Origin of the sequence: Pyxidicoccus sp. MSG2 (assembly GCF_026626705.1) — a bacterium.
Lineage (GTDB): Bacteria > Myxococcota > Myxococcia > Myxococcales > Myxococcaceae > Myxococcus.
On the sequence record NZ_JAPNKC010000002.1, the window covers coordinates 57,672 to 114,906 of the forward strand.

The window sequence follows — 57,235 nt, forward strand, 5'->3', positions numbered from 1 at the left end:
AGAGACCTTATCAGACCCAACGTTGCGACTGCGGCGCATGGCTCCACCGGCTGCTGGCGCTCGGCCTTCCATCCTTCCTTTGATCACTAGCCTCCTGTCCTGTTGGATGCGCCGGCCCTGCCCGTCGGCGCTCCGGGCCGACTAACGCGGCTCATGACCATGTCCGACCCGGTGCGTCCGCTCTCGAAGTGCCGATTCGACGCGCTGGCGGGCTATACCCGCCAGCCTTTCATCGTGCAGTTCATCCAGGAGGTCGGTTGGTTCGCGACGCACGACGAACGGCTCCTTGGGGTGGTGACCTGGGACCCCATCGACCGTGAGTTTGGGTGGGTGGCGCTCGGCCGGGACGAGCGGCTCTGTTTCCGCGCGGTCGCGGTCAACGCCTCGCTGCCCACGGTTCAGGCTGCGCGCGACGAGCTTGCCGCAGCGCTCGCCGCGCGCGCCGCAGAACCCGACACCGCCTTCCACCAGGCCGATGCCCGGGGCGCACCGGTCGACTTCTTCGCGCCCCTCGCGCCGCTGGCGCGACTTCACCCGACCTTTCGGGTGCTAGTGGAGAACGAACGCTACTCGCCCGCCCGCGAAATCATCGCGGCGATGATGCGGTTCTATGACGATCTCGACGGCAACTTCGTCGAGCAATTCCAAACGACGGCCTTCGACGCTCGGCTGTGGGAACTCTATCTCTTCGCAGCATTCGCCGAACTCGGCTACGCCCGCGAAGAGGCGCAGGTCCCCGATTTGGTGCTGCGCGGCCCTCTCGGCAGCCTCGCGGTCGAGGCGACCACGGCGAACCCGCCCAACGCCGCGCCAGCGAACCTGCCCGCGCCCCCCGACGCCTTCACTGCCTATCTGCAGAACTACGTGCCCATCAAGCTTGCCCGGGCGCTCAGGCGCAAGCTCGAGCGCCGCCCACCCTACTGGGAGGCGCCCGCGCTCAGGGATGCTCCGTTCGCCATCGCGCTCCAAGACTTCCACGGCCCCGGGATGATGCGCATGGTGGTGCCTGCGGCGACCGAGTATGTATTCGGCGTGCGCCATAGCTTGGTCGACGGTGCACGGCGGATCGAGCGCATCTCTGAGCATCGCTTTGCGGGCGCTGTCGAACCATCGGGCTTCTTCCGCCTGCCCGGTGCCGAGAATGTCAGTGCCGTCATCGTCAACCCGCAGGGCACGATTACCAAGTTCAACCGTATGGGCTTCCTCGCCGGGTTTGGCAGCCGCCGCGTCCGGATGCTCCGCACCGGCGTTCGTCGTGGCGAGCGCGACGCTGACGGGCCGATGCCGAAGCCTTTCGCTCACGAGGTGCACGCGCCGGGATACGACGAGAGCTGGATCGAGGGCACGGTGGTGCTGCATAACCCCTCCGCGCGCATCCCGCTCGACCCGGCGCTCCTTCCGGGTGCCAATCACGAGTTCCTGCAGGAGGACGGTGTCATTCTCTCGCTCCTGCCGGACTTCCACCCCTACTTCTCGCAGACGGCGATCGCGCTCGACTCGGACCCGTACCCGAACAGGGCTGACGAAGGATGACCGGAGTGTGGACGCAGGCGCTGGACCTGCGGCTCGGCGCCGAGAGCAAGGAGATGCTCCCACAAGCGGGGGCAGAGCCGAAGCCACAAGAGGCGAGCGTGGCGCCTAAGGCAGCAGCGCAGGCGGAAGCGAACAAGGAGCGGCCGCCGCGAGCGGCTCGGGCCGGGCTGCACCCCAGGACGCACCTGAAGGGTCCCCTGGGGTTCGCATCCCCGTGTTCTACCGCGCGATACGCCTCTGCCCGCGTGGTCGTCAAAAGTTCGCCAAATCCATCTTATTGGACATTGTATTGAGCCGAGGACAGAACTCTTGCAAGCACGCGTGCGGAGCCTAGAGCGCGCGGTTCAGCGCTGGCCTGCGCGCCAGACAAGATTAACCCCTTGGCGCAGCTTCGGAACGCGTTCGCGATCACCAAGGCCTTCAATGGTAAGCAGGCCCTCTTTCTTCCAATCGGCGAGCCACCGCTTAACGTCCTGCTCCCACGTGAGCGGCGCAGCGAGTGCGAACGCCCAAGCGTCGTCGTACAGAACGCGTACCTTCTGCTCAAGCATCCTGCGCAGCCCCTCCCGAGCCTTCGTGAGGTAGCGGTCGCGGAGTTGCTCGTAATAGTCCGACTTCGGGTCATCGCGTCGGCCAAAGAGGACCAGTTCGTTCTGGCCGGAGCGCTCCACGCGGTTATGACGTTGAGCATTGGCGCGGCGCGCCTCCATCTCATCCATCGCACTTTGCTCGGCGTCCTTGAAAACTTCGACCCCCTTCAGTCCGCGAGTCGCGTAAATAAGATGGAAATGCGTGGTGGCGCTAAGCGGATTGAGCACAACCGCCGTGCAAACGTGCTTGAACCGGCCCGTCCGTTTGACGTTTTGGACGTAGGCCCGAACGAGCCGGTCTTCGCGGTCCTGCTTGGCCAGCCCAATAATCTCCTCACGAATCTGGCCGCTTCCGAAGAGACGCTCGAAGGACTCGCGATGCACCTCCTGCGGCGAATTGACAAACCGCCGGATGTACTTGGTCATGAAGTTGATCAGCACCTCGCCGGGCTCCAATTCCAGCAGAGGGCGAATCTCGTCCATCGCAAAGCCCGTCCAGCCCGTGGGGTCGATAAAGATGAAGGGAAAGCCACTTCTTCCTCCGGCCCTAATGAATCGGAGAATCTCGGGGATGGCCTCCTCAAACTCACAGTTCTTTGTGCACACGTCGGCGTCAGATGTAGTCTTCGCGAAGTCGTGAAGATGCTGGTACGCAGCCCGGTTCTTCTCGATGAAGAAGCAGCGAATGCCCAGCTCGATCTCGCGAGCCTTCAACGTGTCGCGCGCCCTGCGTAACTCATCGAGTGCGATGGCGAAGGAGCTATCCTTGAAGGCCGACGACTGCGTGTTCCATGGACCCGAGAAACCATCCACGTACGTGATGGGGCTCCATTTCGAGCCGACGATGCGCGCGAAGCGCTCAAGGTACTTCCTCAAGATGAAGTGCTTGACCCAAGATTGGTCGCGGCCATCGTAGAGTTCCTGCGCATCGGCGTCCCCCCGCTCGTCATCGCGCATCCGTCACGCTGCCTTCCCGTTGGATTCAACAACTGCGATTGCCTCCAATCGTCGCTCACGGTCCATCACGGGAGCAACCCAGGGTACGTCAGGAAGGGCATCGTAGGTCCTGCCATCCAGTTCACGGCCAGTCCGGCTCTTGTGGACGCCGCCCCATTGCTTGAAGAAAAAGGGCACGCGCGCGCTGCGGCACTGGTCCCTCACAGATGTGACCCACGCCTTCAGCAGGGGGCGAGCACCAGCGCCGCTTTCGCCTCCGACAATCACCCAGTGGATCCCGCTCAGCTCGAAGCGACCGAGGTCTTCAAGCAGAGGCTCGACAGAGAGGAAGCGCACACGTGCTGGGGCAGAACGCAGATGCTCGACTCGCGGTAGGCCGTAGCGTCGATCCTCCACGCTGACCCCCCACCAGATATGCGGGGCATCCGCCGCGAACCGGAGCTTTGTCTTCAGTAGGTCGCGCAGTCGTTCCGAGCGCTTGGTGAGAACTTGGTAGGTGTGCCAGTTCGCCACCGTCATAACTCTGACGACGGAAACGATGTAGCTGTCGGGAACGTCCTTGTGGAAGAGGTCACTCATCGAGTTGACGAAGACCTTCCGTGGCGTTGCCCATCGCAAGGGCTCGGCGAGCTTCTCCGGCACGAGGCGTAGGTCAAATCCCTGCTCGTAGGGGTGGCTGGGCACACCGCGGAACCGTTCGGCGAAGGTCTCGGCGTAGCAGTGCTTGCAGCCAGGGGAGATTTTGGAGCAGCCGCGAACAGGATTCCACGTTGCGTCCGTCCATTCGATCTTCGAGGTGGCTGCCATGTGTCTCGCCCTTGAGGTCTGAACCAGCGTTCAGCCTACCACTCCCCGTTCGGGGATGGCCGCTTGGTATTCGTGTTGGGCGACTCCGCTAGGTCGGTCCCAGTCGACATCACAGCTCATCCTCGCCCCCGGTCTCCTCGTCGATATCCTAGAGGAGAGGTCTCGCAAGGGTCGACGGCAGCAGCGCCCTCCGCCGTGCCGCCATCCTGTCCTGCTTCGCGAGCTGCGTCCTTTTCGCCCTCCGCCCGTCTTCTCCAACGAAGCCCTGAACCCACACCGGAGAAGACGCCATGACTCGCACTCCCCCCAATAGCCCCACCATGCCGGAAGCGGCCCGCCTGCCGCCGGAGCCCTCCCTCTCTGGTCCGCACACCGCAGCCACCTGCTGCTCGTCGCAACAACAGGCTGTGTGCTGCGCGCCGAGCGAGAAGGCGGGCTGCTGCGGTCCGGCGACCAGCACGCAAGGCACTTCGAAGTGCGGTTGCCAGTAGGTACCAGGCCGAGCACCGTTATCCTCCGAGGCGGGCGCAACCGCCCACTCACCTCGCCCACTCCCAGCCCCGAGCGTCACATGCAGCCCCAGCCCCCACCATGGAAGGAGTACCGAGACCAGTTGGTGCGCTTCGTGCGGCGCCGCGTGGAGGACCCACAGGCAGCAGAGGACATCGTCCACGATGTCCTCATCCGGGCCTACGCGAGCCGTGAGACAGCGCGCGAGCCACGCAAGCTCCAGCAGTGGCTGTACCAGAGCACCCGGAACGCACTGGTGGACCATTACCGCGCGCGTAGGCCGGCCGAACCCCTTCCCGAGGAGCTCGCAGAGCTGGAGGAGGACCGGGGCACGGCACGAGAGGAGCTCGCGCGGTGCCTTCAGCCCCTGCTAGCCGCGCTGCCGGCGCACTACCGCGAAGCGGTGGAGCTGTCCGAGCTGCAGGGATTCACCCAGGCAGAGACGGCGCGCCGGCTTGGCCTCTCTCTTTCTGGTGCCAAGTCGCGCGTGCAGCGAGGGCGCGGGCGGCTCGAGGAGGCGCTGCTCGCCTGCTGCCGCGTCGAGTTGGACAGCAGGCGGAGCGTCGTGGACTTCGAGCCCCAGAGGAGAGACGTGGGGGCGCAAGGGAAGACTCCACGCGCGGTGGGCGCGGCGCGGTCATGCTGCCGCCCGTCCCCCTGAGGCTGGAACGCCCGGGCGCCGCGAGCCGCCGCTACGGCAGAGGTCACATTGACAAGAAACGATGCATCGCCTATCTACGATGCATGGCACGCCTCACACCGGTCAGCGTCTTCAAGGCCCTCTCGGATGAGCACCGGCTGCGGATGCTGAAGTTCATCACCACCGCGGACGCGGCCTGCTGCCGCACCGGCGAGGGAGTGTGCGCCTGCGACGTGCAGGAGTTCATCGGCCTGGCGCAGCCCACGGTGTCGCAGCACCTGAAGATTCTCGTCGACGCGGGCCTGCTGCACGTCGAGCGCCGCGGCAAGTGGAACTACTACACGCTCGCCAGCGAGGGCTTCAGCGTGGCCCAGAGCGTCCTCCGCGGCTACACCGCCGAGAGCACCCCGAAGCCCCGCGCCGCTGCAGGCTAGTCCCGCGCCTCCCTACCTCGGCGGAGTGACATCTTCGCTTGCGTCAATACATCGTCACACTCGAATGTGACAATACATAGGAGCATGACATGAGCACCGAGCACCTTCCCATCGTTGTCATCGGAGCCGGCCCCGTGGGGCTGGCCGCCGCCGCCCACCTGGTGAAGCGGGGTGAAACGCCCGTCGTCCTGGAGGCAGGGCCCGAGGTGGGCCACAACGTGCGCGCCTGGGGGCACGTGCGCCTGTTCTCGCCCTGGCGCTATGTGGTGGATTCCGCTGCGGCCTCCCTCCTTGAGCCCACGGGCTGGCAGGCCCCGGACGCCGAGGCGCTGCCCACCGGCAAACAGCTCGTGGAGCGCTACCTCGTCCCCCTCGCGGCCACCGTGCAGCTAGCGCCGACGTTGCGGCTTTCTACCCGTGTCCTCTCCGTCACCCGTCAGCGGCGCGACAAGCTGAAGGACACAGGCCGCGACACAGCGCCCTTCGTCGTCACCGTACTGCGAGAAGGCGGAAGGGAGGAGCGCATCGAGGCCCGCGCGGTCATCGACGCATCCGGTACGTACCAGACGGCCAACCCGCTCGGCGCGAGCGGAGTGCCTGCCCTCGGCGAGGCGGCGCTGGCGACGCGCATCTTCTACGGCATCCCCGACGTGCTGGGCGCCCACCGTGCACGGTACGCCAGCCGGCGGGTGCTGGTGGTGGGCAGCGGGCACTCCGCCTTCAACGCCCTGCTGGACCTGGCGCAGCTCGCCCGCGAAGCGCCTGGCACGCAGGTGGTATGGGCCTTCCGCCGGCCGGAGGATGACCGGCGGCTCTTCGGGGGCGGCGGGAAGGACGCGCTATCAGCCCGGGGAGATTTGGGCACCCGCACACGAGCGCTCGTCGAGAGTGGCAAGGTGCGCCTCGCCCCGGACTTCCACCTGGAGGCATTGGAGGAGACGGCGGAAGGGTTGGTGGCGAGCGACGGCGAGCGCCGACTGCCGGCCGTGGACGAGGTGGTCGCCACGACGGGCTTCCGGCCGGACCTCTCCCTCTCGCGGGAGTTGCGCCTGTCGCTCGACGTCAGCGTGGAGGCGCCCAGCGCCCTCGCGCCGCTCATCGACCCCAACCTGCACTCCTGCGGGAGCGTGCCGCCACACGGGGAGGCGGAGCTCCGTCACCCGGAGTACGGCTTCTACGTGGTGGGGATGAAGGCCTATGCGCGCGCGCCCACGTTCCTCCTGCTGACGGGCTACGAGCAGGTGCGCTCGGTGGCGGCATACCTCACGGGAGACGTGGCCGCGGCGAGACAGGTGCACCTGGTGCTGCCAGAAACGGGGGTGTGCTCCACGGATTTCCGGGAGGAGGCCAGTGCCTGCTGCGCGGTGGAGGATTCTCCTCGTGCTGCCTCGGAAGGGTGTGCTGCCGGGAGCTGCACGTCGCCGTCCGTCGCTGTCGCCGCCCGGGAGCAGGCGGGTGGATGCTGCTCGAGCGCCACCTCCCTCGCGGCGCCGTCGAATGGGCAGGGGGACACACCTGCAGCCGCCGCGCTCCCCTTCCTCGCGTCCACGGGCGCGTCGAGCTGCTGCCAGTAGAGCGCAACGATGCGAGTCGCACTCACCCTCCCCCGCCTCCCGCAGCTCGACAGCGGGTGGCGGCTGGCCTGGACATTCGCCCTCACCGAGACGGTGTCCTATGGCGTCCTGCACTACGCCTTCTCCGTCTTCATGGTGCCCATGGAGACGGAGTTGGGCTGGAGCCGTGCGGCCACCGCGGGCAGCTTCTCCTTGGGCCTGCTTGTCTCAGGGCTCGCCGCGCCGTGGGCGGGGGCATGGGTGGACAGGCACGGCCCGCGCGCGTTGATGACGGTGGGCTCCACCCTCGGCGCGGCCCTCGTGCTGGCCTGGGCGCACGTGCAAACGCTTCCAGCGCTGTACCTCATCTGGCTCGGGCTCGGGCTGGCGCGTGCAGCGGTCCTCTACGAGCCGGCATTCGCCACCCTCTCCCGCCTCTCCGCCCCGCGACGTGCGCGGGCCATCGCACTCGTCACCGGAGTGGCGGGCTTTGCCAGCACCATCTTCCTTCCCTTGGCAACCTGGCTCGTTGCGTCCCTGGGGTGGCGAGCGGCGCTGCTGCTGCTCGCCGCCATTCTGGCGGTGGGCACCGCGGCGCCACACGCCCTGTGGCTGGGGGATTCGAGTCGGAGCGTCCTGCATGCGTCCGAGGAGCTCGCAGGCCGTGCCCCGGCGTCTTCGTCCCCAACCCACAACGCCTCCGTGAGGTGGCTGGCGCTTGCCTTCGCGCTGTCCTCGCTGGTCGCCTCGGCAGTGCATGCGCACCTCGTCTCCTGGCTCCTCCAGCGAGGGCACTCGGCCACCTTCGCCGCGGCGGCGGCGGGAGGGTTGGGCGCGGCGGCCGTAGCGGGCCGCCTCGTCCTCCTGGCCCTCAGCAATGGCGTGGCGCCATTGAGCCTCATGCGCGCATTGTGTGTGGCGCAGACGCTCGCGTTGGGGTGCCTCCTCCTCTCGGGCTCCACCGGTGCGTGGGCTTTCGTGGCGCTCTTCGGCGCCGCAACCGGGACGCTCACTCCGACACGAGCGCTCCTGGTGGCAGAGATGTTTCCCGCGGCATCCGTCGGCCGCCGAGCGGGCCAGGTGGGGCGCATTGCGACTCTGGGACAGGCGCTCGGCCCTTGGGGGGTAGGCCTTCTCAGCGCCTGGGGGCTTGGAGAGGAAGGGATGCTGCTGTTGCTCGCCGCCCTCTGTCTGCTTGCGGCAGCGGCGGTCCGGGGCGAGTCGTCCGTGGACGCCTCGCCCCCTGCTTCAGAAACCAGGAGCGTGTCATGAGTCAGCTCACGCCTCGCCTCGCGGCCCTGTCGGACGCGGCGGCACTTTCCCACATCAACAACCAAGGCATTGAGGACCGCGTCGCCACCCTAGAGGCGAGGCCGCGCAGCACGGAAAGAGGTGCGAGGCGGGTTCGACGGGCGGCGCCCCTCGTCGCGGTGCAGGCGCAAGGCCGTGTGGTGGCCTTCGCTTCCACGTCCACGTACCGGCCCCGCGAGTGCTACGCGGAATTCTCCGTCCATGTCGCCCGGGAAGTCCGAGGGCGAGGGGCGAAGGCGTGTTGCCATGGAAGCGCTCCTCCAGACTGCCGAAGCGGCGGGCTTCTCTAAGCTCGTCTTGAGGGTCTTCGTGGAGAACGAGGCCAGCCGGGCGCTGCTGCGGGCCGTGGGCTTCCGAGAGGTGGGCGCCTACCACCGGCACGGGAAGCTGGAGGGAGCCAGGAAGTACGTGGTCATGGTCGAGCGGCTCTTGAGCCCGGCGTGACTGGAGGCAGCCGGCCGCGCCGTCCCCTGCCCGCCAAGCGCGAAACGCTAAAAGTGCCCTTGATTTCGTGTGCATCCAGATGCACATATGCATCTAGGTGCACACGTCCATAGGAAGACTCATGGATTCCAATCTCGTTTTCGCGTCGACCATCCTGCTGCTCGCCTTCGTCGTCCTCTCCGTCGTGGACGGGGTGTACCTGCACCTGTGGCGCTACCGTCTCCATGCGCGTGCGGAGTCGCAGCGGGAGCACTGGCTGCACACGGCCCGTGCCCTGCTCTTTCCGCCGATTCTCGTGACGCTATTCCTGGCGCCCCCGCAGGGGTTCGTCCTGTGGCTCGGGCTGGCGTTGGTGGCGGCCGACCAGTGCATCGAGCTCTTCGATACCTTCTCCGAGAAAGATAGCAGGGCGTCGCTCGGCGGCCTGAGCTCCTTCGAGTACTCGCTCCATGTCGTGCTCACCACGCTGCGGGTAGGTGCGCTGGCGCTGGCGCTGGCGGCGGTGCCGCCCGAGGCATGGCACCTCTGGGCATCCACCAGCGCTGCGCGAGAGCATCCCGAGTTCGTCCGCTCCGCGGTGGAGTTCCTCCTGCCAGGTGCCTTCGTGGCTGCCGTCGTCCACGTGTGGCTGGGGTGCCGGTGGTCGGTGGCGCCGACGTGCCGCTGGGCTCGGGCCCTGGGGAGGGCGGGCTGATGGCGCAACGTGTGGCAGACGCCCGGGGCCGGAGCATTGACGAGCTCATTGCGCTCCTGGACTCAGGCTTCCTGCGAGCGCTCACCGAGCCCGCGCGGCTGGAGCTCCTGAAGGTGCTCCTCCGCCATGGCCCCGCCGACGTCGGAGCCATCGCCGCACACCTGCCGCAGGACCGCTCCGTCATCTCACGCCACCTCAAAGTGCTGAGCGACGTCGGCATTGTGCGCGCACGACGTGACGGGCGGCACCGCATCTACGAGGTGGATGGCCCGTCCTTCCTCGCGTCGTTCGAAGGACTTCTCTCGCGTGCACGTGAGCTCGCGCCCATCTGCTGCCCGCCCTCCTCCGGCACGTAGCGCTGTGTCACGGCTCGCCCAGGACATGCGAGAGCCGCGAGGAGGCCCAGTCCAACCTGCTGCGCGCTCGACTCGAGCGCACCCGGCAGCGCCAGCGCCGGCGGGTGCTGCACGCCGAGGCGTGGCCCCTGCGTGCAGCCCCTGAGTCGGCTGAGCGGCCGGCCCCTTGCTGCGCCCCTGCCCACCCCATGCGGTCGCCCCCACAGTGAGCCGCTTGGCGGGGCGCGTGCGCTGCGTGTGCACCTTCTCCTCGCCAACCAGGAGGAACACATGCGCAAGGCGCTGCAGGTCGTGATGGCGGGGGCCCTCGGCATGTCGGCGCTCGCCTTTGCAGGTGACAGCTCCGCTGGACCCGCGAGTGCAAAGTGGGAGTCCGAGGAGCTGCGTCAGACGATGCTGCGGGGGACCCGGGAGATGCAGACGATGCAGATGTCGGGTGACGTCGACTACGACTTCATCACCGTCATGCGAAAGCACCACCAGGACGCCATCGCGCTGGCCGAGATGGAGTTGGAACTCGGCACGGACCCGCAGGCCAGGGAGCTGGCTCGCCGGATTCGCGACTCGCAGAAGAAGGACCTCGCGGACTTCAGGCGCTGGCTCTCCCAGCACGACCCGCAAGGCACGGGCGGCAGTGGAACGCCGTGATGCGTGCCGCCGTGTGCCACCTCTGAGAGTCTTCCAGCTGCCGGGGAGCGCTTCATCTTCCTGGCGCTACTCCACCCTGCGCGCCAAGCGCATTCGCATCCAGATGGCCATGCCGTTCAGCACCAGCATGAGGGTGAGCAGCACCACGATGCCCGCTGCCGCGTTGACGTGAAAAGCCGCCTGGGGACGGGACACCCAGTTGAAGATTTGAATGGGCAGCGCGGTGAAGGCGCTATTCACGGAATCCGGAAGGAATGCCACGTAGGTGAGCGCGCCAATGGTGATGAGCGGCGCCGTCTCGCCAATGGCCCTCGCCAGGGAGAGGATGATGCCGGTGAAGATGCCCGGCAGGCATGCAGGGACGACCACCCGGTACGTCGTCTGCCAGGAGGTGGCCCCCAGCGCGAGGGACGCCTCGCGGTAGGACCGGGGGACGGTACGCAGCGCCTCGCGCGACACCATGATGACCATGGGCAATAGCAGCAGCGCCAGTGTCGCAGCGCCGGCCAGCAGACTGCGGCCCAGCCCCACCACCCGGACGAAGACCTCCAAACCCAGCAGGCCGTAGATGATGGAGGGCACGCCTGCCAGGTTGGCGATGTTCAGCTCGACGAGCGCCGTGAAGCGCCCAGGCCGTGCGTACTCCTCCAGGTAGATGGCTGCGCCCAGGCCCACCGGGATGGCTAGCATCGCCGTCAGACCCATGAGGCACGCACTGCCCACGAAGGCGGGAAGGATGCCGGCCAGCTCCGCCTTGCGGGAGGGGTAGCTGGTGAGAAAGTCCCAGCCCAGCCGTGGCAGCGCCTGCCAGAGCGCGCTGCCAAAGAGGATGAACAGCAGCAGCAGCGGCAGCGCCAGCGCCACGAGACAGAGGGCGCGAAAGCGGCCCTCCGTCCAGAATCCGCGGCGCCGCCGCTGCCGGGGGATGGTGGCACTCGCCTCGCTTCGGACGGCCTGCGTCAGAGTCTGCTCCATCGGCGGGCTCACAGGGTGCCTCCCTTCTGGATGCGGCGGCGCAGCCGGTGCGACAAGAGGTTGAGGCCGAGCGTCATGAGGAACAGGGTCATCCCCACGGCGAAGATGGTGCGGTACTCCAGCGTGCCCGTGGGCGTGTCTCCCAGCGACACCTGGACGATGTAGGCCGTCATCGTCTCCACCGGCACGCGTGGGTCCAGCGTCAGGCGGGGCTGCTGACCTGCCGCGATGGCCACAATCATCGTCTCGCCGATGGCGCGCGAGACGCCCAGGATGACGGAGGCCGCGATGCCGCTGGTGGCTGCCGGTACGACGATGCGGAAGATGGTCGCGAGCTTGTCGGCCCCCAGCGCATAGGACGCCTCGCGCAGCCCCATGGGCACGGCGTGGATGGCGTCCTCGCTGAGGGAGGCGATGACGGGAAGAATCATCACTCCCATGACGATGCCCGCCCCCAGCGCGTTGAAGCCGGACAGGCCGGGAATGAAACGCTGGAGGAAGGGCGTGACGGCCATGAGGGCGAAGTAGCCGTAGACGACGGTGGGCACCCCAGCCAGCAGCTCCAGAAGCGGTTTGACGATTCGGCGAGTACGGGGCGCGGCGAATTCGCTGAGGTAGATGGCGGACAGCAGCCCGAGCGGGATGGCCACCCCTACCGCGATGGCCGTGGTGAGGAGCGTGCCAGACAGGAGCGGCCAGATGCCGAAGTGCTTGTCGGCGAATAGCGGCGTCCACTCGGTGTCGAAGAGGAACTGCGCGAGGGACACCTCGCTGAAGAAGCCGGCTGTCTCCACCACCAGCACGGCGATGATGCCTGCCGTGGTGACGATGGAGACGGCCGCGCACAGCAGCAGGAGGGAGGAGATGCCCTTCTCTGACAGCACGCTGGAAAGTCGTCGTCTGGAAAGCATGCCTCACCTCCTGCCTGTCTACGGCGTGGGACTACTGCTGCGCCTGCTGGCCCTCGCTGGTGGCTTCCTTCGCCAGGAGCTGCTCGATGGAGACGCCGACCTGGCTTCCCTTTCCGCCGAAGAGCGAGCCTGTCTTGCGCGCGTCCACCCGGGCCTGTGCCAGCGAGTAGGCATTCGTGGGCAGCGGGATGTAGCCCACCTCGGGAACCAGCTTCTCCGCGTTGGCGGTGTAGAACTTGACGAAGCGGCCCACCTCGGGCCGCTCCAGCGACTTCCTGGCCACGTAGATGAAGATGGGGCGGGAGAGCGGCTGGTAGGTGCCGTTGCGCACCGTCTCGCCGGAAGGCGCAACCGGGCCGGCGCCGTTGTCCGCCTTCTCGTCGTCGATGGGGACGAGCTTCAGCTTGTCCTTGTTCTCCGAGTAGTAGGCGTAGCCGAAGAAGCCCAGCGCGTTCTTGTCGTTGGCGATGCCCTGGACGATGACGTTGTCGTCCTCGCTGGAGGTGAAGTCACCCCGGCTGGAGTGCTCCTTCTTGACGATGGCCTCGGTGAAGTAGTCGTAGGTGCCCGAGTCCACGCCCGCGCCGTAGAGGCGCAGCTCGGCGTCCGGCCACCCCGGGCGCACGTCGCTCCACTTCATCACCTTTCCCTGGGCCTCCGGCTCCCACATCTTCTTCAACTCGGCCACCGTCATGGACGTGGCCCAGGTGTTGGCAGGGTTTACCAGGACGGCCAGGCCGTCATAGGCGATGGGCAGCTCGATGTACTCGATGCCATTCTTCTGGCACAGCTCCACCTCGCTGGGCTTGATGGGCCGCGAGGCGTTGGAGATGTCCGTCTCCCCATTGCAGAACTTCTTGAAGCCGCCACCCGTGCCGGAGATGCCGACCGTCACCTTCACCTCCCGGCTGGCCTTCTGGAACTCCTCGGCCACCGCCTCGGTGATGGGGTACACGGTGCTGGAGCCGTCCACCTTGACGGTGCCCGAGCCCATCGTCGCGGGCTTGGCTTGCGCGCCCGTGCTTGCTCCATCCCCGGACGGGGCCGACTCCTTCTTGCATCCTCCCAGTCCCACCGCGATGGCCACTGCCGCTGCCGTATACGTGCGCCGCATGGTGAAGCTCCTTTCGCTGCTGCTCCTGCGTATTTGAACGGCTGAACTCGAACAGGCCCTCGCGACAGACGTCTCCCGTGCGCCTCGCGCGGCGCTGGAGTGTCACGGGGTGTGGATGAAGGGTGGGCGTCCCTACCGGGCCCAGCCCTGCTGCTTCAGCAACTCCGAGACGCGGGTGCGGACGTCATCGCGAATCTCACGCACGCGCTCCACCGGCTTGCCTTTGGGGTCCTCGAGGGGCCAGTCACCGCGCTTCAACCCCGGCACGTACGGGCACGCATCGCCGCAGCCCATGGTGATGAGCCACTGGGCGTGCTGGGCCAGTTCGTCCGTGAGGCGCTGGGGCCTGGCGCCCGACAGGTCGATGCCCACCTCGGCCATGGCTGCCTGCACCTCGGGATGGACGCGCTCTCCTGGCTGGGTGCCCGCGGACACGGCGCGCGCCTTGGCCGGGTCGGCCAGGGCATTGAAGAAGGCGGCTGCCATCTGTGAGCGGCCAGCGTTGTGCACACAGGCGAAGATGACCGTATTCATCGGGAAGGCTCCCGGGGCAGTGGTGAAGGTGCGGGTTGCGGCTCACCGATGTCGCGGGTGAGCGCCGTCAGGCGCAGCCGGTCCAGCTTTTCGATGGGCAACGCGAGGAACAGCTCCAGCCTTCGGGAAATCTCCATGGCCACCTTCAGGAAGGCGGCCTCCTTCTCCAGCTCGCTGCCTTCCACCGCCGCCGGGTCGTCACTTCCCCAGTGCGCGATGACGGGCTGGTGCGGCCATACCGGGCAGGACTCGCGCGCCTTGTCGCAGACGGTGATGACGAAGTCGAAGCGCACATCCCGGAACTCGTCCCAGGACTTGCTGCGCGCGTCAGCGGCGGGGATGCGGAAGCGCTCGCGAAGCAACCGCAGGGCAAGGGGGTGGACCTGGCCGGTGGGTGCGGCCCCCGCGCTGTACACCTCGAAGCGCTCACCGCCGAGACGCTTGAGCAGAAACTCAGCCAGGATGCTCCGGGCGGAGTTGCCCGTGCAGAGGAACAGGACCTTGAAGGGGGCTCGCGTCGTCACGGGCGCACCTCACCTGGGCGGGACGCGGGCGCCTTGCCTTCGAAGCGGCGAGGCAGAACGGGCTCGCTGGCCGCTGGGAAGAGCCGGCGCTTGAGCCACAGCGAAAGGTACACGAGGGCGATGAGCGCGGGCACCTCGATGAGCGGACCGACCACGCCGGCCAGGGCTTCCCCCGAGGCCATGCCGAAGACGCCCACCGCCACCGCGATGGCCAATTCGAAGTTGTTGCCCGCCGCAGTGAAGGAGAGGGACGCCGTCTCCTCGTAGCTGAAGCCCAGTCGGCGCGAGAGGAAGAACGCGCTGGTGAACATGATGCCGAAGTAGACGAGCAGCGGAAGCGAGATGCGCACCACGTCCATCGGCAGGCGCGTAATCTTCTCCCCCTGCATCGCGAACATGAGGACGATGGTGTAGAGCAGCCCGAGCAGCGCGGTGGGCCCCAGGCGCGGCAGGAAGCGCTGCTCGTACCAGGCCTCACCCTTGAGCCGCGTGAGCCCGAGCCGCGTCAGCGCTCCGGCCACCAGCGGCACGCCCAGGAAGATGAGCACGCTCTTCGCGATGCTCCCCATGGACACGTCGAACGCCGCGACGTCCGCGCCGAACCAGCCCGGGACGACGGTGAGGAAAAGCCAGCCCAGCACCGAGTAGAAGAGAATCTGGAAGACGGAGTTGAGGGCCACCAGCACGGCGGCCACCTCGTTGCTGCCGCAGGCCAGCATGTTCCAGATGAGGACCATGGCGATGCAGCGCGCGAGGCCGATGAGGATGAGCCCGTTGCGGTAGTGCGGCAGGTCCGGCAGGAAGAGCCATGCCAGCGCGAACATCAGCACCGGCCCCACCACCCAGTTGAGCACCAGCGAGGTGGTGAAGAGCCTGCCGCGCGCGCGCAGCCTGCCCAGCTCGCCGTAGCGCACCTTGGCCAGCACCGGGTACATCATCCACAAGAGGCCGATGGCGATGGGCAGCGAGACGGTGTCCAGCTTCACCGTGTCCAGCCGCGCGCCCAGGTCCGGGAAGGCCCGGCCCAGCCCGATGCCCAGGCCCATGGCGGCGAAAATCCACACCGGCAGGAACCTGTCGATGAGGGAGAGCTTCTTGACGATGCTGTCAGGGGCAGTCGTGGCGGTCATGGGAAGGCTCTTGGGTGGCTACTTGCAAGCGTTGGGGCCCCGGCTCTTGAGGAGGCGCTCTACGTCCTCGCGGAGCACGTCCCTCTTGGAGAAGGCCGAGACGAGTGCCTTGAGCTGGACCTTGCACACTTCGTCCAGCTGCGGGGCCAGTTGGTAGTAGACCCAACTGCCGTCACGCCGGGCCTCGACGATGCCCGCGTTCTTCAGCACGGCGAGCTGTCGGGAGGTGTTCGACTGCGTCAGCTCGAGCGCGGATTCGAAGTGGCAGACGCACAGCTCCCCGTGGCTGAGGAGCGCGACGATGCGCAGACGGGTCTCATCCCCCAACGCCTTGAAGAGGCGCGAGGCGGAGCGGACATCCAGGGCGGAGATGACGGCGGGCATGACGGCATCACAATATGCAAATGTTCCGCTGCCGCAACGAGGGCCTCTGCAAACTTCCCGTGACAGCCCCGTGAAGCACGGCCGCATGGGCGGTGGCGATTCGAGTGTCGGCCCGGCCGGCTGGGTTTCAGCCTCGCAGGCAGGCCCCGGGGCTGTCGCTTTCATTCGGAGCCGGACGGGGGCTCCGAAGTGCTGCGGCCGGGGACGCACGGGCTTATGCCTGATGCATCACCCAACCCACATCTAGAGAGGGAGGGCCCCGTTCCCCCTCCCGGCCGGCGGTCAGCCTGATGCTCCAGGCTCGACCGGCGCTGGCGCATTCACGTCGATGCCGTCCCGGCGCAGCTCGTCCGGGCTCGCCGCCACCACCAGCGAGCCGGGCGGGTTGTCGTACCAGCCCGGGTTCTCGTAGCTCTCCAGCCTGTCGCGCACCTTGAGCACGGTGAACATGCCGCCCATGGTGATGTAGTCGTGCTTGCCCTGCCCCCCCACCATGGGAATGGAGTTGGGCGGGACGGGCATCCCCATCTCGCCCATCTCCGCCATGCCCGTCTGGCCCATGGTCATGTAGCCCGGCAGCAGCGTGCGCACCTTCGCGTCCAGCCCGCCCTGCTTCACGCCAATCATGTTGGGGAACTCGTGGCCCATCTGGTTCATCGTATGGTGGGTCATATGGCAGTGGAGGGCCCAGTCGCCGGGCTCGTCCGCCACGAACTCGATGGTGCGCGTGCTGCCCACCGGCACGAGCACCGTGGTCTCCGGCCACTGCCCGGCCTCGGGGATGCGCCCGCCATCCGTCTCGGTGATGCGGAACTGGTAGCCGTGCAGGTGGATGGGGTGGTGGTTCTGCGGGCTCAGGTTTCCCAGGCGGATGCGCACCCGCTCTCCCTTGCGCACCACGAGCGGCTCCGTGCCCGGGAATGCCCGCGCGTTCATGGTGAGCAGGTTGAAGTCCGTCATCTCGTTCGGATTGGGCCGGCGGGTGCCCACGTCGATGCGCCACTCGTGCAGCATGATGGCGAAGTCGCGGTCGATGCGGGGCCCCACGGGACGGCGCGGGTGGATGACGAACATCCCGCCCATGCCGAGGGCAATCTGCGTCATCTCGTCATGGTGCGAGTGGTACATGTTCGTACCCGACTGGCGCAGCGTGAATTCGTAGCGGAACGTCTCACCCGGAGCGATGGACTTCTGGTTGAGTCCGCCCACGCCATCCATACCGTTGGGCACCAGGATGCCGTGCCAGTGGACGGTGGTGGCCGCCGGCAGTCGGTTGGTGACGTAGACGCGCACCCGGTCACCCTCCACCACCTCGATGGTGGGGCCGTGCACCCGTCCGTTGTAGCCCCAGCAGAGGGCCTTCAACCCCGGGGCGAGCTCGTGGTCCACCTCCTCGGCCACCAGGTGGAAGACCTTCACGCCATCCACCACCTTCCACGGGAGCTTCGAGCCGTTGGGCACCACCACGGGCCGGTAGTCCCGGTTGGGCATTCCGGGGCGCTGCCAGTCCTGCTTCGCGTACCTCTGGCCGGTGTCAGCGGCGGAGCCCTCGCGTGGCCTGCGGGCCCCAGGAACATCTGACTGGGCGCGAGCCGCGGAGCCGCTCAACAGCAGCGCCCCTCCCGTGAGCGTGGCGCCCGCTGTCGCCAGCATGCTCCGCCGGGTCAGGGTTCCGGCAGCTCCCACCTCGGGGGTGTCTCCAGGGGAGGCCGTGCGTTCCGGAGTCCCGGGGGCTTCATCCTCGCAGCCCGGTGCGTGGCGGGTCTCAGTCGTGCGGGTGCTCATGGGGGCTCTCCGTGCCGTTGGCGGTGTCCTGTCCGTGCCCGGTGTGCGTCCCGGGCTGTGCTGGCTGCGAGGGTTGCGCGGGTTGTGTGGGCGGTCCGGGCTGCGCGGGGGATGGCGGCTGCGGCGGCCGCGTGGGCGAGGGCGTGGATTCCGCGCTGCCCTCCCGGAGCCGGCCACCCACGAGCTGCTCCAGGTCGGCCCGCGCCATCCAGTAGTCGCGGACGGCCTCGATGTAGCCCCGGTACGCCTCCACCTGCTCGCGCTTGGCCGAGAGCAACTGGAACAGGCCGATCTGCATGGCGTTGTACTGGAGCTGCGCCTGCTCGACGACCTTCTCACGCAGGGGCAGCACCACCCGCCGGTAGCGGTCCGCCACCAGGCGGAGCGACAGCAGCCGGGCGCGGGCGGCACGGACCTCCGAGCGGGTGTTGACGGACAGCTCCGTGAGCCGCCGCTCCCCCTGGCGGTGCTGGGCTTCCAGCCGGGCGATGAGGGCCTGGCGCTGGTCGAAGATGGGCAATTCCAGGGACAGGGTCGGACCGAAGAGCCTGGGGCCGTCCGCGTCCTGGTGCGTGTGGACGCCGACTTCCACGCGGCCGAAGAAGCGCGTACTCCGCGCCAGCTCCAGCGCGTTCCAGAGCAGGGCCACCTGCTTCCGGGCCGCATCGATGTCCAGCCGCTGGCGAATGGCGAGCGACTCCAAGTGCTCCAGCGAGGCCTCCTGGCCGTGCAACGGCGGGAGCTTCGCGGAGAGGGTCCACTGCGTGCGCGGACCCCATAGCCCCATGAGGCGGTTGAGGTGCTCCCGGGCCTCCACCAAGGCGAGCTCCTCCTCCGCCAGCTCGAGCCGGGCTCCCTCGGCGGCGGCCTGCTCACTCGCAAGGTCCAGCTCGGTGATGTTGCCTGCGGCGCGCAGCCGGACAGAGAAGTCCGCCGCCGACTCGGCCGCCTGGAGCGCCATGCGGCGCAGCTCCACGAGTTGCTGGAGGGCCTGCACCTGGCTGAAGGTCTTGCGCACCTCCGCCGCAGTGGCCAGCGCCTCATGCGCCACGCGCAGCGTGTCGGCCACGAACTGCTCCTGGGCGACGCGCTTGCGCAGCGGGAGCGTGAACAGGTCCACGAACTCCTGCACCAAGGAGACTTCGTGCTCGATGCCGCCGATGCCGGAGATGGGGAAGCCGATGCTCCCCTCCAACGTCGGGTTGGAGAGCAGCCCGGCCTGCACCATGTCGGCCTGCGAGACGCCCAGGTCCTCGTAGGTAGCCTGGAGCGCCGGATTGTTGAGCAGGGCCACCTCCACCGCATGGTCCGAGGTGAGGTCTTCCTTCAGGAGCGCGTCGAGATGGCGCGCAACCTCGGCGTCCTCCGGGGTGCCCTGGTTCCAGCGCGTCTTGCGGCCCAGCCGCTCCTCGACGAGCGCCGCCACCTCCGCGTGGCCACGCTCCTTCTGGATGGACGCGCAGCCGCCCGCCATCAGTGCCGCGCCAGCGAGTACGGCCAGCCTCACGGATGCCCTCCGTGTCCATGGTCATGGCCCGCGGGCGCGGAGCCGGGCTGCCCCGCGTCCGGGGTCTCCTCGCTCGAGGGCTTCTCCGGCACCAGCTTCATGCCGCACTTCGGGCAGGTGCCCGGCTTGCTGGACCGCACCTCCGGATGCATCGGACACGTGTAGACGGCGGCGCCGGCATCTGGAGCGGATGCCGAAGAAGAAGCACCGTGGTGGGCGTACCCCGCGCCTTGTGGCTCGTTGGCAGGCGCGGGCCCTTCAGGAGTGGGGGCCGCGAATGCGGTCGGCTGAGCAGCGGGCGGAGCCTCGGGGGCATCCGGATTCGACGGGTCTACCGAGGCGGGCAGCCTCTTTGGCTCGGAGACGCAGGCGGCGAAGGAAAGGATGCTCGCCAGCACACATAGGGTTCTGCGCATGGGGCTCCTCGGGGACTTGCCGGGATGGCAGCCAGGAAGTGGGCCCCCTATAGAGCAAGGCCCAGGCCAGCCTGCTCTCAGACCGAAGGGCCGTGCCGGGTGTGACTGGAGTCATCACACTGTTGGGGCGAAAGAGGGCCGCGAGGTTCACGGCCTCACGGCTCGCTGCCCTCGCGGAGGCCAGCCTGACGCTGGAATGGGCCTACACGAACGCAGCGGCGTCAGCACAGCCAGGAGCCGTGACGCTTCGATTGAACGCTCCGTTTCTACGTTCCATCTGTGACCGGGCCGGTTACAGGGAAACCCTCCTGGGCACTCTGACAAGGCGCTTCGTCCCGGTAACCCTGCATGAACAGACACGTTCAGCTCCCGGCACGCATTGTGCTCTAGCGGACCGTATCAACAGGATGCCGGACGTCCCCGAGGGCATCCTCTCCGGGAGCAACCAACCGATGAAGATGAGCCTGATGGGAGCCCTTGCCAGCCTCACCCTGATGGTCGCCACCCCGGCGGCTGCGTGTGCCGAGCACGCCAAGCAGTCCGAGCCCACCAAGCAGACCGAGCACGCCAAGCAGGCCGCGCACGGAGGCGCAGCCAGGACCGCGCCTGCGGAGAAGCCCGCTTCAGCCCCGACCGTCAAGAACGGCGTCCACACCGTCGAGCTCGCGGTGACGTCCAAGGGCTTCGAGCCTGCGAACGTGAAGGTGAAGGCGGGGCAGCCGGTCCGCATGGTGGTCACCCGCAAGACGGACAAGACGTGCGCCACGGAAATCGTCGTGGCCGATCTGGGCATCAACCAGCCGCTCCCCCTGGACACGCCGGTGACCGTGGAGTTCACCCCCAGCGAGTCGGGCACGCTGCGCTACGCCTGCGCGATGGACCACATCAGCGGGCTCGTCACCATCCAGTAGCCTGCCACGCCGTGGCGTGAGCCTCTCGCGGGCCACGCCGCGGCTGGCCGCCAGCGCGGCATGCAGTCGTCGGTCAGCCTCCGGAGTCGTCCCGCCCACCCGACTCCCGCGCCAGCAGCAGGATGTCCTCCTGGCGTTCGCGCACCGGCTCCGGCTGCTCCGAGACGACGTTGAGCTGGAAGAAGATGTCCTCCCGGAAGCCCCCCGCATCGTCGTGTCGCGCAGGTCGCGGTGTGATTCCAGTCGTCACACCGTGACGCCACGGGCCCCGGTTTCATCGAGTGCGCCAGCAAATGGAGCCCGTCGCTCCTCTGAGCTCCGCCTCACGCGCAGGGCACGGCGCATGGCACAGGCTCTGCAATCACCCTTGTCGTGCAATCAACTCTCAACATGTCCCAGCCAGCCCCCTCCCCTGTGTGGCGACGCGACTCGATGAGGCACGTTGCCCTCCTGCTGGCGCTGCTCTCTCCCGTGGCGGCGCTGGCTCAAGACGACGCTCGCACGCCGGCCACGCAAGCCACCTCCATACCGGCGCTGGTGACGGACCCGACGCTCTCGCAGCTCCTCACGGAAGCCCTCGAATCGCGCCCGGAGCTGCGCCAGGCCGAAGCACAGGTCCAGGCGGCCCAGGAGCGCGTCCCGCAGGCGGGTGCCCTACCGGACCCGGTCCTGCAACTGGGCATCCAGAACGACGGCTTTGGCGAGCTCATGATCGGCGAGATGGAGGGCAGCTACTACAGCATCATGGCCTCCCAGGCCGTGCCCTTCCCTGGCAAGCGTGCGCTGCGCACCGAGGTCGCACGCCTGGGGGCCAGGGCCGCGTCAACGCAAGTCCTGCGAGCGCGACTGTCCATCGAGGCCGAGGTGCGCCGGGGCTATCTCGACCTGCTGCTGACGCGCGAGCGGCTCGTGCTGCTGGACCGGCTCGAGGCGCTCTGGAAGCAGTCCGCCGAGACAGTCCGCATCCGCTACGAAGCCGGTGAGGGCGCCCAATCCGACCTGCTGCGCTCCCAGCTCGAGCTCAACCGGCTGCGCCAGCGCCGGCTGGCACTGAACGCCGAGGAGCGCACCCGCGTGCAGACCCTGAACCGGCTGAGTGGCCGGCCCCTCGATACGCCCCTGCCCACCACCCTGCGCGTGCGCGACCTGAGGGTGCCGGAGTTCGGTGACGCCGAATCAGCAACGAAGGACGCGCTCGAACGCAGCCCCGAACTGGCCCAGGCCCGCGTGACGGTGGAGCAGGCCGGCCGGCAGGTGGCGCTCGCGCGACGTGAGCGCCTGCCCGACTTCACCGTGAGCGCGGGAGTCATGCCCCGTGGCGGCGACTTCCCACCCATGTGGCAGGCCAATGTCGGCGTCACCCTGCCCATCTTCTCCGGGAGGAAGCAGAACCGAGCGGTGGCGGAGAGCAGCGCCAATGCCGAGGCCACCACCCGGGCCACGGAGGCCGTGGAGCAGGTGCTGCGGCTACGAGTGCTGGAGCGCCTCAACACCCTGGCCGCGCTGCGCGACACGGTGGCCCTCTTCCGCGGTGGCATCTTGATGCAGTCGGCAGCGACCGCCGAGAGCACCCTGACGCAGTACCGCGTCGGACGCGCCTCGTTCGCCTCGGTGCTGGAGGCCAACACCGGCATCATCCGCGACGAGGAGGAGTACCTGCGGACGCTCGTGGATGCGCAGCGCCTCGCCATCGCCCAGGCCGAGGTGAGCCTGGAGCCCGTCGGCTCCATCGCCGCTGGCGGCCTCGGCTCGGGCGGCATGCCCGGAGCGGGCAGCACCCCGTCGGCCTCCGCCCCCGCCGCCTCGTCTGGTGGCACTGCCGGCACCGCTCCCGCCGCCTCCTCCTCGTCTTCCATGTCCGGAATGTAGTTCTGGAGAACCCATGTCTCTTGAGAACCCATCGCCGTCCCCCTCGCGCCGCCGCTTCGGAGCCGCCGCGCTCGCCGCAGCAGCGCTGACCAGCGCCGTGCTGGGCGGAGGCGCCGTGCACCTGCTGGCCCACCAGGATGAGGCGCATGACGCCCACGCGTCGGCTCCCTCGGACAGCTCCACCCCATCCGCCTCCGAGCCAGCCGCTACGCGCTACCAGTGCCCGATGCACCCGAGCATCGTGCAGGACCACCCGGGCAAGTGCCCCATCTGCGGAATGGACCTGGTGGCGCTTGCGCCAGCTGCTCCCGGAGGCGAGGGAGCAGCGATGGTGCAGGGGCTGGCCCCCGTCACCATCGACTTCTCGCGCCAGCAGCTCATCGGCCTGCGCACCGCCCCGGTCACGGAGGGCAAGGTGGGGGGAACCTGGCGGACCAACGGCCGCGTGGCCATGGACGAGACCCGCGTGCGCCGCGTCAACGTGAAGGTCGCCGGCTTCGTCGAGCGCGTGCACGCGGACTTCACCGGCAAGCCGGTGCGCCAAGGCGAGCCGCTCCTCTCCCTCTACAGTCCCGAGCTGCTCGCCGCTCAGGAGGAGTACCTGCTGGCCCTGCGCACCCGCCAGGCCCTGGGCGAAGCAGGGGGAATGGCCACGGACGGCGACACGCTGGTCGCGGCGGCCCGACGCAAGCTGCTGCTGTGGGACGTGCCCCCGACCGCCCTGGAGCGGCTTGCCCGCACGGGCGAGGCCACCCGCACCCTCACCCTGGTGTCGCCCATCTCGGGCGTCATCACCAAGAAGGACGTCGTGGAGGGAGCGCGCCTGGAGATGGGCGCCACGCCTTACGAGATCGTCGACCTGTCGCGCGTGTGGGTGCTCGCGGACGTGTACGAGAGCGAGCTGCGCCACGTGAAGGTGGGCATGCCCGCCAACCTCCAGCTCAAGGCCTTCCCCAACCGGGTGTTCGCCGGGAAGGTGGCCTTCCTCGACCCGGTGATGGACGCGGCCACGCGCACCGTCAAGGTGCGCCTGGAGTTCCCCAACCCCGACGGCGACCTGCGTCCCGAAATGTTCGGTGAGGTGGTGCTCCGCGGCACGACGCGGGACGCGCTGAAGGTTCCCTCCGACGCGGTCGTCCCCACCGGCACCACCCAGGTCGTCTTCGTGGCGCTCGGCGACGGGCGCTTCCAGCCCCGTGAGGTCCGCCTGGGCGAGTCGGATGGAAAGAGCGTGGAGGTGACGTCGGGCCTGAAGGCCGGCGACCAGGTCGTCACCGGCGCCAACTTCCTCGTCGACTCCGAGTCGCGCCTGCGTGCATCGCTGGCCGCGCTGGCCGCTCCCTCATCAGGGAGCGACACGGCAGCGCCTCCCCCCTCCTCGCCTCCGGCGAGTGCTCCCCCAGCCGCCTCCGGCCACGGAGGCCACTGAAGCCCATGATTCGCGCCATCATCCGATTCTCGGCGGAGAACAAGTACCTGGTCATCGCGGCCACCGTGGTGGCGCTCATCGGCGCCTGGTGGACCATGCGGAACATGCCGCTGGACGCGCTGCCGGACCTGTCCGACACCCAGGTCATCGTCTACGGGCGGTGGGACCGCAGCCCCGACATCATCGAGGACCAGGTCACCTACCCCATCACCACTGCACTGCTTGGCGCTCCGAAGGTCAAGGCGGTGCGCGGCTTCAGCGACTTCGGCTTCAGCTACGTGTACGTCATCTTCGAGGATGGCACGGACATGTACTGGGCCCGCACGCGGGTGCTCGAGTACCTGTCGAAGATAACGGCCCAGCTCCCGCAGGACGTGAAGGTGGAGCTGGGCCCGGACGCCACCAGCGTGGGCTGGGTGTTCCAGTACGCGCTGGTGGACAAGAGCGGCAAGCACCGGCTTGACGAGCTGCGCTCCTACCAGGACTGGTTCCTGCGGTATCAGATTCAAAGCGTGCCCGGCGTCTCCGAGGTGGCCACCGTGGGCGGACAGGTGCGCCAGTACCAGGTGACCGTCAATCCCAACACCCTCGCCAGCTATGGGCTGTCGCTGGACGCTGTGGTGCGCGCGGTGCGCCAGGGCAACAACGACGTGGGTGGACGGCTCGTGGAGGTGGCCGGGCGCGAGTACATGGTCCGTGGCCGAGGCTACGTGAAGAACGTGGAGGACATCGAGAAGCTCGTCCTCAAGGCTCAGGGTGGGACGACTGTCACCATCAAGGACGTGGCCAGCGTGACGCTGGGCCCCGAACTGCGCCGCGGCGTGGCCGACCTGGACGGTGAGGGAGACGTCGTGGGCGGCATCGTGGTGATGCGACAGGGGGAGAACGCCCTCAACGTCATCAAGCGCGTCAAGGCGAAGCTGGAGGAGCTCAAGCCGTCGCTGCCCGAAGGCGTGGAGGTCGTCACCACCTATGACCGCTCGGACCTCATCGAGCGCGCCATCGATACGGTGTCACACAAGATGGTGGAAGAAATCATCATCGTCTCCCTCATCATCCTCCTCTTCCTGTGGCACGCGCCCTCCGCCCTCGTGCCCATCGTCACGATTCCCGTGTCGGTGGCGCTGGCCTTCATCCCCATGTACGCGATGGGGCTGAACGCCAACCTCATGTCGCTGGCCGGCATCGCCATCTCCATCGGCGTGCTCGTGGACGGCGCCATCGTCGAGGTGGAGAACGCGTACAACAAAATCCACCACTGGATTAAGGACGGGAAGAAAGGCGACTTCCACCAGGTGCGCCTGGAAGCGCTGATGGAGGTGGGGCCGGGCGTCTTCTTCAGCCTGCTCGTCATCGCCGTGGCCTTCATGCCCATCTTCACGCTGGTGGACCAGGAGGGCCGCCTCTTCCGCCCGCTGGCGTACTCGAAGAACCTGGCCATGGCCATCGCCGCGCTGCTGGCCATCACCCTGGACCCCGCGATGCGGATGCTCTTCGCGCGAGTGGAGCCCTTCCGCTTCCGCCCGAGATTCCTGGCGTCGGTGGCGACCACGGCCCTGGTGGGCAAGTACTACTCGGAGGAGCGGCACCCCATCAGCCGGCTGATGCACCGGCTCTACGAAGGCCCCTGCCGCTTCGTCGTGCGCCACGCCAAGGCCACCATCGCCGTGAGCGTGCTGCTGGTCGCCACCACCATCCCCGTGTACCTGCACCTGGGTAGCGAGTTCATGCCACCGCTCAACGAGGGCACCATCCTCTACATGCCCTCGGCGGTGGAGCCCGGCATGTCCGTCGCCGAGGCGCAGCGCGTGCTGCAAGTGCAGGACAAGCTGCTCATGCGATTCCCAGAGGTGGAGCGCGTCTTCGGCAAGGCCGGCCGCGCCAACACCTCCACCGACCCCGCCCCCTTCACCATGATGGAGACGACGGTGCTGCTGCGCCCCGAGTCCCAGTGGCGTGAGGTGCCGCGCTGGTACAGCAACTGGGCTCCCGAATGGCTGAAGAGCGTCCTGCGCCCCTTCTGGCGTGACCACATCACCCAGGCGCAGCTGGAGTCGGAGATGAACGCCGCGCTCCAACTGCCGGGCATCTCCAACGCGTGGACCATGCCCATCAAGGGCCGCCTGGACATGCTGTCCACCGGCATCCGCACGCCCGTGGGCATCAAGATCATGGGCGCGGACCTCGCCACCGTGGAGCGCATCGCTCGCGAGACGGAGGCCGCGGTGGCGAAGGTGGAGGGCACCCGAAGCGCGTTCGCTGAGCGCGTGGCGGGCGGCTACTTCCTGGACTTCGTCCTCAATCGTGACGAGCTCGCCCGCTACGGCCTGAGCGTGGACGACGCGAACATGATGGTGATGACCGCGGTGGGCGGCGACAACCAGTCCACCACTGTGGAGGGGCGTGAGCGCTACGGCATCAACGTGCGCTACGCGCGGGACTACCGCGAGGACCTCCAGGCGCTCAAGCGCGTGCTGCTGCCCCTTCCCGGCGGCCAGGGCCAGATTCCCATGGAGGCCATCGCGGACGTGGTGCTCGAGCACGGCCCCTCGATGATTCGCAACGAGAACGGCATGCTCACCGGCTACGTCTACGTGGACTTCGACACCTCGAAGTACGACGTGGGCGGCTTCGTGGAACGCGCCAAGGAGGCGGTGGCCGCGGGCGTGAAGGTGCCCGCCGGCTATTCCATGACGTGGAGCGGGCAGTACGAGAACATGCTGCGCGTCCGGGAGCGGCTCCAGCTCGTCATCCCGCTCACGCTCGTGCTCATCTTCGGGCTGCTGTACATGAACACGAAGTCGGCCTTCAAGGCGGGCCTCGTCATGCTGGCGGTGCCCTTCTCCGCCATCGGCGCGGTGTGGCTGCTGTGGGCGCTCGACTACAACATCTCCATCGCGGTGTGGGTGGGCATGATTGCGCTGATGGGCCTGGACGCGGAGACGGGCGCCTTCATGCTGCTCTTCCTGGACCTCTCCCACGACGAGGCGAAGAAGCGCGGGATGCTTCGCACCGAAGGTGACCTGGTGGAGGCCATCATCCACGGGGCCGTGAAGCGGGTGCGGCCCAAGGCGATGACGGTCATGGCGGCGATGCTGGGCCTGCTCCCCATCATGTGGTCCACCGGAACGGGCGCGGACGTGATGAAGCGCATCGCGGCTCCCATGGTGGGCGGCCTCGTCACCAGCTTCCTGCTGGAGCTGCTCGTCTACCCGGCGGTCTACTTCCTCTGGAAGCGCCGCGAGGTGGTGCCGGGGCCGGCAACCCCCGAGGCCGAAGTCGCTGGCGCCGCCGCCCTCCCCGCCTGACGCCGTCTGTCGAGTGCGGTCAGGCCATGCCACCTCGGGTGGCCCGGCGCACACCCCGCCCGCTCACGGAAGCGGAGCGAGGACGCCTGAAACTTTCATTCGTGGAGAGACCTCATGCATCGCAATCCCTGGTTCATCGGGGCGGCTCTCGCTGCCCTCGTCGCCGTGCTGGCGGCACTCGGCCTCGGCCAGAAGGGCGATGCCGTGACGGCGGCCCGGCAGCCGCGCGCCGCACCGCCCTACCCGGAGGACGTCCCCTCCACAGGCCACGTGCGCGAGTTCGAGCTCGTCGCGGCCCCGACCGCCCTACCGCTCCTGGATGGGAGGAGTCTGGAGGTCTGGGCGTACAACGGCCAGGTGCCCGGCCCCACCCTCCGCGCCACCCAGGGGGACACGGTCCGAGTGCGCTTCACCAACAAGCTGCCGCAGCCCACGACCATTCACTGGCACGGCATCCGGCTTCCGAATGGAATGGACGGCGTGCCCGGAGTGACACAGCCTCCCATCCCGCCCGGGGGCACCTTCGTCTACGAATTCAAACTGAAGGATGCAGGGACGTTCTGGTTCCACCCGCACCTGCGCGGGAGCGAGCAGGTGGAGCGCGGGCTGTTCGGCGTCCTCATCGTGGAGGACCGGGAGCCCGGCCCCTTCACACGCGAGCTCGTCTGGGTGCTCGACGACTGGCTCCTCGACGCGAGTGGCCAGGTGGATGCCCGGTTCAACACGCGCAGCCAGCTCGCGCACGACGGCCGCTGGGGGCAGGTCTCCACGGTGAATGGGGTTGCCCAGCCAGAAGTCCCGCTGCGGCCCGGCGAGCGGGTGCGCCTGCGCCTGGTCAACGTCGCGAACGGGCGCGTCTTCGCGCCTTCCTTCGACGGGCTCGACGCAGCTGTCATTGCAGTCGACGCGTTGGCAACCGACCGGCCGCTGCCTGCTTCCCGCCTGGAGCTCGCTCCAGGCAACCGCGTCGACCTGGACTTCACCGTCCCCGAGGCGCTGAGCGAGCAGCGTCTGGAGGTGGTGGACCGCTTCACACGCAGGCCGTTCCTCCTCGCCACGCTGGCGGTGTCCGGAGCGGCGGTACGACCGCCCGCGGTGACAGCAGCTGCCTCAATGCCGGCCCCAGACCTCTCCTCGGCGCGCGCCCGGCCACCCTCGGAGACCTTCCGGCTGAATGCCAGGCGGGGAGGCCCCTTCGGCATCGAGTGGACCATCAATGGCGAGGCCTTCCAGCACGAGGGGGAGCATGCCTCCGCGCACCACCGGGTCTACCGACTCCCCGCGCACCAGTGGGCCAAGCTGCGCTTCGTCAACGAGTCGTACCGCCTGCACCCCATGCACGTGCATGGCCAGTTCTTCCGCGTGGTGGCGCGCGACGGTACACCGGTGGACGAGGGGCACTGGCGCGACACCGTGCTCATCGGTCCTAGGGAGACGGTGGACGTGGCGATGTTCCCGCAGGACGAGGGGGCCTGGATGCTCCACTGCCACATCCAGGAGCACGCCGAGTCGGGGATGATGACGCTGGTGGATGTGCGCGCAGACGGCTCCCCATGAGCGCTCCACGAGGCGGCCCACGCCCCAAAGAGGGCCTTCTGAGCCAGGCCTGAAACCGGCCCCCCGGCTCATCACAGTGTGACCTTATCAATCACACTCCACGCCTCCCCACCGAGGAGAGCGAAGCCCGGGCAGGAATGAATTCAGCCACTTGCGGCGCGCGGGGCGTTGGCCTGCCCGTTGCTGAATCCCAGCTTTCGTTCGCTGGGGGATGTTGTGTCTGGAACCGCTCGCAGGCTCCTATACGCCTTCTCGCTCCTCGTCCTGGCCTTCGGCGCGGCGGCCTACGCCGCGCTCGAGGGCATGGCGGAGATCCACGAGGCCCTGCACAGCGTGAGGCGGCAGGAAACCGCCGTGCGCACCACTCTGTCGCTGGCGTCGGCGGTGAGGGACCTCTACGCGCACCTGGCCCATACCCTCATCCTCGGCAACGCCAGCCACCTGCCGCTCTACGACGGCGCCCACCGCCGCGCACTGGCGCTCCTCGAGGAGGTCCAGGGCCAGGCGAACACCCCCGAGGAGCGAGCCCAGGTGGACACGATGCGCCGCACCACGGCGGAGCTGGACCTGCTCTTCCGAGAGGCACTCCTACCGGCCGTGGTGCGAGAGGACCGCGCCACGGCGGTCCGTGAGCACTCCCGAGCACTGGAGCTGGTCGGCGTCATCCAGGAGAGCGCGGACACCCTGGCTTCGCACTACGAGCGCGCCATTGGGAGTTTCGAGGAGCACGCGAGCACGGTTCAGCACGCCAGCTTCCAGTGGACCGTCGCAATCCTGGCAGCCGCGGCCCTCCTGGCGGCAGGCGTGGGCCTCTACATTGGCCGTTCAGTGGCCCGCCCGGTCTCCCTGCTGGAGGCCGGCGCGGCCCGTATCGCCGCGGGCGACCTCACCACCCGCATCGCGTTGGAGCGCCCGGACGAGTTCGGAAGGCTGGCGCAGCAGTTCAACCGGATGACCGCCGCGCTCCGTGAGCACCAGGAGCGCCTGGTGCAGAGCGAGCGGCTGGCGGGCATCGGCCGCCTGGCAGCGGGGGTGGCGCATGAAATCAACAATCCCCTGGGTGTCATCCTCGGCTACGTGCGCCTGCTTCAGCGCAAGGCGAAAGGCGCGGTGGCGGACGACCTGCGCATCATCGAAGAGGAGACGCTGCGCTGCCGTGACATCGTGGAGGGGCTGCTCGACCTGTCACGGCCGCTCCAGGTTCCCGGGGAGACGCTGGAGCTGCGAGAGCTGGTGGAGGAAGTCGTCGCTCGGCTGAGGGAGTCCGCCCAGGTCTCCGACGTCTCGCTGACGGTGGAAGGCGAAGCCCGGGTGGCCGGGCACCCGCAGCGGCTTCGCCAGGTGGTCACCAACCTGGTGAAGAACGCCGTGGAGGCCGCGGGGCCTTCGGGACAGGTGACGGTGACCATCCACGCGCGCGAAGGTGAGGTGGCGCTGTCGGTCCGCGACACCGGACCGGGCCTTGCTCCCGAAGCGAATGAGCGGCTCTTCGAGCCCTTCTTCACCACCAAACCCCAAGGCACCGGGCTGGGGCTGGCCGTGTCGCAGGCCATCGCCCAGGCCCATGGAGGCCGCATCCAGCCACGCAATCTTCCCGGACGTGGCGCGGAGTTCACCCTGCATCTCCCCCGGAGTACGCCGTGACGGACAGACCGAGCGTTCTCGTCGTCGATGACAAGGAGAACATGCGCCACCTCTTCACCCGGATTCTGGGTGACGCCTACCAGGTGAGGACGGCTGAAGACGGAGGCCGTGCGCTCGCGCTCATCCAGACCCAGCAATTCGACCTCGTGGTGACGGACATCCGCATGCCGGGGGCAGACGGCTTCGAGGTGCTCAAGGCCGTCAAGCAGCACTCGCCGGACACCGAGGTCATCCTGATGACGGCGTACGCCTCCGTCCCCAAGGCGGTGGAGGCCATCAAGGAGGGGGCCTACGACTACCTGCCCAAGCCCTTCGACCCGGACGAGGCGTCCCTGGTGGTGGCTCGCGCGCTCGAGCGCAAGCGACTCAAGGAGCAGGCGGCCACACTGCGACGCGAGCTGGAGGGCATCTACGGCTTCCAGAACATCATCGGCAGGAGCCCTCCGATGCGCGCGCTCTATGGCTTGCTGGAGCGCGCCGCCGGGCTGGACATCACCGTGCTCATCACCGGAGAGACGGGAACGGGCAAGGAGCTGGTGGCCCGAGCCATCCACCACCACGGCCCGCGGAAGGACCGGCCCTTCGTCGCGGTCAACTGCGGCGCGCTGCCCTCGGAGCTCATCGAGAGCGAGCTGTTCGGTCACGCCCGGGGGGCCTTCACCGGCGCGGTGGAGACCAAGCCCGGCCTCTTCGAGGCGGCCTCGGGGGGAACCATCTTCCTGGACGAGATTGGAGAGCTGCCCCTGGCCGTCCAGGTGAAGCTCAACCGCACGCTCCAGGACAAGGAGGTGCGCCGCGTGGGGGACTCGGTGGCGCGCCGCATCGACTCACGCGTCATCACCGCCACCCACCGCGACCTCAAGGCCGAGGCGGCCGCGGGCCGCTTCCGCGAGGACCTCTACTACCGGCTCAATGTCTTCCCGGTACATCTGCCGCCCCTGCGCGAGCGGCGCGAGGACATCCCTCTGCTGGCGATGCACTTCGTGCAGAAGGCGTCGAAGACCTACCACCAGCCGGTGGACGGCTTGGAGCCGGACGCGCTGCGTGCCCTCACTGGGTACAGCTGGCCCGGCAACGTGCGTCAGCTGGAGAATGCCATTGAACGCGCGGTAGCCATCGCCACGGGCCCCCGCGTGGGCCAGGACGACCTTCCCCCGGAAATCGCGGGAGGACAGCAGGGGGCCCTGCCCGCTGACCAGCTGGTGAAGATGCCCTTCCGTGAGGCGGTGGACCTGGCGAGAGACCGCGCGTCGCGCGACTACCTCGTCGCGCTGCTGCGGGAGTTCGGAGGCAACGTGACGCGGGCCGCGGAGCGGGCGGGCATGGAGCGAGAAAGCCTCCATCGGCTCCTCAAGCGATACGGACTGCGGTCCGATGACTTCAAGGAACCGGTCTGAATATCGACCTCTTCAACTTCTCTCTCTCAAGCAGACCCGTGACGCAGACACACCGAAAGGATGGACCAATGGAGCTTCTCAAACGGAACCTGTGGGCAGTCTCATCTCTGGCTGTACTGACGCTGGGCGGCTGCAGCGACGGTGATTCGAACACCTTCCCCACCATCGACGAGGACGCGGTTTTCGTCGTGAATGGTGGCAGCGCGTCCCTCAGCATCATCGACGCGGAGCGGATGGAAGTCGCGAGCACCCTTCAGTTGAAGGACATGGAGTTTCCACACCACGTCAACCTGAGCCCGGACCGAAACGCGCTCGTGGTGGCCGTCCCAGGTATGGACCTGAGTGGAGGCCATGGCGGCGGAAGCGGCGGCCACAGCATGCCGGGCAAGCTCCTGCTCCTGGACGCGAAGACGGGCGAGACCCGAGCCGCGAGGGAGCTCGAGGCGGTGGCCCACAACGGCGTCTTCTCACCGGACGGCACCGAGGTGTGGACGGCCCTGAGGGAGATGCCGGGCAAGGTGGTCGTGCTCGACAGCCGGACGCTGGAGCCCAAGCAGACTGTTTCCGTCGAAGACATGCCCGCGGAGGTGACGTTCGCATGGGATGGCCGGTACGCCTTCGTCGCCAACGGTGACTCCGACAGCGTCACCATCATCGATGCTGCGACCAAGGCGGTGGTGAAAACGGTGCCTGTCGGTACCACCCCCGTGGGCGCCTGGCCGGGGAACGACGGCCTCATGTACGTGGACAACGAGGACGGGAAGAGCCTCACCGCCATCAACTCCGGGACGCTCGAGGTCGCACGCACCTACTCGCTGGGCTTCACACCGGCCATGGCCGCCACGGCTCCCAACGGCGACCTCTGGGTGACGGATACCGACAACGGCAAGCTCATCTTCTTCGCCGCGGGAACCACGACTCGGCAGGGGGAGCTCGCCACGGGTACCGGTGCCCATGGCATCACCTTCTCCTCCGACGGTGCCACCGCCTTCGTCACCAACCAGACCGCGGGTACGCTCAGCGTTGTGGACGTCGCCACGCGCACCATCCGAAAGACGCTCACGGTGGGCACCAAGCCCAACGGCCTCGTCTTCCGCAAGAACTGATTTCTTCCAACAGCGGCCCTGGACTGAAGTCGTAGTGCCGTTGGCTCGCCGAACTGCCCAAGCAATCCGCGCAAGGGCCCGGTCTGTAACCTCCCCGCTCACAGCTGACATGGAACTGCTCCGTGCCCAGCTTCCGACCCTTGCAAGCGTTCCCGGTGCCCCAGCTGATTCAGGCGTACGGGACGTCGGACCTGGAGGTTGCGGACGTATGAAATCACCGATGCGGTGCCAAGCCCTGGCGGTCGTCTTCCTTGCGGTGGTGACAGGGTGCGGAGACGACGAATCGGCGCCCCCCGGGACATCCATAGGCTCCATGGACCATGACGTCGCGCCCGAGCAGCTCGTCGTGGACGGCAACTACTCCGACGAGCGGTTCATCGACATGATGGCCGCGCACCACCAGATGGCCACCGAGATGGCCATGGTCGAGGAGCAGCGCGGGACGCGCCAGGAGCTCCGGGCACAGGCGACGAAGATGATTCAGGACCAGCGTCAGGAAATAGAGGAGCTGAAGGCCCTCAAGCAGGCCCACTTCGGCTCCTCGGACGTGCCGACCATGATGAGCGAGTCCGAGATGCAGAACAGCGGCATGCTGATGCCCGACGAGTTCGCGCGGCAGCCTGACGTCGACAAGGCGTTCATCGACTCGATGATGCCGCACCACTCGGGCGCCATTCAGATGGCGACGGCGGCGCTCCAGCGCAGCAGCATCGCGGAAATCCGCGCCCTTTCCCGGAGAATCATCGACGCGCAGGCGGAGGAGGTCGGCCAGCTGATTGCGTGGCGCAGGGCCTGGTACGGTAGCCAGCCATAGCGGGGCCGGACGTGCGCAGGGCTGGAGGCAGCGAGCCACCGCACCCACAGGGAGAGCTCGCAGAGGCACGAGGAGGGCGGAACCAACAGCCCGGAGACTCGATGGCTCAGGCACACGGCAGCGCCTCCAGCTTCCGCCGTGTAGCCTGGAGGTGAAGCGGACATCCACGCCCTGAGCGCCCTCTCTCCCTGTCGGAACGGGCAGCAGGCCATTCTCCAACTCCGGCAGCAGCTTTCCTTTGGGGATGACCCATTCTGGGAGGAAATGCCATGAGGAAGCTTGGATACGGCCTGCTCATCACCACGGGACTGATCCTCGGACCGCTCGCTGGAGCCCAAGGCACCAGTCAGGCACCGAAGTCGGAGCGCCAGAAGGACGCGTCCGCGCAGCAGCAATCCGGATGTCCCTGCGGAATGATGGGCGGCGACATGATGGGTGGCAGCATGATGGGCCAGGGCATGGGCGGCGCGGGAATGAATTGCTCCATGCGCGGAATGGCGGACGTGAAGGTGGAGCAGACGCCGACAGGGGCCATTCTGCGGCTCACCGCAAAGAACTCCGGCCAGGTCGAGGAAGTTCAGCGCATGGCGCAGGGGATGCAACGCTGCATGAGCGGAAGCGGCACCCAGCAGCAGGGCCAACCGGCCTCGCCCAGTCATCAGCAGCGCTGACGACAGCGCGCTGTCTCGGTCTGGAATGCAGTGTTCCAGTCCAAGGGCTCGCGGTGAACAGTCGCCCCCTCTTTTGAGGCACGCTCACGGCTGGAGGCGGCGAGCCACCGCCTCCACGGCCTTGAGTCCCTGTCCGAAGCGGCCCATCGCCTCCCGGTGGCGCTCCAGCTCACCGTACGGGAGATAGCGCACGTCGAGGTCCGCGACGCGGCGGAACGCGGGGCGCGCGAGCTGCTGCCGGACGTCCTCCTCGCGCCGGTCCGGCGCCACGAGGAAGAGCCCCCGCGTGGCGGAGCCGGGGGCGCCCAGGGCCAGGTCCAGCAGGCGCACGATGCCGGAGTAGATGGACGTCGTGTGCTCCACCTCGAACGCCGCGGCCACCTCGGCGCGCCCCTTCTCCAGCCAGATCACGTCGATGAGGCGGACCGCTTCGCCACCTGGAGCCGTGGCCACGGCCGGCGGCAGTTCGGTGAGGCACCCGTCCCCGAGCAGGCCCGCGCCACAGCGCCGGCTGCGGTCATTGGCGGCCACCCACACCTCGTAGCCGAGCGCCACGCCCAGGTCGCGCAGCCAGCCCTGGACCTGGGTGTGGGTGAGGTCCTCGGCCTCGGCGGCCTCGCGGGCCTTGCGCGCGCTCCCCGCTTCCGTACGCACCCGGGCGAGGTCCGCCTCCCAGTCAGCTCGCGCCTCGGCATCGTCCTCCCTCGGAGGGGGCGCATACCGGCCACTGCCGATGTCGAAGAGCAGCCCGCCGACGGCGCCCAGGTCGTTGGAGAGTAGCTCGCGGTGCGCCGCATTGAGCCGGAGGATGCCCTCGCGCATGGCGAGGTACTCCTCCCACTTGCCCAGCTTCACCTTGGCGCCAGTGAGCGCGTTGTAGCCGTTCACGATGGCCGTGTTGAAGGGCGGCATCAACGTGGGGTGCAGGAAGTAGAGCAGGTTCGCCGCGGCGGGCCCGAGCCCCTTGATTTTCCGCTCATCGAGGGCGCGGATGGCCGCCACGAGCTCCTCTCCGTCACCACAGCAGGCACACGCGGACAGGAAGCGGCCGAAGGCGCGCTGGTTCTCCGGGGACTCGTAGATGTCCGGGATGCGCAGCTTGGGCTTCCACAGGAAGGCGTGGTCCGCTCCCTTGAAAATCTGCCGCTGCTCGGACACCGAGCCCACCACCGTCTCCAAGGACGAGCCCTTGTACACGTTGCCGAAGGTGCCCTCCTCCATCTCCTCCACCACCGTGGCCAGGCCGCGGCGGATGGAGCGGAAGTTCTTCAGGCGCTCCTCCCAGAGGAACCAGGAGCGGTAGGTCCCGGCCGGGTCTTCACGCCACCGGGAGATGAGAGAACGGAGCGGTTCGGACATGCCCTCATGTTCCAGCGCGCCCGCAGGGTTCGCAAACCGGGTGTGACCGACCTCATCAGGGTGTAACAGCACCGGTTACGCCGCGAGAGGGCACGCCTGAGCAGAATTGCGGACTTACCCCCGGGCATGGCTGGCCTCCGGGTTGCTTGTTACCGGGGATGGGAGACCTCCCCCATGAGCGCGTCCCTCCGGAGCAGGCGGGCAGCCGTGGACTGCCTCCTGATTCACCCGGAACTGTAAGAGGGGATGGGGTGCTTCGTGAGCCCCGGTGAAAGGAAGAGCGACGATGACGACCCATCACCCCCCAGAAGTCCACGCCGGGCACCACCCTCCGCACCTGCCGGAGGGCAAGGGGAAGGACCCCGTCTGCGGGATGTTCGTGGACCCCCATGCCGCGAAGGGTGGCAGCCACGTGCACGAGGGGCACACGTACTTCTTCTGCAACCCGAAGTGCCGCGAGAAGTTCAAGGCGGAGCCGCAGAAGTACCTCGCGCCCGAGCCCCAGCCGCCGCCGGCACCAGCCCCTGCGGGCACCGCGTACATCTGCCCGATGGACCCGGAGGTGCGCCAGGACCACCCTGGCACCTGCCCGAAGTGTGGAATGGCCCTGGAGCCCGAGCAGCCGGTCGTCCAGACGCGCACAGAGTACGTCTGCCCGATGCACCCGCAGATTGTCCGGCCCGAGCCTGGGACGTGCCCCATCTGCGGCATGGCGCTGGAGCCACGGACCGTCACCCTCGAGGAAGCGCCTGACCCGGAGTACCTCGACATGCGGCGGCGCTTCTGGGTGAGCCTCGCCCTCTCGCTCCCCCTGTTCGTGCTGGGCATGTCGGAGATGATTCCCGGCCAGCCCGTGCAGCGCCTCGTCCCAGGGCCGCTCATGGCCTGGGTGCAGCTCGCCCTGGCGACGCCCGTGGTGCTGTGGGGCGGCCTCCCCTTCTTCCAGCGGGGCTGGGCGTCGGTGCGCAACCGGCACCTCAACATGTTCACGCTGATTGCCCTGGGAACAGGCGCGGCCTACGGCTTCAGCGTCTTCGCCACCCTATTCCCGGGTCTCCTGCCCCACTCTTTCATGGGCCATGGGGGCCAGGTGCCCGTGTACTTCGAGGCCGCAGCGGTCATCACCACGCTGGTGCTGCTGGGCCAGGTGCTGGAGCTCCGGGCCCGCCATGCCACCTCAGGGGCATTGAAGGCGCTACTCGGGCTGGCTCCGAAGACGGCGCGGGTGCTGCGCGAGGACGGACGCGAGGAGGACGTGGCGCTCGACCGCGTGCACGTGGGTGACCGTCTCCGGGTCCGCCCGGGTGAGAAGGTGCCCGTGGATGGCGTCGTCCTGGAGGGCGAGAGCGCCGTGGACGAGTCGATGGTGACAGGTGAGCCCATTCCCTCCGAGAAGACGCCCGGCAGCCGGGTAACGGGGGCGACCGTCAATGGCACGGGCAGCTTCGTGATGCGGGCGGAGCGCGTCGGTCGCGACACCCTCCTCTCTCAAATCGTGCAGCGGGTGGCCGAGGCCCAGCGCAGCCGGGCCCCCATCCAGCGCCTAGCGGACACCGTCTCCGGGTGGTTCGTGCCCGCGGTGGTGGTCATCGCCGTCCTGACGGCGCTCGTCTGGGGCTTGTGGGGACCGGAGCCTCGGCTCGCCCACGCGCTGGTCAACGCGGTGGCCGTCCTCATCATCGCGTGCCCGTGCGCCCTGGGCCTGGCCACGCCCATCTCCATCGTGGTGGGCATGGGACGCGGCGCACAGGCCGGCGTCCTCATCCGGGACGCGGCGGCGCTCGAGGAGCTGGCGAAAGTGGGCACCCTCATCGTCGACAAGACGGGCACGCTCACCGAGGGCCGGCCGAGCCTCGCCACGGTGGTGCCGGCCCCCGGCTTCGACGAGGCGCAGCTGCTTCACCTGGCCGGAAGCATCGAGCGCGGGAGCGAGCACCCGCTCGCGTCCGCCATCGTGAAGGGCGCGCAGGAACGCGGTGCCGTCCTGACAGAGGCCAGCGGCTTCAAGTCCGTGACGGGCCAGGGCGTGACGGGGCGCGTGGGCGGTGCGCAGGTGGCGCTGGGGAACGCCCGGTTGCTCACCGGGCTTGGCATCGAGGCAGGGGCGCTCGTGGAGAAGGCGGAGGCACTGCGGCGGGAAGGTCAGACGGTGATGTTCGTCGCCGTGGATGGCAGGCCGGCCGGGCTCCTGGGCGTAGCGGACCCGGTGAAGGCCACCACGCCCGAGGCCGTCCAGCAGCTCCGGGCCGACGGGCTGCGCCTCGTGATGCTCACCGGCGACAGCCGGACGACGGCGGAAGCGGTGGCCCGCCGCCTGGGCATTGATGAGGTCCACGCCGAGGTGCGCCCGGAGGAGAAAAACGCGCTGGTGAAGCGCCTCCAGGCCGAGGGGCACGTGGTGGCCATGGCCGGAGACGGAGTGAACGATGCGCCCGCGCTCGCCCAGGCCAACGTGGGCATCGCGATGGGCACGGGCACCGACATCGCCATGGAGAGCGCCTCCGTCACGCTGGTGAAGGGTGACCTCCGCGGCATCGTCCGTGCCCGGCGCCTCAGCCGGGGCACCGTGCACAACATCCGCCAGAACCTCTTCTTCGCGTTCATCTACAACGTGCTCGGTGTCCCCATTGCCGCGGGGGTCCTCTACCCGTTTTTCGGACTGCTGCTGAGCCCCATGATTGCCAGCGCGGCGATGAGCATCTCGTCCGTGTCCGTCATCACCAACGCCCTGCGGCTGAGGCGGCTGGACCTCTGACCACCGCCCTGTCGGAGTAAAGAGGAGAAGCCCCTGTGACCTTGCGCCGTATCGTGGTGGGAGGACTGGCCGTGCTGGGTGCCCTGACGCTCATCCTGGGCGTGGGTGGCGGGGTGTATGGGCTGACCGTGGCGCGCCGCGGCCTCTCGGCCCGGGAGGAGCCCTCCGCGCTCGAAGCGAAGGTCGCGCGTGCGGCACGGAGCTTCAGCATGCCCACGGGTGCCCGGGAGCTGAAGAATCCGCTCGCGCCCATCTCGGCGCAGGCGCTCTCCGAGGCGCGAGCCCACTGGGGGGACCACTGCGCCATCTGCCACGCGGCGGATGGCAGCGGGCAGACGCCCATCGGCCAGGGGCTCTACCCGCGCGCCCCCGATATGCGTGCGTCCCCGACCCAGGACCTGAGCGATGGCGAGCTGTACTGGATCATCCAGAATGGCATCCGCCTGACGGGCATGCCCGCCTGGGGGCAAGCCCACGACGGAGAGGGGAACACCGACAGCTGGGCCCTCGTCGGGCTCATCCGCCGGCTGCCGCGTCTCAGCCCGGAAGAGCTCGACGAAATAAAGGCCGCCATGCCCCAGTCCCAGCATGAGCTCAACGAGAAGCGCCTGGAGGACGAGTTCCTCAAGGGACAGTAGCCCTCACTCACACAAGGAGCGCAGTGCCATGAAAACCCAGCACCTTCGTACCCGTCTCACCGGCCTCGCCGTACTCACCCTCGCCCTGCTGACGCCAGCTATGGCCCTCGCCCACGGCAAGGACGGCGTCCACGTCATGGGCACGGTGAAGGAGGTGAAGCAGAACGCGCTCGTGCTGGAGACGAGCGACAAGAAGCAGCAGGAGGTGATGACGGACCCCAACACCCGCTATGAGAAGAGCGGCGTGGCGGTCACCGTGTCCGACGTCAAGCCCGGCGAGCGCGTCGTCGTGCACGGCATGAAGATGAACAACGGCCAGGTACATGCGCAGTTGGTGAAGTTCGGCAAGCCGCCCGCCAATGGCACTGCAAAGCCGCAGGGTGGTACCGAGCCAGCCCCTACCCCACCGGCCCAGGGGAAGGGCCACGAGCATTCGGGACACTGAGCCTGCGTCCTCCGGCTTCGTCGATGCGGAACGAGGAGCCGCGCACCGCAACTGCCTCCGGCCTCCGCACCTGCATCAAGAGGCGCGGGCGGCCGGCCCTCCGCCATGACCGTGCCGCCGGAGTCCCCAGGCCCGCAGGCTGACGTAGGCCACCGGCACGATGACGAGCGTCAGCAGGGTTAGGGAGATGAGCCCGCCCACCATGGGAGCGGCGATGCGCCGCATCACGTCCGCGCCGGTGCCGCGGGAGAGCATCACCGGGGCGAGCCCCACGAGGTTCATCCCCACCGTCATCAGCAGGGGACGCACCCGCAGCACCGCGCCGTCCAGTGCGCACGGCACCAGGTCCGCGGGGCTCTGGATGCGCCCTTCCCGCGTCCAGCGCTTCCAGGCCTCCTCCAGGTAGATGACCATGACGGAGGCCGTCTCCGCCGCGATGCCAATGAGGGCAATCATCCCCACCCACACCGCCACGCTGGTGTTGAAGCCCAGCGCGTACAGCAGCCAGAGGCTCCCCACCATGGCGAAGGGCACCGACAGCATCACCAGCAGCGTGAGGGACAGCCGGCCGAACTCGAAGTACAGCAGCCCCACCACCAGCAGCAGCGTCAGGGGGATGAGGTACGCCATTCGCTCGCGGATGCGTTCGAGGAACTCGTACTGGCCCGTCCACTGGAGCCGGTAGCCAGCGGGTAGCTTCAGGTCGGCCACCGCCGCCTTGGCCCGGTCCACGTACCCGCCGAGGTCGGAGTCACTCGTGTCCACGAAGACGTAGCTCACCAGCGACGCGTTCTCGTCCTTGATCATCGGCGGGCCGCTGCGCACCTCGAACCGCCCGAGCTGTGCGAGCGGCACCTGGGTGGCCGCCTGCCCTGCCGTCGTCCCGGCCCCGGCACCGCCCATCCCCGCCATGCCGCCACCCTGGCTCCCGCCCCCACCCGCCCGCACCGGCACCAGCACGCGCTCCAGAGCCGCGAGGTCGGTGCGCAACTCCCGGGGATAGCGCACGTTGACGGTGAACCGCTGGCGCCCCTCGATGGTCTGGTCCACCACCATGCCGCCGATGGCCGTCTCCACCTGGTTCATCACGTCCATCACCTGGAGGCCGTAGCGAGCCAGCGCCTTCCGGTCGGGAATGAAGTCGATGTACGCGCCCAACGTCTCGCGGTCGGCGAAGACGCTGCGCGTCCCCGGCACATCGCGCAGGCGGGTCTCGATCTCCCGGCCCACTTCCTCGTTCCGCGCCAGGTCATCGCCGAAGATCTTCACGCCCACCGGAGTGCGGATGCCGGTGGTGAGCATGTCCACCCGGGCCCGGATGGGCATGGTCAGGGCGTTCTGGATGCCCGGCAGCTCCAGCGCCTTCATCAGTTCCGCCTCCAGCTTCTCGCGCGTCATCCCCTGCCGCCACTGTGAGCGCGGCTTGAGGACGATGACCGTCTCGAACATGGAGAGCGGCGCAGGGTCCGTAGCCGTCTCCGCGCGTCCAGCCTTGCCCAGCACCGTTTCCACCTCCGGGAAGGACTTGATGATGCGGTCCTGGAGCTGGAGGACCTGCTTGGCCTCCTCGATGGAGATGTTGGGCAGCGTCACCGGCATGAAGAGGAAGGACCCTTCATCCAGCGGTGGCATGAACTCCGAGCCCAGCCGGAAGAAGGGCCACGCGGTAGCCACCACCACCAGCGCGGCGATGCCGAGCACCGCTGCCCGGTGCTTCAACACGAAGCCGAGCACCGGCCGGTAGGCGGCGATGGCGGCCCGGTTGATGGGGTTGGATGCCTCGGGGCGGATGCGGCCCCGGATGAACATCACCATCAGCGCCGGCCCCACGGTGACACTCAGCACCGCCGCCGCCGTCATGGCGAACGTCTTCGTGTACGCCAGCGGGTGGAACAACCGCCCCTCCTGGGCCTGCAACGCGAAGACGGGCAGGAAGCTGACCGCGATGACCAGCAGCGAGCTGAAGACGGGCCGCGCCAGCTCCTTCGCCGCGTCGATGATGATCTCCTCGCGCGGCCGGCGCCCGCCCTCCTGCTCCAGCTTGCGGTGCGCGTTCTCCACCATCACCACCGTGGCATCCACCATGTCCCCGATGGCGATGATGATGCCGCCCAGCGACATGATGTTGAGCGTCACGCCGGTGAGGTACGTGGCGATGAAGGATGTGAGCACCGCCACCGGCAGCGTGATGATGGCCACCAGCGCGCTGCGGAAGTGCATGAGGAACAGCGCGATGAAGAGGAGCACCACCACCATCTCCTCTGTGAGCGCCTCGCGCAGGGTGGCCACCGCCTCGCGGATGAGCTCCGAGCGGTCATAGCCGATGCGGACGGTGACACCCTCGGGCAGTGAAGGCTCCAGCTCCTTCAGCCGGGCCTTCACGCCGTCGATGACGTCCAGCGCGTTCTGCCCGGTGCGCATCACCACGATGCCGCCCACCGTCTCCCCTTCCCCGTCCCACTCGAGCAAGCCGCGCCGGATTTCCGCTCCCACCTCCACCCGGCCCAGCTCCTGGATGCGGACGGGAGTCCCAGACGGGCTCTCCTTCACCACCACCTGCTCGAGGTCCTCCTTGGACTTCACGTAGCCCAGCCCGCGGAAGACGTATTCCCGGCCGCCCCACTCGATGACGCGCCCGCCCACGTCGCGGTTGCTCGCCTGCACCGCCTGCGTCACCTCCGGCAGGCTGACGCCATAGGCGGCCAGCCGCACCGGGTCCACCACCACCTGGTACTGCTTCTCGTAGCCGCCCACCGAGGCCACTTCGGCCACGCCTGGCACCTGGGCCAGCGCGTAGCGGAGGTTGAAGTCCTGGAAGGCGCGCAGCTCTTGCAGGTCATGCTTCCCGCTGCGGTCCTCCAGCGTGTACATGAAGATCCAGCCACTGCCGGTGGCATCCGGCCCCAGCGTGGGCGTCACGCCGTCCGGGAGCTGACCGGAGACCTTGGCCAGGTACTCAAGCACGCGGCTGCGGGCCCAGTACTCGTCGGTGCCATCCTCGAAGATGACGTACACGAAGCTCATCCCGAACATGGAGAAGCCGCGCACCGTCTTCACCCTCGGTGCCGAGACGAAGCTCGTCACCAGGGGGTACGTCACCTGGTCCTCCACCAGCTGGGGCGCGCGCCCCATCCACTCGGTGAAGACGATGACCTGGGGGTCGGTGAGGTCCGGAATCGCATCCAACGGGCTCGCCTTGAGCGCCAGCCCACCCAGGATGGCCAGCAGCAGGGCGAACGCCACCATCAGCCCGCGCTTGCGAGCGCACCATTCGACGAATCTCTCGAACATCAGTGGCCCCCGTGCCCCTTGGGCTGGGTCGTGCCGCGCAGCCGGCTCTCGCTGTCGATGAGGAACTGCGCGCTGACCACCACGGCCTCCCCCTGGGAGAGGCCGTCGCGGATCTCCACGCGATTGCCTGCACGCCGCCCCACCTTCACCAGGGTGGGCCGGAAGCGGCCCTGGCCGAGCGCCACATAGACGACCTGCCGCGTGCCCGTGTCCACGACCGCCTCCTCCGGCACCCACAGGGCCTCGGTGGGCGTGGTGGGCAGTTCCACCGTGGCGAAGCTCCCCGGGCGCAGCGTGCCCAGGGGATTGGGCACCACGAGGCGCACCTTCACCGTGCGGCTCACCGGGTCCACCGTGGGGTAGACGTAGTCCACCCGGGCCTGCACCGGCTCGGCGACACCCTGGACCTCCACGCGCGCGAGCCCGTTGCGGTCCAGCCGGTTCACCTCGAACTCGTACACATCCGCCAGCACCCACACCCGCGAGAGGTCCGCGATGCGGTAGAGGAGCATCTCCGGCTCCACGTAGTGTCCGGTCAGGACCTGCTTGTCGATGACGGTGCCGTCGATGGGCGAGCGGAAGACGATGGCCTTCTGGGGCCCATCGCGTTCAATCCGCTTCACCTGGTCGTCGGGGACATCCCACAGCCGCAGCCGGGCGCGCGCCGCGGCCGCCAGCTCCGCGTTGGTGGCCTTCGCACGCAGGTATTCCTGCTGGGCGGCGAGCAGTTCCTGCGAGTAGAGCGAATACAATGGCTGGCCCTTCTTCACCGGCTGCCCCACCGCGTTGACGAACAGCTCCTGCACCCAGCCCATCAGCTTGGAGTGCACGTGCGCCTCGCGCGTCTCGTCTGGCTGGACGATGGCGGAGGCGCGCACCGTCCCGGTGAGCTTCCCGCGCTCGGCCTTCGCCACCTTGAGGCCGATGAGCTGCTGGCGGTCCGGCGCAACCTGCACCTCCGCATAGCCTTCCGGAATCCTCCCGGGAGCCTCGCGCCCGTGGCCCTGGGGGCTACCCGAGGGAGCTGGCCGGGTGTGCCCCTCATGCTCCGCCGCGGGCGGAGGCTGCTCCGGGGCGCCATGCCCGGCATGGCCGGTCTGGCCCATCGCGGTGCTCCCCAGTAGGAGCAGGAGCGCCGTCCAATGCGTCCTCATCGCTTCTCCTCCGGGGCGGCGGACGCCCCCAGCAGCCGCTCCAGCTCGTAGCGGGCAGCCTCCCGCCGAACCACCGCCCGCAACCGGTCGGCCTCGAGCCGCTGACGGGCCATGGTGGCCTCCAGCAGCGACAGGAAGTCCGCCGAGCCGCTGACGTAGGCGGACTCGCTCGCGGCCACCGTCTCGCGCATGCGCGGCAGCGCCGTTTCCTCCAATGCCTGGAGGGTCAGGTCCGCCGCTCGTGCCCGGCTCCACGCCATGCGCAGGTCCGTTCGGGTCATCACCTCCATGGCTTCCAGGTCCCGCTGCGCGCGCTGCACCATGGCGTCGGCCATGCGCACCTCGTTGCGCTGCCGGTCGAACCACCACAGCGGGACGGTGAAGCCGATGATTCCTCCCACCGAGTCCGGCATGCCGCTGAAGCGCTGCTCGTAGAAGCTGGACACCATCGGCATGGGCAGGTACATGCGCTGCGCGAGCGTCCGGCGGCTCTCCATCTCCGCGCGCATCCACCGCATCGCCTCCAGTTCCGGGCGCTCCTCCGAGCGCGCGAGCAGCGACTCCATATCTGGTAGCGGCGCGCGTCCGGGCAGCGCCACCTCGCCGACGGGTTCATCCAGAGGGTGTCCGCGCAGCGCATTGAGCATGGCGGCCATGGCCTCGCGCTCGCTGTCCAGGGAAGCCTTCTCGGCCTGCATCGCCGCCAGCTCCGCCTGGGCCCGCAGGAAGTCGTGGTGCCCCATCATCAACCCGGCGACATAGCGGGCCTTGGCGGCTGCCTTCATCCGCTCCAGCGTCGCGATCTGCCGGTCCAGCAGGGCGCGCATCTCCTGGTTCATCCACAGCTCCAGGAAGACCTCCAACGCCTGGGTGCGAACATCCCAGCCCACGCGGCGTGTCCGGGCCTGCTCGGCCTGGAGCTGCGCCCGCGCGGCCTCCTTCGCCAGCCGCCTGCGGCCGAAGATGTTGAGCGGCTGGGTGAAGCTCCACGTCAGCATCGGCATCGGCGCGTCCTCGCCGCCCCGTAGCGGGATGCTCTCGGCCATCACCTCCACGGTGGGGTCTTCCCAGGCCCCCTCAATGCCGATGCGAGCGCGCGCGACCTCCACCGCGGCCCGCTGTGCTTGGAGCTGCGGCGCGCGCGTGGCGACCTCAGCCAGCAGCGCATCCAGTTCCAGGGCTGGAGGTTCAGCCGGGGCGGCGGCAACCAGCGTGATGAGCAGGAACGAAAGCATGGCGTCTTCAAGGAGCGAGAGCCGGCACCTGCCTCCGGCAGGTGCTTGCGAGCCTGGACAGCTCGATGGCCTGGCATCGGCTCCTCAGCCAGCGTGGCGGTTGCTCATGCACGTCCATGACAGCTCTCCTTGCAGCCCCGGTGCCAGATGATGGGACGGAGCCAGGAAGGAAGCGGTCAGGGAGCCTGTGGGGCGACGGGTGCCAGCGACGATAACGCCCTTCCCCAGGTGCACAACCAGTGGCCGCCGAGGAAGCGCACGTATTGCGCAGATGAAGACGGAGGTGCACGTTTTGCGACGGTCCCTCACGCCCGGGCAATCGCCACATGTGCCGGGCGTCACGCGTAACCATTCCGGTCACACCACGGCCGCCCGGGTTTCACGCAGTACGCCGCCTTGTCGCTGTAGATGCCCTTCTGCTCAAGTTCGGGGTCGGCCATGCGCACTGTCTTGCATCCGCAAGGCGCTGCCCCTTTCAGGTGATGGACCGTGGGCCCATCGACTCCACGTCCACGTTGCGCAGGAACTCGGCCGCGTCCTCCGGCGCGACGGTGTTGATGGCGATGCCCGAGCCCAGCTCGAAGCCCGCCACCTCGGTGATGCGCGGGATGAGGCGCACGTGCCAGTGGTAGTACCGGACGCGCGCCTCCTCGGCTGGCGCGGTCTCGATGACGTAGTTGAAGTCGGGATTGCCCAGGCCGAAGTAGAGCCGGCGCAGGACGGAGCGCAGCATCTTCGCCAGCCCGTCCAGTTCCGGCTCGGAGATGTCTCCGAAAGACGCCGTGTGGCGCCTCGGGTAGATGTGCACCTGGAAGGGTGCGGCCGAGGCGAAGGGGGCCGAGGCGACAAAGTGCTCGCTCGTCTCCACGATGCGCTCTCCGGCCGTGAGCTCCTCCCGCATCACCTCGCAGAAGACGCACGTTCCGGACTCGTCCCAGTGGCGGCGTGCCTCATAGAGCCGCGTGCGCAGCCACGAGGAGATGACCGGCGCCGCGATGACCTGCGAGTGCGGATGCGCGAGGCTGGTGCCGGCCTCGCGGCCATGGTTCTTGAAGAGGGTGACGTGGGCGATACGCGGGTCCTCGCTCAGCCGTGCGAAGCGGTCCCGGTACGCTCGCAGAATGGCCGCGACGTGCGCCTCGGGCAGAAGCGCGGAGGTGAGCGCGTGGTCGGGTGTCTCGATGAGCACCTCGTGGAAGCCCACCCCCGCGAGGCTGCGCCGCCCGGCACGGTGCTGCCGCTCCAGTGGGCCTTCCTCCGTGAGCGCGGGATATCTATTCGGGACGACACGCAGCAGCCACCCCTCTCCTCCGGGGGCCGTCACGCGCAAGCGCTCTGGCGGAGTGAGGGATTCGTTCCCCGGACAGAAGGGGCAGGAGGGCACGAAGTGCTCGGACGGCGTTCGCGCAGGCGCCGCATGCGTCGAACGCGGGCGGACCGCGCGTTCGGGCGCAAGAAGGACCCACTCCTTGGTGAAGGGACTCTGCCGGAACTGGGACATACGCTCCCTTCAGCGCGCCCTGACGTAGCGGCCAGGGTCTTCCCGAAAGGTGGAGCGGCAGGACTCCGAGCAGAAGCCGTAGCGGACTCCGCCCACCATTTCCTCCACGGGCGATTCGCCGAGCGCCATGCCGCACACCAGGTCACGCTGGAGTTCCCATCCCGGCGGACGGGCGATGGGCCGCCCGGCGGACAGCGCCGCCATCAGCGTCAGGTGATTGAGGACGAGTCGGGGAATGAGGAAGTGTTCGCGAACCCGCTCCCGACCGCGCTCGCCCAGCATCCGGGCCTGCTCAGGCCCTCGCAGGAGCGAGAGTACCGCGGCCGCGCAGGTCTCGACGGTATCCACCAGCAATCCGCCCACCCCGTCCGCCATCTGTAACGGAATGCCGCCAGTGCGGCCCGCGACGACAGGGGTGCCCTTCCAGAGCGCCTCGGAGACGACAAGGCCAAAGCCCTCGCGGAGCGACTTCTGGATGACCACGTCCGAGAGTGCCTGGAACGCATTGACCTCGATGTTGCCCACGCCCACCAGGTTGGTGAAGACATGGACGAGCCGGTCCTGGCGGGTCTCCGCCTGGATGCGCCGGTACACCTCCCATCCTTCCGGGTCATCCAGCGCGAGTGAGCCCACGAGCGCGAGCTGGAGGTCAGGGAACTCCTCGCGCACGAGGCGGTACGCAGCCAGGACTCCCAGAGGGTCCTTCCACGGATCGAAGCGCGACACCTGGGTCACCAGGGGCCTGTCCGGACGGATGCCAATCCATTTCAGGACTTGTTGCAGGGCCTGTCGAGGCAGGGTGAGGTTCTTCGGGCTCAGCGGGTCGATTGCAGGCGGGATGAGCTCCAACCGGCCGATGGGCATGTCCGGGGGGACGAACTCCGCCATGGTGAAGATGGCCGCGTCGTAGTCGGGGAGGAAGGCTCGGATGAACCGCCAGACGTCCGGCTGGGGATGGGACGTGTCGATGTGACAGCGCCAGATCCACCGCGTGTGTCCCTTGCCCCGAAGGGGCAGCAGAGCCACCGGCTGCGGGTCGTGCACGAAGACGAAGTCGTACTCCTCCATGAACTCCCTGGCATTGGCCTGGGCCTGGACGAGGTAGGTCGCCTGCTCCGCTTCACTCAACGCTCGGGGTGCCCCCTGCAACGCGTTGTGGATGGCCTTCGTCACCTGGAAGAAGGCCTCTTCGCCGCGGATGATGCGCCAGTCGGCGATGAGCCCGAGGTCATTGAGCAGCGGGACCTCCGAACGAAGCAACTCCGAGACCCCGCCACCGTAGGGGGTGGCGTTGATGTGGAGAACTCGCGCTCCCTGGAGCCCGCTCGCCATCTTTCGGAGCTCAGCAAGCAGATGGGCGGGCGCGATGCCGCGATAGGACTCGAGCGAGCGCTCCCCGACGTCAACGAGTTCCAACATTCTTGCCGCTCCCCGTCTGCTCGTGCGCGAACCCGCCTGCTCCGGGCCCGCGGGCGTGCCGCGGAATCTGGGCTTCGTAGCCATTCGGAGACATCACCCCCAAGTGCAGCCCGTTGCCTGCTCGCCCGCCCTCGTGGCGCGCCGTCAAGAGCACGGGTGTGACCAGGCGGATCACACTTGTAGGTGTCCACATCTCACCGCACCTCGTTCATGTGGCCCCAAATGGGGCATCACCAGCACTCGGGATGAACTCGAGGCACGAGAGGAGACGAAGACATGGCGCAGGTGGAGACGCAGAGGCCCTCGATTCAACCCTTCCTTCCTGCCGGCGGCCCCCAGCTGTCGGACGAGATGAAGGCGTGCATCCAGAACTGCCTGTCGTGCTCGGCGGTCTGCCTCCAGACGGTGACGTACTGCCTCCAGAAGGGAAGCAAGCATGCGGCCCTCGAGCACATCCGGTTGCTGGAGGACTGTGTGCAGATCTGCAAGACGAGCGCGGACTTCATGCTGCGCGGCTCCCCGCTCCACGCGCGTACGTGCGGTGTCTGCGCCGAGGTGTGCGAGCGGTGCGCGACGGAGTGCGAGAAGATGGGCGATGACGCGGTGATGAAGGCCTGCGCCGAGGCGTGCCGCGGCTGCGCGGAGTCCTGCCGGAAGATGAGCGCCATGGCCTGACGCCAAGGGGCGGGTGGAACATCAGGTCCAACTCCAGCGCTTCCAGCCCCGTCTCGCGCGTCGCTCACCCGCGATGACGCGGCCTTGACGCACCTATGACGCAGCGTTTGGATTTTGGGTAGGCGCCGGGGCCAGGCGAGCAGGTGCTGGCAAACGCAAGAACCTGCACCAGTTTGAATGACATGGAACTTCGCAAATTGGCCCAGCTCGTGCTGTTTACACTCGCTCCGACTTTCGCCATCCTGTTGCCCACTCCTGCAGCGGCCCAGCAAGCGGGCGGAATATGCCCGGGCTGCCCTGGGATGGGCGTCGGCATGTGGGCCGGAATGGTCCTCGGAGTTCTACTGGTAGCCGCAGCTATCGCCGCGCTGGTCGCCCTGACCGTCTACCTGATCCGGCGCAGTCGGTCTTCTAGACCTCAGGAGGCATGACGGTGGACGCGTACGACGGGCATTCGATGCCGGCGCACTACGAGCCATGCCGATGAGGCGGGCGAGCGGCTCACTAAGGAGCAATGCATGTTCAACCGTAAGCTGGTCGCGGTCGTCGCCATAGGCGGCGCCTTCATCATTCCTCAGCTTGCCACGGCATCCGGTTTGGCGCAGGAGCCAAGGAGCATCCTGCAAGAGCACCACATAGCGTCCGTGAGGCCGTACAAGATTGAGGAGCATATTGGGAAACTCACTTCCCATCGTATTCAGGGCGCCGAAGTCTACGTGGAGGCCGAGCCCGGGCTCACAGCCGAATGGCTTCGCCTCAAGCTAGCGCGACACCTGGACGCGATGCGGAGCTCCGCTCCAATGCCGGACTGCCCCTTGGATGTGGCTGACGTACGCGTTGAGGTGGCCTCCGCCGGCGCAGGCTTCACAGTGAAGGTCATTGCGGCGGACTCTGCTCATGCTGACGAAGTTCTGCGCCGCGCGCGCCTGCTGCTTGAGTGAGCGTCGGAAGCCAATTCTGTCTGCGCGAGCCACGATGGGCCGCGAGGCTGAAAAGCGAGCAACGATTCGGAGTAGATAGCGAGAGAAGGCGCGGCTGCGGCGCAGCAGCACGTGCTGAAGGCGGAGGCGCCCGTCGGGAAGTGCCCAATCAACTCTGTCTTTCCGAAGCATCCGGCGAGCCTTCCTCGTTGCCGATGGTGGGAGTAGCCCAGTTTCGTGGCTCTCCCGCACTTTGTGTGCTCTCCCTCGGAGGAGTAGGCAGACGCAGCAGGCCACCATTCGAGCCGTTCCCCTGGCAAAGTGCGGAAGAGCCCCACAATTGGGGCAGGCATCCGCAACTTCCGATGGGGCGGTCGGATAATTTGCGAGGCTTTCCCAAATTCCGAGAGTGCCCCCATGACTGTCCGCCTCCCCCCCGTCTCCACCGCCACGACGTACCGTACCGCTCCGGCGGCGCTGACCCGTACCGCCGCGGCCAACACGGTGACGGCCCCTCCCGCTGGCCTGCGCAAGGGGGACGAGGGCCCCAAGGTGAAGCAGCTCCAGGACGCGCTGGTGAAGCTGGGCTACATGACGAGGGCCCAGGTCAACACCGGCTACGGCACCTTCGGCCCCAAGACGGAAGCGGCGGTGAAGAAGTTCCAGGCCGACAAGAAGCTGCCCACCACCGGCTATTACGGCGACTTGACGCACGCGGCGCTGAAGAAGGCGCTCTCCAGTGGCGGCAAGCCGCCCGTGGACGGCCCGACGAAGCCGCCGCCGACCCAGGGTGGCAAGTTCCCCAAGCCGCCCGTCGTCAGCGCGCCCTCGCCCAACTACAACGAGCGTGGCGGCAAGGACATCGACACCATCGTCCTGCACCACACCGCCTCCAACAACGGCGCGGGGGACCTGGCGTGGATGCGCAACCCGAAGAGCGAGGTGTCCGCGCACTACATGGTCGACCGCGACGGGAAAATCTACCAGCTCGTCAACGACCAGAAGCGCGCGTGGCACGCGGGCAAGGGAGAGCTGCACGGCGTGCCCAGCGACATCAACGGCCGCTCCATCGGCATCGAAATCGTCAACGACGGCAGCGGGAAGACGGCCTTCACCGAGGCCCAGTACAAGGCCCTCACCCAGCTCACCGGCTACCTGAAGCAGGAGTACAAGGTGCCGATGAAGAACATCGTCGGCCACGCGGACGTCGCGGTGCCCAAGGGCCGCAAGAACGACCCGGCGCCCAACTTCGACTGGAACCGGCTGCGCAAGGGCATCTCCTGACAGACACACCTCGAAGGTGTCCCTGTTGGGCGGCGGCCTGACGTTCGCGGCCTTGCACACGGGAGTGTCAGAAACCGGGGCGGTAGCTCATCCGCTGCGTTCCATGAGATACCGCCTGCCCGATGCGCCTCCATCGCTCCTGGCGCGCACTCGCACTCTGCCTGCTGGTGACGCTCTGCGGCTGCCGCACCGAGCCGCCGCCGAGCTACATCCGGGTCGAAGGTGCCGCCTCGGTGCTCGCTGACGTGCCGGTTTCGCCGGCCCTGCTCGTCGTGTTCTGGGCGTCGTGGTGCCCACCCTGCCGAGAGGAGACACCGCAGCTCCTCGAGCTTGCCCAGGCGCCCCCCGATGGCCTGCGCGTCGTGGTCTTCAGCCATGACGCGAGCCTGGAGGCGGTAGGGGCATTCTTCGGCGGGCCGCCAGCGCCGGCCCTGCACCTGCGCTTGGACCCCGGCGAGGCCATCGGCCAGGCGTTCGGAGTGGACCAGTTGCCAACGAGCATCCTCGTGGTGGACGGGCGCTTGGTTGCCCGCTTCCAGGGGCCTCGAGAGTGGAACTCCCGGGGGATGCGGCGCCTTCTGGAGAAGTTGATGCGAGAGCCTGTGCCCCGCGCACCGGCGCCTGCGCGTTGACTCGCCGCCGGCTCCCCAGTAAGCCTTCACGCCGATGCAGCTCCTCCTGCGCATCCTCGCGGTCCTCCTCGTCCTGACGACGGGCGGCGTCTTCCAGACGCTGGCCTTCGCGGCGGACGTGCACGCGGACTGCGAGGACGAGAAGGTGGGGGATTGCACGGACTGCTCCTCGGGCTGCGCCCTATGCCTCTGTTGCCCGCTGAGAGCTGCGCCCGTGCCGGCTGCCATCGTGAATGAGCCCGCGGCGCCCCCCGTGCTACCGCCCGTGTTCTTCCGCGTGGACGAACCACTCCTCTCCGGCGTGGGCGCCGACATCTTCCAGCCACCTAGAGTCTGACGCCTCCCTTCACGGGAGACGTGTGCCCTGCGCTGGCTCTCCTGGGCCTTTCCGCAGGCGCACGCACGTCCTCTTCGGCTCGAAGCCTCCATTCCACCTTCCCGTGCATCTCGCACGGGCATTCACCGCCGTGGGCAACTGCCCCGGCTGGAGCCGTCCCCATGCGTTCCCTGCGTACCCTGTCCGTCATCGCGTCCCTGCTGGTCGTCCCCGTCCTCCCAGCCATGGCCGAGGAGCCCAAGCCCGCCGAGAAGTCCCAGGCGGCCGAGGCCGAGAAGCCCAAGTGTGAGCACGGCGTGCAGAAGTCCCTGTGCACGCGCTGCAATCCGAAGCTGGCCGCCGTCTTCCAGGCTAAGGGCGACTGGTGCGGAGAGCACCAGCGGCCCGAGTCCCAGTGCGCCATCTGCCACCCGGAGCTCGCCAAGAAGGGAGTGAAGTAGATGGCCGCCTCCCGCATCGGACCGGTGGCGCTGGCAGCCCTACTCACCGTGGGCGCGGCCAGCTGCTCGAAGGAGTCCAAGCCCGCCATGGCGGAGAAACCTTCTGCGCCTCCGGCCGCTGCGGGAGGCCCTTCTGGGCCGTCCGGCCCCGCCCAGCCAATGCAGCTGTGCGAGCACCGGGTGCCCGCGGAGCTGTGCACCCGGTGCAACCCCGACCTCATCGACGTCTTCAAGGCGCAAGACGACTGGTGCGAAGAGCACGGAGTACCCGAGTCCCAATGTCTCAAGTGCAACCCCAAGCTCACCTTCACCAACCAACCCAGCGCGCCGGCGGACTGGTGCAAAGACCACCAGGTTCCGGAGTCCAAGTGCACCAAGTGCAATCCGTCTCTCGTCGCCAGGTTCATCGAAGCGGGTGACTTCTGCCGCGAGCATGGCTTTCCAGAGTCCGTCTGTCCGTTCTGCCATCCAGAGCTCGTGGAGGCGGCTGGGGGCACACCTCCGGCCGCGGCGGAGCTCACGACGAAGGTGCGCCTTGCCTCGGCTGAGACGACACGCGAGGTGGGCATTCAGACGCAGCGCGTGGAGAAGCAGCGCTTCTCCCGCACCCTGGAAGTCGTTGGCCAGCTCGACTTCAACCAGAACCGCCTCGCTCAACTGTCCGCGCGAGGTGACGCGCTCATCCTCGAGGTGAAGGTGGACGTTGGCGACGAGGTGAAGGCCGGCCAACCCCTGGTGGTGCTCGCCTCCGCCGCGGTTGGTGAGGGGCAGGCGCAACTGTCTTCCGCCAGGGCCCGTTTGAGCACCGCGCAGTCCGCGCTCGAGCGCGAGCGTACGCTCCTCCAGAAGGGAATCTCCTCGCAACAGAGCGTGGAAGCGGCGGAGCGGGAGGTGGCTGCGGCACAGGCCGAATACGACTCAGCGCGAGCAACTCTTGGCGCTGCTGGCGCGTCGGCCTCTGGGACAGGTGGCCTCTATACCCTGACAGCGCCATTCGCCGGCACCGTAGTGGCACGCGACGCCGTGGTGGGCCGCAGCGCCACGGAAGGCCAGGTGCTCATCCAGGTGGCGGAGCTCTCCACCCTCTGGGCGCAACTCGACGTACCCGAGGCTGACGCAGGCCTCGTGCGACAGAAGCAGAAGGTCACCCTCACATTCGAGGCGCTTCGGGGCAGCACGCGCGAGGCCACCATCACCCGTATCGCCAGTGCCGTGGACCCGGCCACCCGAACCGTGCGCGCGCGGGTGGAGCTGCCCAACCCTGGCCATTCCCTCAAGGCGGGCACCTTCCTGAGAGCCAGAATCGAGGTGGCGCCCGAGCACGACACCCTCCTCGTGCCACGCGATGCCATCCAGCGGGCCGAGGGCCGTTTCCTCGTCTTCGTGAAGAAGGAGGCCAACCTCTTCGAGCCCGTCACCGTGGAGCTCGGTGAGAGCACCGCCGACGCTGTCGAGGTGGTGAAGGGCCTCGCGCCGGGTGCCGAAGTCGTCACCACCGGGGCCTTCCTGCTCAAGACGGAAATCCTCAAGGACTCCATCGGCGCGGGCTGCTGCGAAGAAGGGGGCGAGTAGAGCGACCATGCTGACACAAACCATTGACTGGTCCCTCAAGCACCGCTGGGCCGTCCTGGCCGGTACCCTCGCCCTCATCATCTCGGGCGCCCTGGCCTTCCAAGGCCTCCCCATCGACGCCTTCCCGGACTCCACGCCTCCACAGGTGCAGGTCAATGCGGTGGCGCCAGCGCTCACGCCCGTGGAGGTCGAGCGCCAGCTCACCATTCCCGTCGAAAAGGCCCTGGGGGGGCTGCCCGGGCTCGCGGAGGTGCGCTCCGTTTCAAAGTTCGGCCTGTCCCAGGTGACACTTCAGTTCAAGGACGGCACGGACATCTGGTTCGCGCGCCAGGTCATCAACGAGCGGCTGGGTGACGTCGAGGTGCCGGCCGGAGTGGATCGGCCCACCCTGGGGCCGGTCGCGACGGGTCTGGGTGAGGTCTTCCACTACCTGGTGAAGAGCAAGTCGAAGAGCCTCGAAGAGCTCGGCGCACTGCATGACTGGGTCATCGCCCCGCAGCTCCAGAGTGTCCCCGGGGTGGCGGAGATCAACACGTGGGGTGGGGCCGAGCGGCAGTGGCACGTCATCGTCGACCCCCAGCGGCTCCAGCAGTTCGACCTGAGCCTTGGGGACCTGTACCGGGCGCTGGAGGCGAACAATGCCAACGTGGGCGGCGGCGTCATGGAGCAGGGGGGGGCGGCCAGCCTCGTGCTCGGAGTCGGCGTGCTCGAGAATGGCAAGCAGATAGAGGACGTCGTCATCGCGGCCCGGAAGGGCGTGCCCGTGCGTGTGCGCGACGTGGCCCGCGTGGAAGTGGGGCGTGAAATCCGCCGGGGTGCCACCACCGCCGACGGGGAGGGGGAGGTACTCCTCGGCCTTGGCTTCATGCTCATTGGCGAGAACTCCCACACCGTGACGGCGGCGCTGGCCAAGCGCCTGGAGGAGGTCTCCAGGACCCTGCCGAAGGACGTGGTGGTGGAGCCCGTCTATGCGCGCACCGAACTGGTCGACCTGGTCCTTCACACCGTGGAAAAAAGCCTCTTCGAGGGCGCGCTTCTCGTCATTGCCGTGCTCTTCCTGTTCCTCGGCAACGTGCGAGCAGGGCTCATCGTGGCGGCGGCTATCCCCCTCTCCATGCTGTTCGCCTTCAACGCGATGCTGCGCTTTGGCATCGCCGGCACCCTGATGTCCCTGGGGGCCATCGACTTCGGCCTCGTCGTCGACTCTTCCGTCATCCTGGTGGAGAACGCCGAGCGGAGGCTCGAGGAGGAGAGGGGTGGCCGCAGCATCCTCGAGGTGGTGCGTGACGCTGCGGTCGAGGTGCGCAAGCCGACCCTCTTCGGCGAGCTCATCATCATGGTGGTGTACCTGCCCATCCTCGCCCTGGAAGGCGTGGAGGGGAAGATGTTCCGCCCCATGGCGCTCACCGTCATCTTCGCCCTGCTGGGCAGCGCGCTACTCTCCATGACGCTGATGCCCGTGCTGGCCTCCTTTGCCCTGAGGAAGGGCGGGGGTAAAGGCCATGCGGAGCCGCGCCTCGTCCGCTTCCTCAAGCGGCGCTATCAGCCCGTCCTGGAGTGGGCGCTCGGCCACACCCGGCTCGTCCTGACCGCCGCCGTGTTGCTGGTATTGGGCGCGGGACTTGCGGCCACCCGGCTGGGTAGCGAGTTCGTCCCCCGGCTGTCGGAGGGGACCATCGTCATCAACACGGTGCGCCTGGCGGAAGTGTCCCTTGGGGAATCCGTGCGGTACGGCAGCCAGATTGAGAAGGTGATTCTCAAGAGATTTCCGGACGAGGTGCGGCGAGTGTGGACGCGCACCGGCTCTCCCGAAGTCGCCACGGAAACGATGGGCATCGAGCTGGCGGACGTCTTCATCACCCTGAAACCCCGCGAGGAGTGGACGCGCGCTTCCACGCAGGAGGAGCTCGCCAATGAGATGAAGGCGGAGCTGGCGGACATGCCCGGCATGCGCATGGCCTTCCTCCAGCCCATCGAGATGCGCGTCAACGAGATGGTGGCGGGTGTCCGCAGCGACGTCGGCATCAAGCTCTTCGGGGATGACCTGGACGTGCTCAAGGCGAAGGCGCGTGAAATCGAAGGCGTCGTGCGAGCGATTTCCGGCGCGGCCGACGTCACCGTGGAGCAGGTGACAGGGCAGCCCGTGCTGGAGATGACGGTGGACCGGGCGGCGATTGCCCGGCACGGCATTCCCGCGCGGGATGTTCTGGACGTGGTGGAGGCATTGGGCACGCGCAAGGCGGGAGAGGTCCGCGAGGGGGAGCGCCGCTTCGACCTCGCCGTGCGCCTTCACGAGGCGTACCGGAATTCGCCCGCGAAGCTCGCCACCGTGCTCGTCGCCGCCCCTGGCGGGGAGCGAGTCCCCTTCGGGCGCCTTGCCACCATGCGGGAGGTTTCTGGCCCCACCACCATCCAGCGAGAATGGGGCAAGCGTCGCATCGTCGTGCAGGCCAACGTGAGAGGCCGAGACCTGGGTGGCTTCGTCGACGAGGTGCGCCGCACCCTCGACGAGAAGGTGGAGCTGCCTCCGGGCTACTACATGCGCTACGGCGGGCAGTTCGAGAACCTCGAGAGGGCGCAAGGCAGGCTGCTCATCGTGGTCCCCATCGCCCTCGCGCTCATCTTCTGCCTGCTCTACCTCACCTACCGGCGGGTGTTGGACGCCTTGCGCATCTTCGCGGGCGTCCCCTTCGCGCTGGTGGGGGGCGTGCTCGCGCTCTTCTTGCGGGGGCTGCCCTTCTCCATCTCGGCCGCCGTGGGCTTCATCGCCCTATCGGGCGTCTCGGTGCTCGGGGACATGGTGCTGGTCTCCCGGGTGCGCCAGCTGCTCAACCGGGGCATGGCGCTCTCGGATGCCATTCGCGAGGCAGCCCTCTCGCGCCTTCGGCCCGTGTTGATGACGTCCTCGGTGGCCGCTATCGGATTTCTTCCTATGGCCCTCAACACGGGCGTGGGAGCGGAAGTCCAACGGCCGCTCGCGACTGTCGTCATCGGCGGCATCGTCTCCTCCACCGTCCTGACACTTGTCGTCCTGCCCGTCCTGTACGCCGTATTCGGAGCGGGCAGGGGCGCGGTGCAGCCCGGGGGCCTTCACACCATGCCCGGCAATGACGCG

General features: G+C 68.1%; 49 protein-coding genes (1 of these 49 running past the window's edge). 30 read left to right on the forward strand and 19 right to left on the reverse strand.

Features of this window, described 5'->3' with window-relative positions; all coding sequences use genetic code 11:
• Positions 1–153: 153 nt before the first annotated feature.
• Positions 154–1,533, forward strand: coding sequence for a hypothetical protein (locus OV427_RS50140; protein ID WP_267863655.1), 1,380 nt, complete (start codon positions 154–156; stop codon positions 1,531–1,533).
• 344 nt (positions 1,534–1,877) lie between these two features.
• On the opposite strand, the gene tcmP is transcribed toward OV427_RS50140, so the two are convergent.
• Complete coding sequence (gene tcmP, locus OV427_RS50145; protein WP_267863656.1) at positions 1,878–3,080, reverse strand: three-Cys-motif partner protein TcmP; 1,203 nt, start codon at positions 3,078–3,080, stop codon at positions 1,878–1,880.
• Between the two features lie 3 nt (positions 3,081–3,083).
• A complete protein-coding gene (locus OV427_RS50150; RefSeq protein WP_267863657.1) occupies positions 3,084–3,887 on the reverse strand; it encodes a DUF5131 family protein in 804 nt (267 codons plus the stop codon).
• Between the two features lie 571 nt (positions 3,888–4,458).
• On the opposite strand from OV427_RS50150, the gene sigZ reads away from it, so the two are divergent.
• The 8 genes from sigZ to OV427_RS50190 all read left to right on the forward strand — a co-directional run bounded on the left by sigZ (position 4,459) and on the right by OV427_RS50190 (position 10,477).
• Entirely contained in the window at positions 4,459–5,058 is a 600-nt protein-coding gene (gene sigZ, locus OV427_RS50155) for an RNA polymerase sigma factor SigZ (protein ID WP_267863658.1), read from the forward strand.
• An 83-nt stretch (positions 5,059–5,141) separates the two neighbouring features.
• The gene (locus OV427_RS50160; RefSeq protein WP_267863659.1) at positions 5,142–5,471 is read left to right on the forward strand and encodes an ArsR/SmtB family transcription factor; all 330 of its coding nucleotides are present in this window, start codon (positions 5,142–5,144) and stop codon (positions 5,469–5,471) included.
• 89 nt (positions 5,472–5,560) lie between these two features.
• Complete coding sequence (locus tag OV427_RS50165; RefSeq protein ID WP_267863660.1) at positions 5,561–7,045, forward strand: FAD-dependent oxidoreductase; 1,485 nt, start codon at positions 5,561–5,563, stop codon at positions 7,043–7,045.
• Positions 7,046–7,054: 9 nt separating this feature from the next.
• Positions 7,055–8,296, forward strand: a complete 1,242-nt coding sequence (locus OV427_RS50170) for an MFS transporter (protein ID WP_267863661.1) — start codon at positions 7,055–7,057, stop codon at positions 8,294–8,296.
• A gap of 285 nt (positions 8,297–8,581) precedes the next feature.
• Positions 8,582–8,779: a GNAT family N-acetyltransferase gene (locus tag OV427_RS50175; protein ID WP_267863662.1), complete on the forward strand. Its 198-nt coding sequence runs from the start codon at positions 8,582–8,584 to the stop codon at positions 8,777–8,779.
• Between the two features lie 121 nt (positions 8,780–8,900).
• Positions 8,901–9,473: a hypothetical protein gene (locus OV427_RS50180; RefSeq protein ID WP_267863663.1), complete on the forward strand. Its 573-nt coding sequence runs from the start codon at positions 8,901–8,903 to the stop codon at positions 9,471–9,473.
• Complete coding sequence (locus tag OV427_RS50185; protein WP_267863664.1) at positions 9,473–9,829, forward strand: ArsR/SmtB family transcription factor; 357 nt, start codon at positions 9,473–9,475, stop codon at positions 9,827–9,829. Before OV427_RS50180 ends, OV427_RS50185 begins: the two co-directional genes overlap by 1 nt.
• A 270-nt stretch (positions 9,830–10,099) precedes the next feature.
• Positions 10,100–10,477, forward strand: a complete 378-nt coding sequence (locus tag OV427_RS50190; protein WP_267863665.1) for a DUF305 domain-containing protein — start codon at positions 10,100–10,102, stop codon at positions 10,475–10,477.
• Positions 10,478–10,543: 66 nt separating this feature from the next.
• Here OV427_RS50190 and pstA read toward each other — a convergent pair whose 3' ends face one another.
• The 10 genes from pstA to OV427_RS50240 form a co-directional block, all read right to left on the reverse strand.
• Positions 10,544–11,452 carry a phosphate ABC transporter permease PstA gene (gene pstA, locus OV427_RS50195; protein ID WP_267863666.1) on the reverse strand — a complete coding sequence of 303 codons (909 nt, stop codon included), beginning with the start codon at positions 11,450–11,452 and terminating at the stop codon, positions 10,544–10,546.
• A gap of 8 nt (positions 11,453–11,460) precedes the next feature.
• Positions 11,461–12,363 (reverse strand): phosphate ABC transporter permease subunit PstC, encoded by a 903-nt coding sequence (pstC, locus tag OV427_RS50200; protein ID WP_267863667.1) that lies wholly within the window; start codon positions 12,361–12,363, stop codon positions 11,461–11,463.
• 31 nt (positions 12,364–12,394) lie between these two features.
• Positions 12,395–13,477: a PstS family phosphate ABC transporter substrate-binding protein gene (locus OV427_RS50205; protein WP_267863668.1), complete on the reverse strand. Its 1,083-nt coding sequence runs from the start codon at positions 13,475–13,477 to the stop codon at positions 12,395–12,397.
• 132 nt (positions 13,478–13,609) lie between these two features.
• On the reverse strand, positions 13,610–14,011 hold the full coding sequence (locus OV427_RS50210) for an arsenate reductase ArsC (protein WP_267863669.1): 402 nt from the start codon (positions 14,009–14,011) through the stop codon (positions 13,610–13,612).
• Entirely contained in the window at positions 14,008–14,535 is a 528-nt protein-coding gene (locus OV427_RS50215) for an arsenate reductase ArsC (RefSeq protein ID WP_267863670.1), read from the reverse strand. Before OV427_RS50215 ends, OV427_RS50210 begins: the two co-directional genes overlap by 4 nt.
• Positions 14,532–15,665 (reverse strand): ACR3 family arsenite efflux transporter, encoded by a 1,134-nt coding sequence (gene arsB, locus OV427_RS50220; RefSeq protein ID WP_267863671.1) that lies wholly within the window; start codon positions 15,663–15,665, stop codon positions 14,532–14,534. Before arsB ends, OV427_RS50215 begins: the two co-directional genes overlap by 4 nt.
• Positions 15,666–15,683: 18 nt before the next feature.
• A complete protein-coding gene (locus OV427_RS50225; RefSeq protein WP_267863672.1) occupies positions 15,684–16,049 on the reverse strand; it encodes an ArsR/SmtB family transcription factor in 366 nt (121 codons plus the stop codon).
• Between the two features lie 282 nt (positions 16,050–16,331).
• Positions 16,332–17,540 (reverse strand): copper oxidase, encoded by a 1,209-nt coding sequence (locus OV427_RS50230; RefSeq protein ID WP_324290085.1) that lies wholly within the window; start codon positions 17,538–17,540, stop codon positions 16,332–16,334.
• A gap of 274 nt (positions 17,541–17,814) precedes the next feature.
• Entirely contained in the window at positions 17,815–19,341 is a 1,527-nt protein-coding gene (locus tag OV427_RS50235) for a TolC family protein (protein ID WP_267863673.1), read from the reverse strand.
• Complete coding sequence (locus OV427_RS50240) at positions 19,338–19,757, reverse strand: heavy metal-binding domain-containing protein (RefSeq protein ID WP_267863674.1); 420 nt, start codon at positions 19,755–19,757, stop codon at positions 19,338–19,340. The genes OV427_RS50235 and OV427_RS50240 overlap by 4 nt, the downstream gene beginning before the upstream one ends.
• A gap of 407 nt (positions 19,758–20,164) precedes the next feature.
• On the opposite strand from OV427_RS50240, the gene OV427_RS50245 reads away from it, so the two are divergent.
• Positions 20,165–20,668, forward strand: a complete 504-nt coding sequence (locus tag OV427_RS50245) for a cupredoxin domain-containing protein (protein WP_267863675.1) — start codon at positions 20,165–20,167, stop codon at positions 20,666–20,668.
• A gap of 73 nt (positions 20,669–20,741) precedes the next feature.
• On the opposite strand, the gene OV427_RS50250 is transcribed toward OV427_RS50245, so the two are convergent.
• Positions 20,742–20,918: a hypothetical protein gene (locus OV427_RS50250; RefSeq protein ID WP_267863676.1), complete on the reverse strand. Its 177-nt coding sequence runs from the start codon at positions 20,916–20,918 to the stop codon at positions 20,742–20,744.
• A 182-nt stretch (positions 20,919–21,100) separates the two neighbouring features.
• Here OV427_RS50250 and OV427_RS50255 point away from each other — a divergent pair, with 182 nt between their 5' ends.
• The 9 genes from OV427_RS50255 to OV427_RS50295 all read left to right on the forward strand — a co-directional run bounded on the left by OV427_RS50255 (position 21,101) and on the right by OV427_RS50295 (position 34,463).
• Positions 21,101–22,537: a TolC family protein gene (locus tag OV427_RS50255; protein WP_267863677.1), complete on the forward strand. Its 1,437-nt coding sequence runs from the start codon at positions 21,101–21,103 to the stop codon at positions 22,535–22,537.
• Between the two features lie 13 nt (positions 22,538–22,550).
• A complete protein-coding gene (locus OV427_RS50260) occupies positions 22,551–23,966 on the forward strand; it encodes an efflux RND transporter periplasmic adaptor subunit (RefSeq protein WP_267863678.1) in 1,416 nt (471 codons plus the stop codon).
• Positions 23,967–23,971: 5 nt separating this feature from the next.
• A complete protein-coding gene (locus OV427_RS50265) occupies positions 23,972–27,274 on the forward strand; it encodes an efflux RND transporter permease subunit (protein ID WP_267863679.1) in 3,303 nt (1,100 codons plus the stop codon).
• 114 nt (positions 27,275–27,388) lie between these two features.
• Positions 27,389–28,831 (forward strand): multicopper oxidase family protein, encoded by a 1,443-nt coding sequence (locus tag OV427_RS50270; RefSeq protein WP_267863680.1) that lies wholly within the window; start codon positions 27,389–27,391, stop codon positions 28,829–28,831.
• Positions 28,832–29,047: 216 nt separating this feature from the next.
• Positions 29,048–30,475 (forward strand): sensor histidine kinase, encoded by a 1,428-nt coding sequence (locus OV427_RS50275; RefSeq protein ID WP_267863681.1) that lies wholly within the window; start codon positions 29,048–29,050, stop codon positions 30,473–30,475.
• Positions 30,472–31,872, forward strand: coding sequence for a sigma-54-dependent transcriptional regulator (locus tag OV427_RS50280; RefSeq protein WP_267863682.1), 1,401 nt, complete (start codon positions 30,472–30,474; stop codon positions 31,870–31,872). The genes OV427_RS50275 and OV427_RS50280 overlap by 4 nt, the downstream gene beginning before the upstream one ends.
• Before the next feature lie 68 nt (positions 31,873–31,940).
• Complete coding sequence (locus tag OV427_RS50285; RefSeq protein WP_267863683.1) at positions 31,941–32,978, forward strand: YncE family protein; 1,038 nt, start codon at positions 31,941–31,943, stop codon at positions 32,976–32,978.
• Between the two features lie 313 nt (positions 32,979–33,291).
• Complete coding sequence (locus tag OV427_RS50290; protein ID WP_267863684.1) at positions 33,292–33,792, forward strand: DUF305 domain-containing protein; 501 nt, start codon at positions 33,292–33,294, stop codon at positions 33,790–33,792.
• Positions 33,793–34,061: 269 nt separating this feature from the next.
• The gene (locus OV427_RS50295; RefSeq protein ID WP_267863685.1) at positions 34,062–34,463 is read left to right on the forward strand and encodes a hypothetical protein; all 402 of its coding nucleotides are present in this window, start codon (positions 34,062–34,064) and stop codon (positions 34,461–34,463) included.
• 84 nt (positions 34,464–34,547) lie between these two features.
• On the opposite strand, the gene OV427_RS50300 is transcribed toward OV427_RS50295, so the two are convergent.
• Positions 34,548–35,822: a type II restriction endonuclease gene (locus OV427_RS50300; RefSeq protein WP_267863686.1), complete on the reverse strand. Its 1,275-nt coding sequence runs from the start codon at positions 35,820–35,822 to the stop codon at positions 34,548–34,550.
• A gap of 286 nt (positions 35,823–36,108) precedes the next feature.
• On the opposite strand from OV427_RS50300, the gene OV427_RS50305 reads away from it, so the two are divergent.
• From OV427_RS50305 to OV427_RS50315, 3 genes are read left to right on the forward strand one after another with little or no spacing between them, the layout of a single operon-like run.
• The gene (locus OV427_RS50305) at positions 36,109–38,577 is read left to right on the forward strand and encodes a heavy metal translocating P-type ATPase (RefSeq protein ID WP_267863687.1); all 2,469 of its coding nucleotides are present in this window, start codon (positions 36,109–36,111) and stop codon (positions 38,575–38,577) included.
• 35 nt (positions 38,578–38,612) lie between these two features.
• The gene (locus OV427_RS50310; RefSeq protein WP_267863688.1) at positions 38,613–39,215 is read left to right on the forward strand and encodes a c-type cytochrome; all 603 of its coding nucleotides are present in this window, start codon (positions 38,613–38,615) and stop codon (positions 39,213–39,215) included.
• A 28-nt stretch (positions 39,216–39,243) separates the two neighbouring features.
• Positions 39,244–39,660 (forward strand): DUF5666 domain-containing protein, encoded by a 417-nt coding sequence (locus OV427_RS50315; protein WP_267863689.1) that lies wholly within the window; start codon positions 39,244–39,246, stop codon positions 39,658–39,660.
• A gap of 75 nt (positions 39,661–39,735) precedes the next feature.
• Here the strand turns inward: OV427_RS50315 and OV427_RS50320 are convergent, their stop codons facing one another.
• The 5 genes from OV427_RS50320 to OV427_RS50340 all read right to left on the reverse strand — a co-directional run bounded on the left by OV427_RS50320 (position 39,736) and on the right by OV427_RS50340 (position 48,260).
• Positions 39,736–42,951 (reverse strand): efflux RND transporter permease subunit, encoded by a 3,216-nt coding sequence (locus OV427_RS50320; RefSeq protein ID WP_267863690.1) that lies wholly within the window; start codon positions 42,949–42,951, stop codon positions 39,736–39,738.
• Positions 42,951–44,105: an efflux RND transporter periplasmic adaptor subunit gene (locus OV427_RS50325; RefSeq protein WP_267863691.1), complete on the reverse strand. Its 1,155-nt coding sequence runs from the start codon at positions 44,103–44,105 to the stop codon at positions 42,951–42,953. The genes OV427_RS50320 and OV427_RS50325 overlap by 1 nt, the downstream gene beginning before the upstream one ends.
• Complete coding sequence (locus tag OV427_RS50330) at positions 44,102–45,340, reverse strand: TolC family protein (RefSeq protein WP_267863692.1); 1,239 nt, start codon at positions 45,338–45,340, stop codon at positions 44,102–44,104. The genes OV427_RS50325 and OV427_RS50330 overlap by 4 nt, the downstream gene beginning before the upstream one ends.
• Positions 45,341–45,815: 475 nt before the next feature.
• Positions 45,816–46,841, reverse strand: a complete 1,026-nt coding sequence (galT, locus tag OV427_RS50335) for a galactose-1-phosphate uridylyltransferase (protein ID WP_267863693.1) — start codon at positions 46,839–46,841, stop codon at positions 45,816–45,818.
• Positions 46,842–46,850: 9 nt separating this feature from the next.
• Positions 46,851–48,260, reverse strand: coding sequence for a glycosyltransferase (locus tag OV427_RS50340; RefSeq protein WP_267863694.1), 1,410 nt, complete (start codon positions 48,258–48,260; stop codon positions 46,851–46,853).
• 276 nt (positions 48,261–48,536) lie between these two features.
• Between OV427_RS50340 and OV427_RS50345 the strand changes: the two genes are divergently transcribed.
• The 8 genes from OV427_RS50345 to OV427_RS50380 form a co-directional block, all read left to right on the forward strand.
• Positions 48,537–48,935 (forward strand): four-helix bundle copper-binding protein, encoded by a 399-nt coding sequence (locus tag OV427_RS50345; protein ID WP_267863695.1) that lies wholly within the window; start codon positions 48,537–48,539, stop codon positions 48,933–48,935.
• 518 nt (positions 48,936–49,453) lie between these two features.
• Positions 49,454–49,876, forward strand: a complete 423-nt coding sequence (locus OV427_RS50350; RefSeq protein WP_267863696.1) for a hypothetical protein — start codon at positions 49,454–49,456, stop codon at positions 49,874–49,876.
• Positions 49,877–50,272: 396 nt separating this feature from the next.
• Complete coding sequence (locus OV427_RS50355) at positions 50,273–51,139, forward strand: N-acetylmuramoyl-L-alanine amidase (protein WP_267863697.1); 867 nt, start codon at positions 50,273–50,275, stop codon at positions 51,137–51,139.
• Positions 51,140–51,261: 122 nt separating this feature from the next.
• Complete coding sequence (locus OV427_RS50360) at positions 51,262–51,771, forward strand: TlpA family protein disulfide reductase (RefSeq protein ID WP_267863698.1); 510 nt, start codon at positions 51,262–51,264, stop codon at positions 51,769–51,771.
• Positions 51,772–51,805: 34 nt separating this feature from the next.
• A complete protein-coding gene (locus OV427_RS50365) occupies positions 51,806–52,108 on the forward strand; it encodes a hypothetical protein (protein ID WP_267863699.1) in 303 nt (100 codons plus the stop codon).
• A 161-nt stretch (positions 52,109–52,269) separates the two neighbouring features.
• Positions 52,270–52,548: a hypothetical protein gene (locus OV427_RS50370; RefSeq protein WP_267863700.1), complete on the forward strand. Its 279-nt coding sequence runs from the start codon at positions 52,270–52,272 to the stop codon at positions 52,546–52,548.
• Complete coding sequence (locus OV427_RS50375; RefSeq protein ID WP_267863701.1) at positions 52,549–54,120, forward strand: efflux RND transporter periplasmic adaptor subunit; 1,572 nt, start codon at positions 52,549–52,551, stop codon at positions 54,118–54,120.
• A 7-nt stretch (positions 54,121–54,127) separates the two neighbouring features.
• A protein-coding gene (locus tag OV427_RS50380) for an efflux RND transporter permease subunit (RefSeq protein WP_267863702.1) crosses the window boundary here: on the forward strand, positions 54,128–57,235 show its 5' portion. It continues 42 nt past the right edge of the window; the window shows 3,108 of its 3,150 coding nt (coding positions 1–3,108); it begins with the start codon at positions 54,128–54,130; the stop codon falls past the right edge of the window.

Coding starts and splice junctions, on each gene's coding strand:
- OV427_RS50140 (WP_267863655.1), top strand. CDS start 154: ATGACCATGTCCGACCCGGTGCGTCCGCTCTCGAAGTGCCGATTCGAC.
- tcmP (WP_267863656.1), bottom strand. CDS start 3,080: ATGCGCGATGACGAGCGGGGGGACGCCGATGCGCAGGAACTCTACGAT.
- OV427_RS50150 (WP_267863657.1), bottom strand. CDS start 3,887: ATGGCAGCCACCTCGAAGATCGAATGGACGGACGCAACGTGGAATCCT.
- sigZ (WP_267863658.1), top strand. CDS start 4,459: ATGCAGCCCCAGCCCCCACCATGGAAGGAGTACCGAGACCAGTTGGTG.
- OV427_RS50160 (WP_267863659.1), top strand. CDS start 5,142: ATGGCACGCCTCACACCGGTCAGCGTCTTCAAGGCCCTCTCGGATGAG.
- OV427_RS50165 (WP_267863660.1), top strand. CDS start 5,561: ATGAGCACCGAGCACCTTCCCATCGTTGTCATCGGAGCCGGCCCCGTG.
- OV427_RS50170 (WP_267863661.1), top strand. CDS start 7,055: ATGCGAGTCGCACTCACCCTCCCCCGCCTCCCGCAGCTCGACAGCGGG.
- OV427_RS50175 (WP_267863662.1), top strand. CDS start 8,582: ATGGAAGCGCTCCTCCAGACTGCCGAAGCGGCGGGCTTCTCTAAGCTC.
- OV427_RS50180 (WP_267863663.1), top strand. CDS start 8,901: ATGGATTCCAATCTCGTTTTCGCGTCGACCATCCTGCTGCTCGCCTTC.
- OV427_RS50185 (WP_267863664.1), top strand. CDS start 9,473: ATGGCGCAACGTGTGGCAGACGCCCGGGGCCGGAGCATTGACGAGCTC.
- OV427_RS50190 (WP_267863665.1), top strand. CDS start 10,100: ATGCGCAAGGCGCTGCAGGTCGTGATGGCGGGGGCCCTCGGCATGTCG.
- pstA (WP_267863666.1), bottom strand. CDS start 11,452: ATGGAGCAGACTCTGACGCAGGCCGTCCGAAGCGAGGCGAGTGCCACC.
- pstC (WP_267863667.1), bottom strand. CDS start 12,363: ATGCTTTCCAGACGACGACTTTCCAGCGTGCTGTCAGAGAAGGGCATC.
- OV427_RS50205 (WP_267863668.1), bottom strand. CDS start 13,477: ATGCGGCGCACGTATACGGCAGCGGCAGTGGCCATCGCGGTGGGACTG.
- OV427_RS50210 (WP_267863669.1), bottom strand. CDS start 14,011: ATGAATACGGTCATCTTCGCCTGTGTGCACAACGCTGGCCGCTCACAG.
- arsB (WP_267863671.1), bottom strand. CDS start 15,665: ATGACCGCCACGACTGCCCCTGACAGCATCGTCAAGAAGCTCTCCCTC.
- OV427_RS50225 (WP_267863672.1), bottom strand. CDS start 16,049: ATGCCCGCCGTCATCTCCGCCCTGGATGTCCGCTCCGCCTCGCGCCTC.
- OV427_RS50230 (WP_324290085.1), bottom strand. CDS start 17,540: ATGCCCAACCGGGACTACCGGCCCGTGGTGGTGCCCAACGGCTCGAAG.
- OV427_RS50240 (WP_267863674.1), bottom strand. CDS start 19,757: ATGCGCAGAACCCTATGTGTGCTGGCGAGCATCCTTTCCTTCGCCGCC.
- OV427_RS50245 (WP_267863675.1), top strand. CDS start 20,165: ATGCCGGACGTCCCCGAGGGCATCCTCTCCGGGAGCAACCAACCGATG.
- OV427_RS50255 (WP_267863677.1), top strand. CDS start 21,101: ATGAGGCACGTTGCCCTCCTGCTGGCGCTGCTCTCTCCCGTGGCGGCG.
- OV427_RS50260 (WP_267863678.1), top strand. CDS start 22,551: ATGTCTCTTGAGAACCCATCGCCGTCCCCCTCGCGCCGCCGCTTCGGA.
- OV427_RS50265 (WP_267863679.1), top strand. CDS start 23,972: ATGATTCGCGCCATCATCCGATTCTCGGCGGAGAACAAGTACCTGGTC.
- OV427_RS50270 (WP_267863680.1), top strand. CDS start 27,389: ATGCATCGCAATCCCTGGTTCATCGGGGCGGCTCTCGCTGCCCTCGTC.
- OV427_RS50285 (WP_267863683.1), top strand. CDS start 31,941: ATGGAGCTTCTCAAACGGAACCTGTGGGCAGTCTCATCTCTGGCTGTA.
- OV427_RS50290 (WP_267863684.1), top strand. CDS start 33,292: ATGGACCATGACGTCGCGCCCGAGCAGCTCGTCGTGGACGGCAACTAC.
- OV427_RS50295 (WP_267863685.1), top strand. CDS start 34,062: ATGAGGAAGCTTGGATACGGCCTGCTCATCACCACGGGACTGATCCTC.
- OV427_RS50300 (WP_267863686.1), bottom strand. CDS start 35,822: ATGTCCGAACCGCTCCGTTCTCTCATCTCCCGGTGGCGTGAAGACCCG.
- OV427_RS50305 (WP_267863687.1), top strand. CDS start 36,109: ATGACGACCCATCACCCCCCAGAAGTCCACGCCGGGCACCACCCTCCG.
- OV427_RS50315 (WP_267863689.1), top strand. CDS start 39,244: ATGAAAACCCAGCACCTTCGTACCCGTCTCACCGGCCTCGCCGTACTC.
- OV427_RS50320 (WP_267863690.1), bottom strand. CDS start 42,951: ATGTTCGAGAGATTCGTCGAATGGTGCGCTCGCAAGCGCGGGCTGATG.
- OV427_RS50325 (WP_267863691.1), bottom strand. CDS start 44,105: ATGAGGACGCATTGGACGGCGCTCCTGCTCCTACTGGGGAGCACCGCG.
- OV427_RS50330 (WP_267863692.1), bottom strand. CDS start 45,340: ATGCTTTCGTTCCTGCTCATCACGCTGGTTGCCGCCGCCCCGGCTGAA.
- galT (WP_267863693.1), bottom strand. CDS start 46,841: ATGTCCCAGTTCCGGCAGAGTCCCTTCACCAAGGAGTGGGTCCTTCTT.
- OV427_RS50340 (WP_267863694.1), bottom strand. CDS start 48,260: ATGTTGGAACTCGTTGACGTCGGGGAGCGCTCGCTCGAGTCCTATCGC.
- OV427_RS50345 (WP_267863695.1), top strand. CDS start 48,537: ATGGCGCAGGTGGAGACGCAGAGGCCCTCGATTCAACCCTTCCTTCCT.
- OV427_RS50350 (WP_267863696.1), top strand. CDS start 49,454: ATGTTCAACCGTAAGCTGGTCGCGGTCGTCGCCATAGGCGGCGCCTTC.
- OV427_RS50355 (WP_267863697.1), top strand. CDS start 50,273: ATGACTGTCCGCCTCCCCCCCGTCTCCACCGCCACGACGTACCGTACC.
- OV427_RS50360 (WP_267863698.1), top strand. CDS start 51,262: ATGCGCCTCCATCGCTCCTGGCGCGCACTCGCACTCTGCCTGCTGGTG.
- OV427_RS50365 (WP_267863699.1), top strand. CDS start 51,806: ATGCAGCTCCTCCTGCGCATCCTCGCGGTCCTCCTCGTCCTGACGACG.
- OV427_RS50370 (WP_267863700.1), top strand. CDS start 52,270: ATGCGTTCCCTGCGTACCCTGTCCGTCATCGCGTCCCTGCTGGTCGTC.
- OV427_RS50375 (WP_267863701.1), top strand. CDS start 52,549: ATGGCCGCCTCCCGCATCGGACCGGTGGCGCTGGCAGCCCTACTCACC.